We start from the raw sequence: 57,671 nt of genomic DNA on the forward strand, positions 1-57,671 counted from the left end.
CACGCCGTACACCGCGAGCAGGCCGGTCAGCGACGCCGTGAGCGTGCCGCCGGCCATCTGGAACACGGTGCGTTTCGGGTCGGGCGACGACGACGCCAGCGCGCACACCGCCGCCGCGTTCAGCGTGAGCGTCGAGCCGCTGGGCCACGCGGTCGCAATCCAGAACGCACCGAGCGCCATCATCACCAGCGCCGCGCGCAGGCCGGCCACACCCGCCGCGAGCGCATTCGTCTTTGGCTCGTAGCGTTCGACCCAGCGCTCGCGTTCGTGCGTGTCCACGGCGAGCGACGCGTAGGTGGCCGCATAAGCATGCAGATCGTCGATGAAGCGATACAGCAGTTCCGCGCCCGTGTCGAAGTCGAGCAACGGCGCGTCGGGATGCGTTTCGAGCGCGGCACGGGTCGCACGCACGCGGCGCGGCAGTGCGGCTTTGTAGGCGTCGAGCTGCGCGGCGGCGTGGGCGGCGTCCGCGGCGCTCAGCACCGGCTCGCCGGACTTCGCGAGCAGCGGCGCGATTTGCTTGAAGTACGGCTCCAGCGCGTCGATGGCGATGTTCGCGCCGGGCGTGCCGGCATTGCGCAAGCGGTTCATCAGCTGATGCAGCGCGTGAAAGCGCGTCGACGCCGTCATGAACTCGCTGTTCAGGCGCGCCAGACGGCCGGCGCGCATGCGCGAATCCGGGCCTTCGAACACGGCGACGCTGCGCGCGGCCTCGAAGCCGACAATGTCCGCGACAAAGCGCGCATTGGTCGCCTCGATCTGCGCGCGGTCGTTGCGGCCGGCGAGCGACGCCGACACGTAGTCGACAAACGCCGAGAAGCGCGCCCGCACGGCGCCGCGCATCTGCAAGCCGGCGAACTGCGGGAACACGAGGCCGCTCACCGCGCCCGCACAGACGATGCCGAGCACGACTTCGGCGACGCGCGTGAGCGCGCTGAGAAACGCGCCGTCCGGATGCTGCGCGGCCGGAATGCCGATCAGCGCGGCAGTGTAGCCCGCGAGCACGAAGCCGTAGGACCTGAAGTTGCGGTTGCGCGCGGCGCCGGCGGTGCAGATGCCGACCCAGATCGCCGTCGTCGCAATGAACAGTTCCGGCTGTTGCGAGAAAAGTCCGATCAACGCCAGCATCACGACGAGGCCGACCAGCGTGCCGCAGATCCGGTAGAAGCTCTTCGCGAACACCATGCCGCTTTGCGGCTGCATCACGATGAACACGGTGGTCATTGCAGTGCGCGGCTGCGGCAGGTCGAGCTTCATCGCAATGCCGAGCGCGAGGAAACAGGCGGCGAGCGCCTTGAAGAGGTAGAGCCACGTGAGACCGTCGGTGCGCGCCCAGTCCGCAGCCGCGCGGTACCAGGCGGAGACTGACGCGGGGCGCGAGGCGCAGGCAGGGGAGGATGACATGGCGGCCTCCTTAATCGGTTGCTGGCGCGCCGGCTGCGGCCGCGCTGTTTCGCGCACCCGGTGCCGTGCTGGCCGATAGGGGTGTCGAGGTTGCGGCGAGCGGGTGCCCGGGCGCGTGACGAAGCCGGACGTCGACGGACGTGTCGGCGGACTGTCCTTGAGTCGTGGCTCGGCCTTTGCCTTGATTTTTCCCTGCGTTGTTGCGGGCGTTGTTGCCCGGGTTGTCGCCTTGCCCCTCGCTTTGCTCCGGCAGCGTCTGGCTGGCCTGCGGGCCGTTGCCCGGTTCGTCGAGGCCGCCGCCCAGAGCCGTAACCAGCGACGCATGCGCGCCGAGCCGCTCGGCCTGAATCTTCGCCACGCCTTCCTGCGCGCGCAGCAACTGGTTCTGCGCGATCAGCACGTTCACGTAATCGGTCAGACCGCGCCGATAACCTTCGCGCGACAGCTCGTAATTCTTGCGCGCGGCGGCCACCGATCGCTCGGCATCCTGCGCTTGCGTGGTCAGCGAACGCATGCGGATCACCTGATCGGAAATATCCTTCAACGCGCTGACAATCGTCTGGTTGTACTGCTGCACGGCTTCGTCGTAACCGGCCGTTGCCGCGCCGAGCTGCGCGCGCAGGCGGCCACCGTCGAAAATCGGCAGCGAGAGCGCCGGCCCGGCGCTCCAGCTATGCGACGGATTCTTCAGGAACTGGAACAGCGGACCCATGGCCGCGTAGCCGCCAATCGATGCCAGCAGGTCGATGTCCGGATAGAACCCAGCCTTCGCGACGTCGATACCGCGCGCTTGCGCTGCCACGGTCCAGCGCGCGGCGACCACGTCCGGCCGATGGCCGATCAGCTCCGCGGGCAGCGCGCTCGGCAAGCCGGCAGGGCCGGCGAGCGAGAGCACCGGCCGCTGCAGCGAGTCGCCCGCGCCCGGGCCCTTGCCCGCGAGCGCCGCCAACTGGTTGCGCCCGAGCGCGATTCTTTCCTCCAGCGCATCGATTTGCCGCTCGTATTCCGGCAGCGGCGTTTCGGCCTGGCTCACTTCCAGCTGCGTGCCGATGCCGCCCTTCAGGCGCCGATGGGCCAGGTCGGCGATTTGCTGCTGTTGCTCCAGGGTGGCGCGGGCAATGTCGAGCAGCGCGTAGTTCAGCGACATCTCGATATAGGTGCGCACCACGTTCGCCTGCAGCTCGAGTTGCGCGGCGCGTGCGTCGGCGGCACTGGCGTGCGCGGCGTCGAGCGCGCGTTCGGCGGCGTTGCGGTCCTTGCCCCACAGGTCGAGGTGATAGGAGAGTGCGAGCGTGCCGGTGTTGTTCCACGACTGCTCGCCGGCGAGCGGGCCCGGGCCGTAGTACAGGTTGTCGGCCCATTTCTGGCGCTTGATCGACAGGTCTGCGTTCACCTGCGGCGCGAGCGCGGAGCGTGCGACGCCCGCCATCGACATGGCTTCGCGCACGCGTGCTTGCGCTGCTGCGAGGCTCGGGTTGCCGGCCTGCGCGGCTTCGATCCACGCGTCGAGTTGCGGATCGCGGTAGGTGCGCCACCAGTCGGCGGCGGGCCATTGGGCGTCCGCGGCGGCCGCGCGGATCGCGTTGCCCGCGTCGAGCGACGCCGCGTCCGTGCGGGTTGCTTGAGGTGCTATGCCCCCGGTACTTGCACAGCCGGCCATTGTTAATAGGATCGTAAGAACCGCGGCGGCGGTGACCCTTTTCGTTACCGGAGACTGCACCATTTCCTCCACAATTTGACGGTAGATGCGATCCGCCGATTATATTTTTTGACGGATTGCGGAATAACCGGTAAAGATGCAAGGAATTCTTACGAGGACTGTGATAATCGTCTTTGCGAACCGTGCAACAATCCTAGGGTCAGTCGCCACACAATTGAGCAGTAAGGAAAGGTATGGATACGCTCCAGAACATGCGCGTATTTGTCCGCGTCGTCGAAGCGGGCAGTTTCACGGGTGCCGCGCAGCACCTGAATACGACCACCGCCTATGCGTCGCGCGCGGTTTCGGATCTGGAAGCGCATCTGCGCACGCGTTTGCTGAATCGCACCACGCGCCGCATCGCGTTGACCGAAGCCGGTGAGCGTTACCTGCAGCGCTGCGAGCAGATCCTCGCGTATGTCGATCAGGCGGAAGCCGAGGCGAGCGACGCGCATGCGCGTCCGTCCGGCAAGCTGAAGGTTCATGCCATGACGAGCTTCGGCCAGCACTATGTGGTGCCGGCCGTGGGCCGCTACCGGGAGCGCTACCCCGAGGTGCAGGTCGAGCTGACGCTCGCGCAGCGCATGCCGGATCTGCTGGACGAAGGCTTTGACGTGTCGCTGACGCTCGCCACCGGACTGCCCGATTCGGGGCTCGTGTCACAGCGCCTTGGCAGCGCGTTCAGCATTGCGTGCGCGTCGCCGGCCTATCTGGAAAAGCACGGCGTGCCGCAAACGCCCTCCGATCTCGCGCATCACACCTGCCTGCAAATTGTCACGCCGGTGTTCCCGCCGGATAAATGGACCTTTGACGGCCCGAACGGCGAGGAAACCATCACGCTCGGGCCCGCCACGTTCCAGGTGAACGTGGCAGAGGCGATGGCCGTGGCGGTGACGAGCGGCATGGGCATCGGCCTGATCCCCATCTATTCGGCGATCAGCGGCCTGCGCAAAGGCGAACTGCTGTGGCTGCTGCCGGAATACACATCGCAGGAAATGAATCTGTATGCGTTGTATCCGTCGCGCCAGTATCTGGACGCGAAAATCCGCACGTGGATCGAGCATTTGCGCGAGGAGCTTCCGTCGACTCTCGCGGTCGATCAGGCCGAGTTGCGGCAGTTTGCGCGGACTTGATGCCGGGTAAGGGCTCAGTTGGGCGGCTGGGAAGGGGGCGCTGCGGGCGTGCAGGCAGATAGCAGGCGGATCAACAGGCGGCTCAGCGCACCGCGGGGGCTCAGTAGGCGGCTCAGCGCGCTGTTCGACGCGCCGCTCGGCGGGCTGCGGGCGAGAGCGGATGCAGCCCGTTACATCGGCGCCGCGCCGCAACATTTCCTTACTTCCGCCTGCGGATCGATTTGCTACGGTGTGGTTAACGCGCTGCGTTTGACGAGCGCGTTGTTTTCGCCGCCGCCATTCGGCAACCGCAAATACCGAAGCACGAGGATTTCATGGATACGCATCTGATGATCGGCGTGGCCGTCATGTTTGGACTGATCGGCATAGCCGCATCTCGCGATCTGCTGCGTCGCCTGCGCGAACAGCAGCCGCAACTTGCGCCGGTCAAGGTCGAGCGTCGCGAAGCGGGGAAGCCGCGCAGCGGGCGGTAGCGGATCATTGTTCGCGGTTCGCGGTTCGCGGTTCGCGGCTGCGGCGAAGCGGCGCCTGAATTGCGCGAAGCCGCAGCGAGCCGCAGCGCTAGATCTCGACAACCTTGTCCCACGCAAAGAGCGGATTCTCCCACTGCCCGGTGCGCCGGTCGTAGTAGCCGCGCGGATTGCACACCACGCGCGTGCCGTTCACCGTGTAGTCGAACGGCGTATGCGTGTGCCCATGAATCCATAGCGCGACGGGCGACCGCACGAGTTCGGGCAGGTGGTTGACGAAGCCGGCGGACGCGCGGTCCTGTGCATAGCGCTCGGCGAGACTCAACCGATGCGGCGCGTGATGCGTGACCACGATCGTCTGGCCGGCAAAGGGTTTAGCGAGTTCGTGCGCGAGCCACGCACGCGCCTCGCGATGCAGAGCGAGTGCGTCGCTGGGCGCGAAGTCGCGCGCCTCTGCCTGTGCACGGTCTGCCACGTCGTGCGGCCAGTTCACCTGAATCAGGCCGCGAAAGTCGAGCATGACGCGCCGCGACACCTCGATCGACTCTTCCAGCGCGGCGCTGTCCGCGCCGAACAGCGCGAAATCCGTCCACAGCGTCGTGCCGAGCACGCGCCAGCGGCCCTGCGGGTCGACTAGCGCGGCGTTGTTCAGCACGTGCACGTTATCGACCTGCGCGGCCGCGTCGTACAAGGCGGTTTCAAGCGCGCCGAATTCGCCGTCGTAGTACTCGTGATTGCCCGGCACGTAGACGACCGGCGCCGCGCCGTCGAACACTTGGGCGGCCCAGCGCGGACCCGCCGCGTGATTGTGGATGTCCCCGGCCAGCACGATCAGATCCGCTTGCGCATGCGGGATCAGTTCCGGCTCGTCGTTCTCGAGATGCAGATCGGACAGCACGCGAATTTTCACGAAAGGGCTCCTTGCAAGGCTGGCTTCGACCCGGCGCTTCACGCTTTTCAGCGTAGCACTTTGCCCGGGTTCATGAGGTTCAGCGGATCGAGCGCGTGTTTTACGGCACGCATCATCTGGACCTCCACATCCTGCTTGTAATGCATGGCTTCGTCGATCTTCAGTTGCCCGAGGCCGTGTTCTGCGCTGATGCTGCCACGATGCCGATGCACGCTGTCATACACGATGCGGTTGATCGGACTCTGGTACTGCGCGAGAAACGCCTTCGCGTCCACCCCCTCGGGCGCCTGCACGTTGTAGTGCAGATTGCCGTCGCCGAGATGGCCGAACGTCACCATGCGCGCGCCGGGCGCCGCCTGTGCCACTGCGGCGTCGGTTTCCTCGATGAAGTGGCCGATGCGCGAAATCGGCACCGCAATATCGTGCTTGATGTTCAGGCCCTCCTCAGCCTGCGCGAGCGGGATATGTTCGCGCAGATTCCAGAACGCCCGCGATTGCCCGAGACTTTCCGCGACCACCGCGTCCTGCACGACGCCGTTTTCCAGCGCTTGTTCCATCAGCCGTTCGAAGAGGGCGCGGGCGTGCTCCTCGCTCTCGCTGTCGGACAATTCGAGCAGCACGATCTGCGCGTGCGATCCGGCGAACGGATAGCGCATCTGCTCGAAATGCCGGCCCACCAGTCGCAGGCAGAAATCCGACATCAGTTCGAAGCCGGTGAGCAGCGGCCCGGCGATGCTTTGAGCCAGCGACAGAAACTCGAGCGCTGCATGCGGCGAAGCGAGCGCGGCGAGCGCGGTGACGCGCGCGGCGGGCTGAGGGTGCAGCTTCAGCACGGCTGCCGTGATGATGCCAAGCGTGCCTTCCGCGCCGATGAACAGATCGCGCAGATCGTAGCCGGTGTTGTCCTTGCGCAGCCCGCGCAACCCGTCCCACAGTTCGCCCTGCGGCGTGACTACTTCGAGGCCGAGGCACAGCTCGCGCGTGTTGCCGTAGCGCAGAACGCCGGTGCCGCCCGCGTTGGTCGCGAGATTGCCGCCGATCGTGCAACTGCCTTCCGCAGCGAGGCTGAGCGGAAAGAGACGCCCGGCTTCTTCGACGCGTTTTTGCACTTCGGCGAGAATCACGCCCGCTTCGACGGTGATCGTGTTGTTGTGCGGATCGATGTCGCGCACCCGGTTGAGCCGCCGCAAGCTGACGACTGCCTGCGCCCCGCTCGCGTCCGGCGTGGCGCCGCCGGCAAGCCCGGTGTTGCCGCCTTGCGGCACCAGGGCGACGCGGTGCTCGACGGCAAGTTTGACGAGCGCCGCGACTTCGGCAGGCGTGGCGGGGCACAACACTGCGCAGGCCGCGCCGGTGTAGCGGCGGCGCCAGTCGGTCAGGTAGGGCGCGGTGTCGTGCGTATCGATCAGCACATGAGCGGCGCCGATGGCGTCGCGGCAGGCAGCGAGGAAAGCGGTTTGGGTCATCTGAATCGGTCAGCGGGTTCGGCGGCAACGCGCGCTGGCAAGTGGAGTGAAAGTTGGACGGAAGGGCGAGTGGAAAGTCGGCGGAAAGTCGGGTGCGTGAACCTCAGACGTCCGCGCTTTCCGGACGTTCGCTGTGCAGCTTCGCCCCGTTTTTCGTCGCGCTTTTTGCCGCGCCTTTCGCCGCGCGCTTGAACGGCGCCACGTAGGCGAGCGCGCAGACGAAAAAGACCACGGCGAGCGCGGCCTCCAGCCAGCCGAGGCCGGCACTCAGGCCACGATCGCTCCAGCCGCGCACCACGCCCTCGGTAAAGTACAGCAGGATCAGCATCGACGCCCATTGCAGCGTATAAAGACGCTGCCGCCACACACCCGGCAGCGCGAGCAGCAGCGGCACTGCCTTGATCACGAGCGCCGTGCCGCCCGGACGCAGCGGCGCGAGCCACGCCTCCCATGCAATCGACACAACGATCAGCGCGACGAGTGACGCGCTCGCGCCGAACGCCGCGAGCCTGTTTGCCGACGGTGGCCTGCTGTTCATGGCCTCTCGCTCATGGCTGCCGCCGTGCGCGCGATGCGTGCTCCGAGCGCCACGGCAAGCGTTTTCTCGTCCGCGGAAATGCCCTGCCCGGCGCTGCCCGCGCGCGCGAAATGCGACGCGCCGTAGGGCGTGCCGCCAGTTTGCGTCGTAGTTAGCGCAGTTTCCGTGTACGGAATGCCGACGATCAGCATGCCGTGGTGAAGCAGCGGCAACATCATGGACAACAGCGTGGATTCCTGGCCGCCGTGCAGACTGCCGGTGGACGTGAAGACGCAAGCCGGCTTGCCGGCGAGCGCGCCCGAGAGCCACTGCGGTGTCGTGCCATCGAGAAAGTACTTCAGCGAAGCGGCCATGTTCCCGAAGCGGGTGGGCGAGCCGAGCGCCAGACCGGCGCATTCCTCGAGGTCGCGCAGTTCGACATACGGCGGTCCTTCAGCGGGAATGTCGGGCTGCGTCGCTTCGCAAACGGCCGAGACTGCCGGCACGGTGCGCACGCGCGCCTGCATGCCGGGGACGCTGTCGACGCCGTGCGCGATCGCCAGCGCGAGTTCGCGCGTGGCGCCGTGACGGCTGTAATAGAGCACGAGAATGTCTTTCATAAGCCTCATCGGTGAACGGGTATTATAGGGCTTGGGTCCGCTCTACAGGCTGTTCCCAGCCCTTCATAGCCATTTGGCCAGGCCTCGCGCAAGCTGCGTCCGAGGTTGCGCCTGGCGGTCCCGCAACACGCTTTGACGAAAGCAAGGAGGCAGGTTTGTTGTCCAGGGTGCGTTTCGATCTCGACACGCTCAAGCGGCTCGCGCAATTCGCCGCGAAGCGCAGCAGCGAAGACCGTATTCCCCAGGTGGCCGGCAGCCTCACGTTCACCACGATGCTCGCGCTGGTGCCGCTTGCCACCGTTGCGTTCGCGCTCTTCACCGCGTTCCCGCTGTTCAGTTCGTTCCAGGAGTCGCTGCAGTTTTTCCTCGCCGACCACCTGATGCCCGCGCAACTGAACAGCCAGATCTTCAAGTATCTGAATCAGTTCGCGGCGAAGGCGAAGGGGTTGACGACCATCGGCATGGTGCTGCTGTTTCTCACCGGCGTGATGACGATGATGACGATCGAATCCGCTTTCAACGTGATCTGGCGCGTGCGCAAGGCGCGGCCTGTCGCGCAGCGCATCCTCGTGTACTGGGCGATCATTACGCTCGGTCCGATCCTGATTGGCGTGAGTCTTTCCATCTCGTCGTATCTGTTCACGCAGTCCATGACCTTCAGCGCCGCCCAGCGCATGACGCCGGTGATCGAATGGGCGCTCGCGGGCGCTGCCTTGCCGCTCACGGCGCTCGCTTTCACGATTCTCTACGTGTATTTGCCGAACTGCCGCGTGGAATGGCGCGATGCGGTGATCGGCGGCGTGACGGCGGCGATCGCCTTCGAGCTCGCCAAGCGCGGCTTCGGCTATTACGTGCGGCGCATGCCTACCTACACCGCGGTGTACGGTGCGTTTTCGGTGGTGCCGCTGTTCCTGCTTTGGATGTACCTCTGCTGGTTCATCACGCTGGCGGGCGCGATGATTGCCTCGGCGTTGCCGGCCATTCGCATCGGCCAGTTTCATCGCCCGACTTTCGAGGGCAGTAATCTGTTCGACTCTCTCGAACTGCTGGCACGGCTTTGCGAGGCGCGCGACGCCGGCAAGCGCGGTTATACGGTAACCGAACTATCGCGCATGCTTCGCCGCGATATGGACACTACCGTCTATCTGCTGCAAAGGCTGGAACAGGTCGGATGGATCGCGCAATTGCAGGAAGACGCCTCGCGCCCGCACTTTCTGCTGCTGGCGAATCCGGCGCAGATCACCGTGCAGCAACTGTACGATCTGTTCGTGATGGATCGTGCCGAACTGGAATATCAGCTTCAGCTCGCCTCCACTCGCGTGGACGGCGCCATGCTGCTCGCCGCGCTCGAAAACGACAGGCTGAAGGTGACGCTCGCGACGCTGCTCACGGCCCGCGCCGCCGCGCGCGCCGCAGCGGCCGACGAAAACGATCGCGGCACGTCCTCCATGCCGCATCAGGCGGCCTAGCGTAGGCGCTGACTAGCGTAGGCGCTGATTACGGCCGCTCGCGCCGCTCGCGCTACAACGAAATTTTGCCCACGCAGATGTCCTTGAACATTACCCAGTCGCCCATCAGGCTGTAGAGCGGATGGCGAAAGGTTGCCGGCCGGTTCTTCTCGAAGAAAAAATGCCCGACCCAGGCGAACCCGTATCCGCACACCACCGCGCCAGGCAGCCACAGCCAGTCGCCGGTGGCAAGCGCCATCGCGAGGCAGCCAATCACCGCGAGCGAGCCGACGAAATGCAGCCGTCGCGACACCAGGTTGCGATGTTCGCTCAGATAGTACGGATAAAACTCCGCGAAGTTCGCGAAGTGATCGGTATGCGCGGTATGAGCCATGAGGGCCTCCCGGATTGCTGTGCGCGGCGATTGCGCGGGCGTATGCCACGTTCTGTTTTCGCGGCGCGCCGGTCCTTCGACATGCCGGAACATCAGCTTGCCGACGGCGCCCGCAACGGAACGTTCCAAACCATTGTGCGGCTATCGTGTGCCTCGCGCAACCTGGCCATTCGGACGATGGCGCCGACGCTTTGCTGCCGCTATCGTGAACGAATCAACGCTGCGGCGTGGGATGGGCGCCACGCCGGCGGCAAAGCGCTAGCCTGTGACGCGTGCGGGTTGTGAAGCGAAGCCGAAGAGCGCGTCGAGCGTGGCGTCGGGCTGCTCGGTCATCAGCGCATGCCCGGCTTCCAGTGTGATCGTGTCGACCGGATTGCCCGCCTGGGCGAGCGCATCTGCAAGCGCTTTGGCTGCGCGTGGCGGCGTCATCGCATCGCGGCGGCCCACCACGAGGCGCGTCGCACAGCGGACCTGGGCCGCCCGCACGAGGCCGTCCGCATAGTTGTTGCAAGCGGTGAAATCTGTGTGAAAGAGATGAGTCTCGCCTTTTGTCGACACGCGTTCCATGAGCCGCTGGTTCATGCCGTGCAGCCAGAAGCCGGGGCCTGGGCAAGAAGGTTTCGCCGCGAAGGTGGAGTGCGACCACTGGTTGACCATGCCGATAGCTTCCGGCTCGCTGTGCAGCGCGGCTTGCAACAGGCTGTCGGATACGGCCATCGGCAAGGCCGTGGCAAGCAGTGCGAGATGCGTGGTCCGCTGCGGATAGCGGCCGGCAAAGTCGAGCGCGACGAGCGACCCCATGCTATGGCCGATCACGCAGGCGCGCTCGACGTTCGCAGCGTCGAGCAGGGCGGCGAGCCAGTGCGCCAGCGCTTCTATGGTGTGAAGCGCGGGGCCGGCGCTGCGACAGTGTCCCGGCAGATCGACGGCCAGCACCCCGAAGCCGTGGTGCGCGAAGTAGCGCGTTTGCAGCGCCCACACGCTGTGGTCGTGCTCCGCACCGTGAATGAACACAACCGTCGGCAGGCTCGGCTCAAACGGTTTGCCGCCGGTGTAGGCATAGGCGGCCTTGCCTTGAACGGTGAGAATCATGCGGACTCCGGGCGCGGTTGCGAAGTGGCGGTGCCGCCTGTGGGCGGTGCGCTGCTCGACGCCGGATGGTGCCCGGCTTCTCGTGGTGCTTTCGGTGAAGCGTTGGGTGAGGCGTTGGGCGAAGCATTCGGCGAGGTCTTCTGCGATGCTTTCAGGCCGCGTTTCAGGTCGTCGATGAGATCGTCCGGATCTTCCAGGCCGATGGACAACCGGATCGTGCCTTCCGCGATGCCTGCCGCGGCGAGCGCGGCGGCGTCCATGCGGAAGTGCGTGGTGGAGGCCGGGTGGATCACCAGCGAGCGTGCGTCGCCGACATTGGCCAGATGCGAGAACAGCGACAGCGCTTCGATGAAGCGGCGGCCGGCCGCGCGGTCGCCGCGCAGATTGAAGCTGAACACGGCGCCCGCGCCGCGCGGCAGAAGACGTTGGGCGAGCGCGTGATCGGGATGCGTCGGCAGTTCGGGATACGCGACGGCTTCCACCGCCGCATGGCCGGCGAGAAACTCGACGACCCGGCGCGTGTTGGCGACGTGGCGCTCCATCCGCAAAGGCAGCGTTTCGATGCCTTGCAGAAGCTGCCATGCGGCTTGCGGATGCAGGCAGGCGCCGAAATCGCGCAAGCCTTCGCGGCGGGCGCGCAGCAGGAAGGGCGCCACCGTGCTTTCCTCGCTGAACACCATGCCGTGGAAGCCGGCATAAGGCTCGGTGAATTCGGGAAAGCGTCCGGAGGCGTCGAAGTCGAACGTGCCGCCGTCCACCAGCACGCCGCCGATCGTCGTGCCGTGGCCGCCCAGAAACTTGGTGGCCGAGTGATAGACGAAGTCCGCGCCGTGCTCGAACGGCTTGAGCAGGTACGGCGTGGTGAAGGTAGAGTCGACGAGAAGCGGCACCCGGTGCTCGTGAGCGATCTGCGCGACGGTGGCAATGTCGAGCACGTCGAGGCCGGGATTGCCGAGCGTTTCGCCGAACAGCAGCCGGGTGTTCGGGCGCAGCGCGGCGCGCCATCCGTCGATATGGCCCGGTCTGACAAAGGTCGTTTCAATGCCGAAGCGGGGCAATGTGTAATGCAGCAGATTATGCGAGCCGCCGTACAGCGCGCTCGACGCAACGATGTGCGAGCCCGCGCCCATCAGCGTGACGATCGCCAGATGCAAGGCGGCCTGGCCGCTTGCCGTGCCGATCGCGCCCGCGCCGTTTTCGAGCGCCGCGACACGTTCCTCGAACACGGCAACGGTCGGGTTCGAGATGCGCGAGTAGACGTGCCCCGCGCGCTCCATGTTGAAAAGCGCGGCGGCGTGATCGGCGTCGCGAAACGAGAACGACGTAGTCTGGTAAATGGGCGTGGCGCGCGCGCCGGTGGTGGGATCGGGAGCGGCGCCGGCGTGCAGCGCAAGCGTGTCGAAACGGTTGGCGGACATGCGGGTCGGCAAGGCCACGGACAGCCTCGCGAAAGGTCAAGGTGGCGGCCATCGTATCACCGGCATGGCACGCATCAAGCGCGGTTTTCCCGATGCGAAGGGCGCGCCGCCAGGCCGTTGAGTCGCGGCGCAAGCCCGCCGCGCCTTTATGGGCGGGCCGCTTTCCTTTTATGGGCCTTTCCGCTAGGATCGAAAGTCATTGATGTATTACATGCCTGGCGGGTATTTTGGGAGACAGATTATGCGAGTCAGCGACATTCTTAAAGTCAAAGGCAACACCCTTTTCACGGTTACGCCGGATACCCCGCTGCACGACGCAGTCAACACCATGGCGGAGCACGACATCGGCTCGCTGGTGGTCATGGAGTACGGCGACCTGGTCGGTATGCTGACATTCCGCGAGATTATCCTCACGCTCAAGGAAAATGGCGGAAGCGTGGGCACGTCCACCATTCGCAAGGTCATGGACGATCATCCGCTCACCTGCACGCCCGAAACAGACGTCAACGAAGTACGCCGCATGATGCTCGAGCATCACGTGCGTTATCTGCCGGTGCTGGAAAGCCGCACGCTGATGGGCGTGATTTCGTTTTACGACGTCGCGAAGGCGGTGGTCGAAGAGCAGGGTTTCGAAAATCGCATGCTGAAGGCGTACATTCGCGACTGGCCGGAAGAGCAGGGGCAGCAGCCGGCGCGTTGATACGCGGCGGCTGAACCCGCCATCCAGTGAAGGCGTGCGCGAGAGCGCGCGCTTTTTTTGTGCGCGCCGCCATCACACGGCGCGCGGCTTGCGGGGTGTTGCGCAGGCGTCTGCTTTCCGATCCGTCTCTCGCACGACATGAGTCACAGACCGTTGCCTCCCACACCCCCTACGCGCGCGCTGTCCGCCGCCCGGCGCGCCGCGCGTCGGCACGGCAGCCACGAATCGCAGTTCAAGCTGCTTGGCGAGCGTCGTTTTGCGCCGTTTTTCTGGACCCAGTTCCTCGGCGCGATGAACGACAACGTGTTCAAGATCGGCTTTACGTCGCTCGTCACGTTTCAGGCGGCGCGCTTTTCTGGCGTCGATCCCAAAACAGCGGCGTTTCTCATCTCGGCCATCTTTATTCTCCCTTTCGTGCTGTTGTCGGCCACTTCCGGACAGATCGCCGACAAGTACGACAAGGCGATGCTCACGCGTCTCGTGAAGAGCTTCGAGATTGTCGTGATGCTGATCGGCGGCGCTGGTTTTCTGCTGCACAGCGCGCCGCTGCTGTATTTGTGCACGTTTCTGATGGGCGTGCATTCCACCGTGTTCGGGCCGGTCAAGTACTCGTATCTGCCCCAGCATCTGTCGAACCAGGAACTCGTGGGCGGCAACGGCATGGTGGAGATGGGCACCTTCGTCGCGATTCTGGTCGGCACGATTGTCGGCGGCGCGAGCGCGGGGTTCGTCGAGCATGGTGCGCTGGTGCTCGCTTGCGCGTGCGTCGCGATTGCGCTCGCAGGGCGCATGGTGTCGGCCTTCGTGCTGACCACGCCGGCGCCGCAGCCGGAGCTGCGCATCAACTGGAATCCGGTCAGCGAAACCTGGCGAAACCTCAAGCTCGCGCGCGAAAACCGCACGGTGTTTCTGAGCCTGCTCGGCATATCGTGGCTGTGGTTCGTGGGCGCGACGTTTCTGTCGTCGTTTTTCAGCTATGCGAAAGACGTGCTGTCCGCCGATCCGGACGTGGTGACCGTGCTGCTGGGCACGTTCTCGGTCGGCATCGGCCTCGGCTCGCTATTGTGCGAAAAGCTCTCGAAGCGGCGGATCGAAATCGGCCTCGTGCCGCTCGGTTCGATCGGCATGAGCGTGTTCGGCATCGACCTTTTTTTCGCGAGCCACGCGTTGCCGTCTGCCGGGCACCTGCTGAGCGTCGGCGAGTTTCTCGCACGGCCCATGCATTGGCGCGTGCTTGCCGATCTGTTCCTGCTCGCCATGTTCGGTGGCTTCTACAGCGTGCCGCTCTATTCGCTGATCCAGAGCCGCAGCCAGCCGAGCCACCGGGCGCGCATCATCGCCGCGAACAATATTCTGAATTCGCTGTTCATGATTGTCTCGTCGCTCATGGCGATCGGGCTGACGGCGGCGGGCTTGAGCATTCCAGCCATTTTTCTTGTGACTGCGCTGCTCAACATCGTGGTGGCAAGCTACATCTATTCGCTGGTGCCCGAGTTTCTGCTGCGCTTTATCGCATGGGTGCTGGTGCACACGTTCTACCGCATTCGTCTCGTTCATGCAGAGCGGATTCCGGATGAAGGCGCGGCCGTTCTTGTGTGCAATCACGTAAGTTTCGTGGATGCGGTCGTGATCATGGCCGAGAGCCCGCGGCCGATCCGCTTCGTAATGGATCATCAGATATTCAAGACGCGATTCGCGGGCTGGGTGTTTCGTCATGCGAAGGCCATTCCTATCGCTCCCGCCCACCAGGACGCGCAGTTGCTCGCACGCGCCTATGAGCGCTGCGCGCAGGCGCTCGCCGAGGGCGAACTGGTGTGCATCTTTCCGGAGGGCAAGCTCACGCGAACCGGCGACATGAATCCGTTCCGTCATGGCGTGATGGAGATCATTCGCCGCACGCCCGTGCCGGTCATTCCCATGGCGCTGCGCGGATTGTGGGGCAGCGTGTTTTCGCGCGCCGATGACGCGCGCTGGCCGCGGCCGATGCACAAGGGCGTGATGAGCCGCCTGACACTCGCGGTTGCCGAGCCGATAGAACCGGCGCTCGCCACGCCCGAGTTGCTGCAAGAAATCGTCACGGAATTGCGCGGGGCGCGCAAGTAGGGCGGCCTATTCTGGACCTGTCCGGAGCCTGGCCTTAAGTCATAAGACGGCGCCCGGCGGCGCCTTGGGCGGCGAGGGGCTGGCATAATAGCGCTTTCCCCGCATCCTTTGGACGACGCCCATGTCCGGCAACACCCTCGGTACGCTTTTTACTGTCACGACCTTCGGCGAATCGCACGGCCCGGCTATCGGCTGTGTGATCGACGGCTGCCCGCCGGGCATGGCGCTCGACGAAGCGGACATCCAGTTCGAACTGGACCGCCGCAAGCCCGGCACCTCGCGCCACGTCACGCAGCGTCAGGAAGAAGACAAGGTCGAGATTCTCTCGGGCGTATTCGAAGGCAAGACCACCGGCGCGCCGATTGCGCTTCTGATCCGCAATACGGACCAGCGCAGCAAAGACTACGGCAATATTGCGGACACCTTCCGTCCGGGCCACGCCGACTACACCTACTGGCAGAAGTACGGCATTCGCGACTATCGCGGCGGCGGACGTTCGTCCGCGCGCCTGACCGCGCCGACGGTCGCGGCGGGGGCGGTCGCGAAGAAGTGGCTGCGCGAGAAGTTCGGCACGGAGGTGCGCGGCTACATGGCGGCGCTCGGCGAGATCGACGTGCCGTTCGTCGACTGGGCGCAGGTGCGCGAGAATCCGTTCTTCGTGCCGAATGCCGATATCGTGCCGCAGCTCGAAGCTTACATGGACGCGCTGCGCAAGGACGGCGACTCGATCGGCGCGCGCATCAACGTGGTGGCTTCGGGCGTGCCCGTGGGCCTTGGCGAGCCGCTGTTCGACCGGCTCGACGCGGACATCGCCCACGCCATGATGGGCATCAACGCGGTGAAGGGCGTGGAGATCGGCGCTGGTTTTGCCAGCGTCGCACAGCGCGGCTCCGTGCATGGCGACGAACTGACGCCCGAGGGTTTTGTCGGCAATCACGCGGGCGGGGTGCTCGGCGGCATTTCGACCGGTCAGGACATTACCGTATCCATCGCGATCAAGCCGACGTCGAGCATCCGCACGCCGCGCCGCTCGATCGACAAAGCGGGACAACCCGCCGTTGTCGAAACGTTCGGGCGGCATGATCCGTGTGTCGGCATTCGCGCTACGCCGATCGCGGAGGCCATGCTCGCGCTGGTGCTGATCGATCACGCGCTGCGCCACCGCGCGCAATGCGGCGACGTCTCGGTAAGCACGCCGAAGATCGCGGCCAGCGCGCCGTAACGACACGCTTCTGGCGGTCTGAATCGCGCTGCGCGAGCGGCGTTTTCGCATGAGTCAACCTCTTCTGGAGCCGGCAGACGCTGTTCTGCCGGCGTTGCGTGCCCGCGCGTTGACACCGCAGGCCACCGCGCAAGACTATCTCGCATTAGGCGAGGCGCTGTTGCAACGCGCCGGCCAGGACAAGGCGTTGCGGCGCGAAGCGCTCGTGGCGTTCGTGCGGGCTTATCAGGCAGATCCCGCCTGTCACTGCACGCTGCTGCATACGATTGCACAAACCGCGTTCGTCGTGCGCGAGTGGGCCTTGGTCGAGGAGGCCACTACGTTGCTGCTCGCGCAAAATTCCGCGGACGCCAACGCGTTGGTCTGGCGTGCAGCCGCGGTTCAGCATCGCGACGATTTTGCTACCGCCGAGCAGTTGTTGCGCGACGCGGTGCGTGTGGTGCCGGGCAATCCGGTGGCGCTTCACAAGCTCGCCTTGTGCCTGAAGGAGCAGGGGCGCTTTGCGCAAGCTGAGGCGTTGCTGCGCGAGGTGCTCGCGTTGTCGCCGGATAATGCGTACGCGTTGTTCGACCTCTCGGAACTGGAGATGCGCAGCGGCCGTTTCGTCGAGGGCTGGGCGCGCTACGAAGCGCGTATGGCGTTTGGCGGCGGCGAGCTGAACAGCGCGCAAAGCGCGCTCGCCGAGATCAGCGCTCCTTGGCAAGGCGAGTCGCTGGCGGGCAAGACGCTCGTTGTGTACGGCGAGCAAGGCAATGGCGATTGCGTGTGGGCGGTGCGCTTTCTGCCGTTGCTCGCAGAGCGCGCCCGGCGCGAGGGCGGCACGGTGATCTTCGGTCACGACGGACCGTTGCGAGCGCTGTTCGAGCGGACGCTGCCCGCGGACCTGCGGCTCGAAACCAGCCTGGAAACGCAGCCTGACTTTCATTGCGGGCTGATGAGCCTGCCGCTGCGCCTCGGCATCGTCGACCCGCATGGCTGGGGCGCGCCTTATCTGAACGCGGACCCCACGCTCGCGCAAATCTGGCAACGGCGCGTGCGGGAATGCGTCGGCGCAATGCCCGGCAAGCGCAGCGTGGGCCTTGTGTGGAACGGCAATCCTGACCATATTCGCGACACGCGGCGCTCGGTGCCGGCGGAGCAACTCGAGCCCTTACTGGACGTGCCTCGCGTGACGTATTTCGCGCTTTCGCCCGAGCGGGGCGAGACTGTCGCGCAGTGGCGTGCAAAGGGCCTCGACGTGGTCGACCTCACTCACCACTTTCAATCAGGCTTCGACGATGTCGCCGCATTGCTCGCGAATCTCGATCTGACGGTCACGATCGACAGCGGGCCGGCTCATCTTGCGGGCGCGCTCGGCGTGCCGACCTGTTTGATGATCGACCATGTGTCGGCATGGTTCTGGGGCAGCGAGGCGGCGATTACGCCCTGGTACGATTCGATCGAACTGTTCAGGCAACCCGCAGTGGGCGCATGGGCGCCGGTGGTGGCGCGGGTACGCGCGCGCATCGAAGAGCTGACGCGCGGCTGAGGTCGCGTTCACAGCGTTCGCAGGGTTCACGGCTTTCACCGCGTTCGCAAGGCGGGCACGCCTGGCGTGCGCCGCAAAGCGGGACATCACATGTTCGGATAATTCGGCCCGCCGCCGCCTTCGGGCGTGACCCACACGATGTTTTGCGTCGGGTCCTTGATGTCGCAGGTCTTGCAATGCACGCAGTTCTGCGCGTTGATCACCAGCCGCTCGCCGCCATCGTCGTTCTTCACGAACTCGTACACCGCAGCCGGGCAGTAGCGCGATTCCGGACCGGCATAGGTCTGCCAGTTCACGTTCACCGGCACCGTCGGATCCTTTAGCGTCAGATGCGCGGGCTGGTTCTCTTCGTGATTCGTGTTCGAGATGAACACCGAAGACAACCGGTCGAACGTGAGCTTGCCATCGGGCTTCGGATACACGATCGGCTTGCACTGCGACGCAGGCTTGAGCATCTCGTGATCCCAATGCTGGTGATGTAGCGTCCAAGGCACGTTGCCGCCCAGCAGCTTCTGCTCGATGCCCACCATCAGCGTGCCAAGGTACAGGCCCTTGCTCATCCACTGCTTGAAATTGCGGGCCTTGTAGAGCTCCGTGTGCAGCCACGAGGTCTTGAAGCTCTCCGGGTACGCCGTGAGTTCGTCGCTCGTGCGGCCGGCCTGGACGGCTTCGAAGGCGGCATCGGCGGCCAGCATGCCGGTCTTGATTGCAGCGTGTGAGCCCTTGATGCGCGACGCGTTCAGAAAGCCCGCGTCGTCGCCCACCAGCGCGCCGCCGGGGAATACCAGCTTCGGCAGCGACATCAGTCCGCCCGCGGTGATCGCGCGCGCGCCATACGACACGCGTTTGCCGCCTTCGAGGAATTGGCGGATCGCCGGATGCGTCTTGTAGCGCTGGAATTCCTCGAACGGCGACAGGTACGGATTCGAATAACCCAGACCCACCACGAAACCCACCACCACCTGGTTGTTGTCCATGTGGTAGAGGAACGAGCCGCCGTAGGTGTCGGTGTCGAGCGGCCAGCCGGCCGTGTGCATGACGAGCCCCGGCTTGTGCTTCGCAGGGTCGATCTCCCACAGCTCCTTGATGCCGATGCCGTAGACCTGCGGATCCACGCCCTCGCGCAGACTGAACTTGTCGTTCAGTTGCCGGCCAAGATGCCCGCGCGCGCCTTCGCAGAAGAGCGTGTATTTCGCGTGCAGTTCCATGCCGAGCTGGAAGTTTTCGGTGGGTTGGCCGTCCTTGCCGATGCCGAGGTTGCCGGTCGCAACGCCTTTGACCGAGCCGTCGTCGTTATAAAGAATTTCGGCGGCGGGGAATCCCGGAAAGATTTCCACGCCCAGCGCCTCGGCCTGCTGACCCAGCCAGCGCGCGACGCTCGCGAGGCTGATCACGTAGTTGCCGTGGTTCTTGAAGTTGTCCGGCAGCGCCCAGTTCGGCACCGACTTCGCGCCGTTTTCCGACAGGAAGAGGAAACGGTCTTCGGTCACTTCCACGTCCAGAGGCGCGCCTTTTTCCTTCCAGTCGGGAATCAGTTCGGTGATGGCGCGCGGGTCCATGACCGCGCCGGAGAGGATGTGCGCCCCGATCTCCGAGCCTTTTTCCAGTACGCAGACGCCAAGCTCGACCCCCTTGTCGGCCGCCAGCTGCTTCAGGCGGATCGCGGCAGCGAGACCAGCCGGGCCGCCGCCGACGATCACGACGTCGTATTCCATCGACTCGCGCGGGCCATACTGCTCGATGAGACTTGCGGGGGTCATTGATGCTCCTCTTACCGTTAGAATGCTTTTTTCGGGATCGTATTGTGGGCGATGGATTCTTGCACCGCAACCGGATCAGCAGAGATTAGCACGCTCGTTCTATTTCTGTGATACGGTATTGACCCGAGCTCAACGCCCGGCCGCAACCGGCAACCGCATCCGTAACTACCACCGAACAAGGAACGACAATGGGCCGTTCGATCAATCTGGAAGGCAAGGTCGCGCTGATAACCGGCGCCTCGAGCGGGTTGGGCAAGCGCTTTGCGCAAGTGTTGTCGCAGGCGGGCGCCAAGGTCGTGCTGGCGAGCCGGCGCACCGAGCGGCTTAAGGAACTGCGCGCCGAGATCGAGGCGTCGGGCGGCGCGGCGCACGTCGTCTCGCTGGACGTGACCGACTATCAAAGCATCAAGGCCGCCGTCGCGCATGCGGAGACGGAGGCGGGCACCATCGACATTCTGGTGAACAACTCAGGTGTGTCCACCACGCAGAAGCTCTCTGAGGTCACGCCGGCCGACTTCGAATACGTGTTCGACACAAATACGCGCGGCGCATTCTTCGTCGCACAGGAAGTGGCCAAGCGCATGATCATGCGCGGCAACAATGCGCAAAAGCCGTCCTACCGCATCATCAATATTGCGTCCATGGCGGGCTTGCGGGTGCTGCCGCAAATCGGCCTGTATTCGATGAGCAAGGCAGCCGTCGTGCACATGACCAAGGCGATGGCGCTCGAATGGGGCAAGCACGGCATCAACGTGAATGCGATCTGTCCGGGCTATATCGACACGGAGATCAACCATCACCACTGGTCGACCGAGCAGGGGCAAAAGCTCGTGTCGATGCTGCCGCGCCATCGCGTGGGCAAGCCTGACGACCTGGACGGGCTCCTGCTGCTGCTCGCGGCGGACGAATCGCAGTTCATCAACGGCTCGGTGATCGCCGCCGACGACGGCTTCGGTCTCGCGTGAGCTTTCGCGCGTTGCCGCCTTGCGGCGTTACCGCTTGACCGGGGCCGATGCGGGCCCTCAATCACAGAAGAAGCAGGAAAAGTAGAAGCACAATGAGCGATTTTCATGCAGTTTTCGAGATGTCCATGCCGATCCGCTGGGGCGACATGGACGCGTTCGGCCATGTGAACAACACGGTCTATTTCCGCTACATGGAGCAGGTACGCATTTCCTGGTTCGAGCACCTCGGTTTGACCGGCAGCAACGCGGACGGCCAGGGACCGGTGATCGTCAATGCCTCGATGGAATTTCTCAGGCAACTGCATTATCCCGGCGACGTGATCGGCCGCATGAGCGTCGCGACGCCCGGCCGCAGCAGTTTCGACACCGGCTTCGAGCTGGTGCGCGCGGACGATCCGAACACCGTTTATGCGCGCGGCGCCGCCCGTTGCGTGTGGATCGACTACGCGGCCGGCAAGTCGGTGCCGGTGCCCGACCTGCTGCGCGCGACCATTGAGCGAGCCGCTCTCGTGAAAACGGCCGAACCGGCCGCGTAAATTCGCGAAGTGCGGCGGCCGCGCTCAGTGGCCGAGCAGACGTTGCAGCAGCTCTGTCGCATTCCCGGTATCGTATTTGCGCATCAGGCGGGCGCGGTATACGTCCACCGTTCGCGGGCTGATGTCGAGCGCCCGTCCAATCTGCTTGCTGGTTTTTCCCGTCACCAGTTGCGCGGCGACTTCGCGCTCGCGAGGCGTGAGTTCCACGGCTACGCGCCGCGTCGCGCTCAAATCTTCAAAAGTCCAGACGCCCGCCGCGTGCGGGTCGGTGCGCCGCTGCGCGCGGCCCGTCACGTGGCACCAGAACAGTTCGCCGTTGGCGCGCTTCATGATGCGGTCGTCGGCGTAACTGCCTTGCGCGGTCATGATGGGCGGAATGCGTGCGCCGATCCGCTCGAATTCGTCCGCGGACGGGTAAAGTATCTGGAACGACTGGCCGAGCAGCGTCTCGCGCGGGCAGCCGAAAATCGACGCAAGCTCGTCATTGCAATCTTCGATAATGCGTTCGCGCGACAGCACGAGCCCGATCGGCGCGAGATGAAAAGCGGTTTGATAATCCAGTGCGGGCATGGGCTGGCGGCAAGTACTTATGTATTTTTGCGTATTGTGCCGCATGGCACGGCGAGCGTACTCTTTCGGGCACATGAGAACGCGGTGAGGCGTCCGTGGCGGCGTGTGCGAGCATTGGTCCTGGCTTCGCACCCACTGCCTCGCGGGCGACTGCAGCGACGTGTCGGGCCACCGCCTGTACGCGTCACATGGGCCGCCACAAAACCGGTTTCGGGTTTCCATAAAGGAAGGGACATACTGATGAACAAGGTCTATCCAGGCGCCGCCGAGGCGCTGAAAGACATCGTCAAGGACGGGCAGACGTTCGCCGTCGGCGGCTTCGGCCTGTGCGGCATTCCCGAGGCGCTGATTGCGGCGCTGCGCGACACAAAGGTGCAGGGCATCACGTGCATTAGCAACAACGCGGGTGTCGACGGTTTCGGCCTCGGCTTGCTGCTCGAAACGCGCCAGATCAAGAAGATGATTTCGTCGTATGTCGGCGAGAACAAGGAGTTCGAGCGCCAGTACCTGGCTGGTGAGCTCGAGCTCGAATTCACGCCGCAGGGCACGCTCGCGGAGAAGCTGCGAGCGGGCGGCTCGGGCATTCCGGCCTTCTTCACGAACACGGGCTACGGCACGCTGATCGCCGAGGGCAAGGAAACCCGCCAGTTCGGCGAGAACCACTACGTGCTCGAACATTCGCTGACGGCGGATATTGCGCTCGTCAAGGCATGGAAGGCCGACAAGTCGGGCAACCTGATCTATCGCCGCACGGCGCGCAACTTCAACCCGATGTGCGCAATGGCCGGCCGGATCACGGTGGCGGAAGTCGAGGAAATCGTCGAGGTGGGCGAGCTTGATCCGGACGCGATCCATACGCCTGGCATCTTCGTTCAGCGCATCGTGTTGAATGCGCATCCGGAAAAACGCATCGAACAACGCGTCGTCCGCGCGAAAGGAGACTGATCATGGCATGGACTCGTGACGAAATGGCCGCGCGCGCGGCGAAGGAATTGCAGGACGGCTTTTACGTGAATCTCGGCATCGGCCTGCCGACGCTGGTGGCTAACCATGTGCCGCCGGGTGTCGAAGTGTGGCTGCAATCCGAGAACGGGCTGCTTGGCATCGGCCCCTCGCCGACCGAAGAAGAAGTGGACGCCGATCTCATTAACGCGGGCAAGCAGACGGTGACCACGCTGCCGGGCTCGTCGATTTTCTCGTCGGCGGACTCGTTTGCGATGATCCGCGGCGGCCACATCAACCTGGCGATCCTCGGCGCGATGCAGATCAGCAAGAAGGGGGATCTGGCCAACTGGATGATTCCCGGCAAGATGATCAAGGGTATGGGCGGCGCGATGGATCTGGTCGCGGGCGTCAAGCGCGTGGTGGTCCTGATGGAGCACGTCGCGAAGGGTGACCAGCACAAGATCCTCGAAGAATGCACATTGCCGCTGACAGGCGTGGGCGTGGTCGATCAGATCATCACCGACCTGGGCGTGATCGAAGTCACGGACGACGGCCTCAAGGTGACTGAACTGGCGCCGGGCGTGAGCGTCGACGAGATCAAGGCAAAGACGGGCGCGCCGCTGGACGTGAGCGCGGTGAGCTGATTGGAGGTTGCGAGGGCCGTTGCCGCGCCGGTGACGCCGGAGCAGCAACGGCCGCTCTGCACGCCGGCGTGCATGCTCGAGCTGGGCGTGCAGCGTGCAGGTGCAGTACAAGTGAAGTGCAGTTGAAGCGGACGAGACGCAAGTCTCGTCCGCTTTTTCTTTTCCGGCGAACGTTCTGCCATGCCTGTCCTATGCCGTTTGGCCGATCGTTGCGTTGCGCAAAGCGGTTTACAATCGTCCGCAGGCATTAATCGAAAGTCGCCCCGTGCCGCTTCTCACCGCGTTGCGTCCGCGCTAATGGGCGGAGCCGGGCAGCGCTTTTGCAAGGACCACAAATGACAGCAACGACAGCCTTCGCAGGTGAGCCGCCTACGCCTCGTCAACGTTATGTGCAATGCGCGAGCGCGGCGGGCCTGCATCGTATCGCCTACACCGAGTGGGGCGATCCGGACAACCCGCGCGTGCTGGTGTGCGTGCATGGCCTGACGCGTTCCGGGCGCGATTTCGACCGGCTGGCCGCGCAGTTTGCCGGTACCTACCGCGTGGTTTGTCCGGATGTGGTCGGACGCGGCTTGTCGTCATGGCTCGCCAATCCAAACCTGTATGGCGTGCCGCAATATGTGGCCGACATGGTCACGCTGATCGCTCGCCTGAACGTGGAAACGGTGGACTGGTTCGGCACGTCCATGGGCGGGCTGATCGGGCTCGGTCTCGCAGGCCTCGCTGATATGCCCATCCGCAAGCTGTTGTTGAACGACGTCGGCCCGCATCTGGAGCCGGAAGCCGTCAAACGTATCGGCGATTATCTTGGCAAGCCCGTGCGTTTCGACTCGCTGCGGCAAGGCGTCGACCACGCGGCGTTTCTTGCGCGCACCTTCGGCCCGCTCACGCCGGACGAATGGCGCGAGATCAATACGCCACTGCTGCGCGAGGAAAACGGCACGTGGCTGTTCCGATACGATCCGCGCATCGCCCAGCCTTTTTCCGCGACCACCGAAGAAACCGCGAGACTCGGCGAGGCCGCGCTATGGCATTCGCTCGCGTCCTTCCAGGGGCCGGTGCTGGTGGTGAGAGGCGAGTCGTCCGACTTGTTGTCGCGTGAAACGGTCGCGAAGATGGTCGAGACAGGGCGTGCCGTTTCGAGCGTCGAAATCAGCGGTGTCGGACATGCGCCGGCGTTTCTGTCGGCAGATCAGATTGAGATCGCGCGGCGCTTCTTTATCGGCGCCGGCAGCGACGCGTCATAATATGCAGTTGCGCGTGGCGCCTGAGCGTCATGCAAGCCGCATTTCTCTTCAACTCTCTTCTATCTACATCAGGATCTTCCATGGCAGTCATTCGTCACCATGTCGGCAAGCGTCTCTCGGAAATTGCCGTGCACAACGGCACCGTGTACCTCGCCGGCCAGATCGCGGAAGACGCGGACCAGGACATTACGGGCCAGACGCGCGAAGTGCTCGGCCATATCGACCGTCTGCTTGCCGAGGTGAACAGCGACAAAGCGCATCTGCTGTCGGTGCAGATCTATATCTCGGACATGGCGCACTTCGCCGGCATGAACGCGGTGTGGGACGAGTGGGTCGCACAAGGCGCCACGCCGCCGCGCGCCACCGTGGAAGCCCGGCTTGCGAACCCGAAGTGTCTGGTCGAAATTGTCGTGGTCGCGGCGCAGCGTAGCTAGCCACGGCAGCTATTCCGGCAGCCGGGCCGCGCAGGACCTGGCTGTTGCAGTTGAAATTCCGTTGATTTGCCTCGCCCCACTGGGGCGCCGCACCATGAATACCGAAACCGTTACGAGCGCGCCGCATCCCCTCCCGTCTTTCGACGAAGCGATGGCATTCGTACGGCAGCACGCGGGCGAGGTGCGCCTGTCCTCTGGCGAATTGCTGGCGGATCACGCGGCGGGCACCGCGTCCATCATGCGTACGCTCAATGTCGATCCGCCGGCCGTGCTGGCGGCGGCGCTGTTCGCCTTGACGCCGCACTTGCAGGACCCGGAGCGCCTGATCGCCGACAACTTCGGCGAAGAGGTCGCACAACTGGTCGGCGACGTGCGCAAGCTGCTGCGCCTTGGCACCGTGAGCCTGCGCGCGGCGCAGAATGCAATGCCCGAAGCGGGGCGCGACGCGCAGGCCGCGCGGCGCGCGCAGGTCGAGGCGTTACGCAAGATGCTGCTGGCGTTCGCGCAGGACATCCGCGTGGTGTTGATCCGGCTCGCTTCGCGGCTGCAGTCGCTGCGCTATTACGCGGCGGCAAAGCTCACGCCTACGCCGGACGTCGCACGCGAGACGCTCGATATTTACGCGCCGCTTGCCAACCGTCTGGGCATCTGGCAACTGAAGTGGGAGCTCGAGGACCTCGCGTTCCGCTTCGAGGAGCCAGTCGTCTACAAGCGCATCGCGAAGCTGCTCGACGAGAAGCGCGTCGAGCGCGAAAGCTATGTGGCGCAGGCCATTGAACGCCTGCAGCAGGAACTCGCCGCCGCCAACATACGCGCGGAGGTGAGCGGGCGGCCGAAGCATATCTACAGCATCTGGCGCAAGATGCGCGGCAAGGAGCTCGACTTCGCGGAACTGTACGACGTGCGTGCGTTTCGCGTAATCGTGCCCGACATCAAAGACTGCTACACCGTGCTCGGTATCGTGCACAACCTGTGGCAGCCGGTGCCCAAAGAGTTCGACGACTACATCTCGCGGCCCAAGCCGAACGGCTACAAGTCGTTGCACACAGTCGTGATCGGCGACGACGGCCGCGCATTCGAAGTGCAGATCCGCACTCACGACATGCATCAGTTCGCGGAATACGGCGTGGCCGCGCACTGGCGCTACAAGGAGGCCGGCACGCGCGGTTACGGCGGGCAGTTCGCCGCCAACGAGAAGTACGACGAGAAAATTGCGTGGCTGCGCCAACTGCTCGCGTGGAAAGACGACGTGTCCGAAGGCGAGCACGGCGAAAAGCGTGCGGCGCAGCCGTGGGAGCAACTGCGGCAGGCCACGCTCGACGACGACCACATCTACGTGCTGACGCCGCAGGCCCGTGTGATCGCGTTGCCGCACGGCGCGACCCCGGTCGATTTCGCGTACCACCTGCATAGCGAGTTGGGGCACAGGTGCCGCGGCGCGCGGGTGGACGGCGCAATGGTGCCGCTCAACACGCAGTTGCAGAACGGCCAGACGGTCGAGATCGTCGCGGTGAAAGAGGGGGGGCCGTCGCGCGACTGGTTGAACCCGCAACTGGGCTATTTGCATAGCCCGCGCGCACGCCAGAAGGTGCGCGCCTGGTTCAATGCGGTTGAATTGCAGGAGCACATTGCGAGCGGCCGCGCGATGGTCGAAAAGACCTTGCAGCGCGAGGGCAAGACTTCGGTCAACCTGGATCAGCTTGCCGCCAAACTGGGCTTCAAGACGACCGACGATCTGTTCTCGGTGGTGGGCAAGGAAGAGTTCAGTTTGCGGCTCGTCGAACAGGCGTTGCACGATGCGCCGCCGCCCGAACCGGCGGTCGAGGCGCCGGAGCACTTCGAGAAGCGCAGCAGCGGCGCCAGCGTCGCGCGGGGCGCATCGACGGGCGTGCTGGTGGTGGGTGTCGACGCACTGCTCACGCAGCTTGCGCGCTGTTGCCGGCCGGCGCCGCCCGACGACATTTCGGGCTTCGTGACGCGCGGCAAGGGCATGTCGATTCACCGCAGCGATTGCCCGACGTTCATGCGCATGGCCGAGCGCGCGCCGGAGCGGGTGCTGCAAACGGCGTGGTCGGCGGATGTGATGAGCGGCCGGGGGCAGTCCGTTTATCCGGTCGACCTGTCGATCGAGGCCACCGACCGCCAGGGGCTGCTGCGCGATATCTCGGAAGTGTTCGCGCGCGAAAAAATGAATGTGATCGGTGTGAAGACGCAGACGCGCCGCAATGCCGCGTTCATGCAGTTTACCGTCGAGGTTTCTAGTGCCGCGCAAATACAGCGCGCCTGCACGCTGCTCGGTGAAGTGACTGGCGTTGTGCGTGCATCGCGCAAAGGCTGAGAACGAATGAGGGCAATGAGTCGTGCGAATGCAGACGTTACATGAGTCGCGGCAAAGTCCGCGAGTGCGGGATGGTCAAGCCGATGCGTGAAAGTACTTGCCAAGCAGTGTGGGGCTCCATATAATCTCGTTTCTTCAGGCTCGTAGCTCAGCTGGTTAGAGCACCACCTTGACATGGTGGGGGTCGTTGGTTCGAGTCCAATCGAGCCTACCAACGAAAAAGAAACTTCGGCATTGCCGGGGTTTCGCAAACTGCAGTAAGCGCCTGTGGCGCAATAGGCGAATACGGCGAAGGGCGATACGGTTATGGCACCGCGAACGTTGACCGAAACCACTTCGGAGCGACGCTAGTCGAGGACCACTTTCGCCAGTGCAGTTTGCAGGAAATGTGAATGCGGCCCCTCGAAAGCGGGGCCGCATTTTTTTTGGCTTTTTCACCTGGTTGTATGTGCCGCCGCCGGTCGGCGCCATGGAGAACGCAATGGTTTCGATACGTCTGCCTGACGGTTCTGTTCGACAGTACGAGCATCCGGTGACCGTCGCCGAAGTGGCGGCGTCCATCGGCCCTGGCCTCGCGAAGGCGGCGCTCGGCGGCAAGATTGATGGTCAACTGGTCGACACGTCCACGCTGATCGATCACGACGTGGCGCTTGCCATCGTCACCGAAAAAGATGCGGACGGTCTCGATATCATTCGCCACTCCACGGCGCACCTGCTCGCGTACGCAGTAAAAGATCTGTATCCCGAGGCGCAGGTCACCATCGGTCCGGTGATCGACAACGGCTTCTACTACGACTTTGCCTACAGCCGTCCTTTCACGCCCGAAGATCTGGAAAAGATCGAAAAGCGCATGCAGGAGCTCGCCAAGAAAGACGAGCCCGTGTCGCGCCGCGTTGTGTCGCGCGACGAAGCGGTGGACTACTTCAAGAGCATCGGCGAAAAGTACAAGGCGGAGATCATCGAGTCGATTCCCGCAACGGACGAGATCAAGCTGTACTCGCACGGCGGCTTTACCGACCTGTGCCGCGGCCCGCACGTGCCGTCCACCGGCAAGCTCAAGGTCTTCAAGCTGATGAAGGTGGCGGGCGCCTACTGGCGCGGCGATTCGAAGAACGAGCAGTTGCAGCGCATTTACGGCACCGCCTGGACCAAGAAGGAAGACCAGGAAGCGTACCTGCACATGCTCGAGGAAGCGGAAAAGCGCGATCACCGCAAGCTCGGCAAACAGCTCGACCTGTTCCACATGCAGGACGAGTCGCCCGGCATGGTGTTCTGGCATCCGCGCGGCTGGACGTTGTGGCAGCAGGTGGAGCAATACATGCGCCGCCGCGTGAACGAGGCCGGCTACCTCGAAATCAAGACGCCCATGATCATGGACCGGTCGCTGTGGGAAGCGTCGGGCCACTGGCAGAACTATCGTGAAAACATGTTCACGACGGAATCGGAAAAGCGCGACTACGCGATCAAGCCGATGAACTGCCCCGGTCACGTGCAGGTGTTCAACCACGGTTTGCGCTCGTATCGCGATCTGCCGCTGCGTTACGCGGAGTTCGGCTCGTGCCACCGTAACGAATCGTCGGGCGCGCTGCATGGTTTGATGCGCGTGCGCGGTTTCGTGCAGGACGACGCGCACATCTTCTGTACGGAAGAGCAGTTCATCAGCGAGTCGATCGCCTTCAACACGCTCGCCATGAGCGTGTACAAGGACTTCGGCTTCGACAACGTCGAGATCAAGCTGTCGTTGCGCCCGGACGCGCGCGCGGGCACGGACGAAACGTGGGACCGCGCGGAGCAGGGCTTGCGCGAGGCGTTGACGGCTTGCGGCGTGACGTGGGAAGAACTGCCGGGCGAAGGCGCCTTTTACGGTCCGAAGGTCGAGTATCACATCAAGGACGCGCTCGGCCGCTCCTGGCAATGTGGCACCCTCCAGCTGGATATGGTCCTGCCCGAGCGTCTGGGCGCGGAGTACGTCGCCGAAGACAACGGCCGTCGGCGGCCCATCATGCTGCACCGGGCAATCGTCGGATCAATGGAGCGCTTCCTCGGCATTCTGATCGAGCACCACGCCGGTGCAATGCCCGCATGGCTGGCACCAATGCAGGTGGTAGTGATGAATATCGCCGAAAGTCAGGCCGAATACGCCCGGTCTCTTGCCCAATCGTTGCAAAAACAAGGGGTTAGAGTGGAGGCCGATTTGCGCAACGAGAAGATTAGCTATAAAATACGTGAGCACACGCTCGAGAAGGTGCCGTACCTGCTTGTGGTCGGCGACAAGGAGCGTGAAGCACAAACGGTAGCCGTGCGTGCCCGTGGTGGCGTTGACCTTGGCGTGATGCCTGTCGACGCCTTCATTGAGCGTCTGCGCCAGGACGTGCAGTCGTTCAACTGAGCCACTTGGCAGCCCGGCTCGTTTTTTTAATTTTTAGAGGAAACGTAACATCGCTACTGATAAGTCTGCGCACCGCATCAACGGTGAAATTACGGCACCCGAGGTGCGTCTGGTCGGAGTCGAGAACGAACCGCTCGGCATCGTGAAACTCGCTGATGCGTTCCGCATGTCGGAACAGCAAGATGTGGATCTGGTTGAAATCGCTCCTCAAGCGGTCCCGCCGGTTTGCCGTTTGATGGACTACGGCAAGTTCAAGTACTCGGAAGCGAAGAAGCAGCACGAGGCCAAGCTCAAGCAGAAGATCGTTCAGGTCAAGGAAGTCAAATTCCGTCCGGGCACTGACGACGGTGACTACAACGTCAAGCTGCGCAACCTCATTCGCTTCCTCGAAGACGGCGACAAGACGAAAATCACGTTGCGTTTCCGTGGCCGCGAAATGGCTCACCAGGAAATTGGCATGCGCATGCTCGAACGCCTGCGCACCGATCTCGACGAAGTCGGTCAGGTCGAGCAAATGCCGAAAATGGAAGGGCGCCAGATGATCATGGTGCTCGCTCCGAAGAAAAAGAAGTAAGCGGTCAGAGCGGCGGCGCGCCATGTGGCGCGGGTTCTGGTTGTCAAAGTTAAATCGCGCCGCGCCGGGTATCCGGTGCGGTGCCAGCAGGTTTCGGAGCGGCGCTCGTGTAGATGCGCGTCGCTTCCCGAAAAGCGGCTGCCGGCAATATCGGCGGTCTGCATACCAAGTGGAATGGGTTTCGAAGGGCGGGTAATGGCCATCTGGCCGACCGCACACCCATATCCATCTAATAATGGAGTTGTCATGCCGAAGATGAAGACCAAGAAGAGTGCTGCGAAGCGCTTCGTGGTGCGTCCGGGCGGTACCGTCAAGCGCGGTCAGGCCTTCAAGCGCCACATTCTTACCAAGAAGACCACCAAGAACAAACGCCATCTGCGCGGTTCGACGGCAGTTCATGATTCCGATCTGAACTCCGTGCGCGCAATGCTGCCGTTCGCTTAACCCTTAACCGAAACTCATAGGAGCAAGACATGCCTCGAGTCAAACGTGGGGTTACCGCACGGGCCCGTCACAAGAAGATCATCAAGCTGGCCAAGGGTTACCGCGGCCGTCGCAATAACGTCTATCGCATCGCCAAGCAGGCGGTCATGCGCGCAGGCCAGTACGCCTACCGCGATCGCCGCAACAAGAAGCGTGTGTTCCGCGCACTGTGGATCACGCGTATCAACGCGGCGGTGCGTCAGCACGACATGACGTACAGCGTGTTCATCAACGGCCTGAAGAAGGCTTCGATCGAACTGGACCGCAAGGTGCTGGCCGACATGGCTGTGTTCGACAAGGCTGCTTTTGCTGCGATCGTTCAGCAGGTGAAAGCCGCCGTTGCAGCCTGATTGCGCTTCTGGCAATTAACACTGCGTGGTTAGTTGCAGCGAACATCCGGTAGTCACGGTGACGCTGCAACAAAAACGGGGCTCCTCACCGAGCCCCGTTTTTGTTGGTAGAACCGGTTTGTTTCGATAGAACACTGACGTTGAAATGATGGGATCAATGGACCTGGACCAGATTGTCGCCGACGCGCAAAACGCCTTCGCAGAAGCCTCCGACGTCACCACGCTCGAAAACGAGAAAGCGCGCTTTCTCGGCAAGTCGGGCGCGCTGACCGAACTGTTGAAGGGCCTTGGCAAACTCGATCCCGAAACGCGCAAAACCGAAGGCGCACGGATCAACCTCGTCAAACAGCAAGTCGAAGCCGCGTTGACGGCGCGCCGTCAGGCGCTGGCCGACGCGTTGCTGAACCAGCGTCTCGCCGCTGAAGCGATCGACGTCACGTTGCCGGGCCGCGGCACCAGTACGGGCAGCCTGCACCCGGTCATGCGCACGTGGGAGCGCGTCGAACAGATTTTCGGCAGCATTGGATTCGACGTGGCCGACGGCCCCGAGATCGAAACCGACTGGTACAACTTCACCTCGCTGAACAGCCCGGAAAACCATCCGGCGCGTTCAATGCAGGACACTTTCTATGTGGACGGCAAGGACGCCGACGGCCGCCAGTTGCTGCTGCGCACGCACACGAGCCCGATGCAGGTGCGCTACGCGCGCACCAACACGCCGCCCATCAAGGTGATCGTGCCGGGCCGCACCTACCGTGTGGACAGCGACGCGACTCACTCGCCGATGTTCAACCAGGTCGAAGGCCTGTGGATCGACGAGAACATCAGCTTCGCGGACCTGAAGGGCGTCTATAGCGACTTTCTCAAGAAGTTCTTTGAGCGCGACGATATTCAGGTTCGTTTCCGTCCGTCGTATTTTCCGTTCACCGAACCGTCGGCTGAGATCGACATGCTGTTCGAAACGGGCAAGAACGCGGGCAAGTGGCTCGAAATTTCGGGCTCGGGCCAGGTGCACCCCACGGTGATCCGCAACATGGGTCTCGACCCGGAGCGCTACATCGGCTTTGCATTCGGCAGCGGCCTCGAGCGGCTCACCATGTTGCGCTACGGCGTGCAGGACTTGCGTCTGTTCTTTGAAAACGACCTGCGCTTCCTGCGTCAATTTGCCTGAGTGAGTGCGTGAGCGCGCGCGGCGCGCCCCGCATAGAGTGCGGCAATGCACCTGAAAGTGCGAGCCGCCAAAGCGTCCCGGCAGTGATTTGCAGCGAAGCTTGCCCTGCCTCACGCGGACCTAACCCGATCAGAACGTACACAGAACCATGCAATTCCCGGAATCCTGGCTGAGAACCTTTGTCGATCCGCAACTGACGACGGACGAGCTGTCGCACGCATTGACGATGGCCGGTCTTGAAGTGGAAGACCTGCGACCGGCCGCGCCGCCGACCTCGAAGATCGTGGTCGGTCAGGTGCTGGAGGTCGTCAAGCATCCGGACGCGGACAAGCTCAACGTCTGCCAGGTCAACGCAGGCACCGGCGCGACGCTGAACATCGTATGCGGTGCGCCGAACGTGGCTCCCGGCATCAAGGTGCCGGTCGCGCTGGTCGGCGCCCAACTGCCGCCGGCCGAAGAGGGCGGCGCACCGTTCGCGATCAGGCTCTCGAAGCTGCGTGGCGTGGAAAGCCAGGGCATGCTGTGCTCGGCGCGCGAACTGAAGCTTTCCGAAGATCATAGCGGCCTCATGATCCTGCCGGAAGATACGCCGATTGGCCAGGACATCCGCGAAACGCTCAATCTCGACGACACCATCTTCGAGATCAAGCTCACGCCGAACAAGGCCGACTGCCTGTCCGTGTTTGGCGTGGCGCGCGAAACCTCCGCGATCACCGGCGCGCCGTTGCGTCCGCTTGAGATCAAGCCCGTTGAAGTCAAGCTTAACGAGACCTTGCCGGTCAAAATCTCGGCGCCTGATCTTTGCGGTCGCTTTTCAGGCCGCGTCATCCGCGGTGTGAATGCGCGTGCGAAATCGCCGCAATGGATGGTCGAGCGTCTGGAGCGTTCCGGTCAGCGCAGCATCTCGGCGCTTGTCGACATTTCCAATTACGTGATGCTCGAGCTGGGCCGTCCGTCGCATGTGTTCGATCTCGACAAGATCCACGGCGGCATGGACGTGCGCTGGGGCCGCAAGGGCGAAACGCTGAAGCTGCTGAACGGCAACACGGTCGAACTCGACGAAACCGTCGGCGTGATCGCGGACGAGCGGCATATCGAAAGTCTCGCAGGCATCATGGGTGGCGACAGCACGGCCGTCACGCTGGACACCACCAACATCTATCTTGAAGCCGCATTCTGGTGGCCCGACAGCATTCGTGGCCGCTCGCGCAAGTACAACTTCTCGACGGACGCCGGCCATCGCTTCGAGCGCGGCGTCGACTACGCGAGCACCGTCGAACATATCGAGCGCATCACGCAGTTGATCCTGGATATTTGCGGCGGCGAGGCGGGTCCTGTGGACGACCAGACCGTCAACGTGCCCAAGCGCGAGCCGGTGAAGATGCGCGTGTCGCGCGCCAACCGCATCATCGGCGTTGCAATCGGGGCGGACGAGATCGCGCAGATTTTCACGCGTCTTGGCCTCGCATTCGAGCGCGACGGCGACACGTTCTCGGTGATGCCGCCGTCATACCGCTTCGATATTGAAATCGAAGAAGATCTGATCGAGGAAGTCGCGCGTATTTACGGCTTCGAAAAGATTCCCGCGCGGCCTCCAGTCGCGAAGAGCGAGATGCGCGCCACCAACGAAACGCGCCGCTCAATCCATACGATCCGCCACACACTCGCCGCACGCGACTACGCGGAGACGGTGAACTTCAGTTTCGTGGACGCGGAGTGGGAGCAGGACTTCGCCGGCAACGACAAGCCGGTGCGCCTGCTGAACCCCATCGCGAGCCAGCTGTCGGTTATGCGCACTACGCTGTTCGGCAGCCTGATTCACGTGCTGCGCACTAATCTGAACCGGCGTGCGGCCGATCGCGTGCGCGTGTTCGAAGCAGGCCGCGTGTTCCTGCACGATCCGTCGATCAAGGCCGGCGAACTGACCGTGGAAGGCTTCGTGCAACCAAAAATGATCGGCGGCCTCGCCTACGGTCCGGCACTCGAGGAGCAGTGGGGCGCGCCCGCGCGCACGGTCGACTACTTCGACGTGAAGGCTGATGTCGAGGCGCTGCTTGCGCCAGCAGTCGCGCGCTTCGTGAAAGCGGAGCATCCGGCGCTGCATCCGGGGCGCAGCGCGCGCATTGAACTGAATGGTCGCGCAATCGGCTGGATTGGCGAACTGCACCCGCGCTGGATGCAAAAATATGATTTACCGCATGCGCCGATTCTGTTTGAACTGGAAGCCGACGCATTAATGCAGCGCGTGTTGCCCACACCGTCGGAAGTGTCCAAATTCCCACCGGTGCGACGCGATATCGCGGTGGTCGTCGATCAAAAAATCGAGGTTCAGGCGCTGCTCGACGAGCTTCAGGCGGCCCAGTCGGAGCCTGCCTGCAAGACCGTTCAGAAGGTTGCGCTTTTTGACGAATTCCGTCCAAAATCAAACACTTCCGGCGGTCTGGCGGCTCACGAGAAAAGCCTTGCGTTCCGGGTTACCTTGCAAGATACTGGCGGGACCCTTCAGGACGAAACGGTCGATCTGGCCATTCAGACTCTGGTGGAACGTCTGGCTCGAGTATATGGCGCACGGTTGCGCGGATAACCCGCATTTAACAATTGCACGGCTGTTTCCGCATCCTTTGTTTTCTGTCTGGCGCGCCATTTGATAGATATGAATGAAATGAACTCGAGTGATTTCGAAGCCCTTCTTACGGCGCAACGCAGCGCCATGATTCGAGAAATTCCGACATCACCCGCCGCCGTTTCAACTGAAACGCCGACGCTCACCAAAGCGGAACTTGCCGAGTTGCTGTTCGACAATGTCGGGCTCAACAAGCGGGAAGCGAAAGACATGGTCGAGGCGTTCTTCGAGGTGATCCGCGACGCGCTGGAGAGCGGCGACAGCGTCAAGCTCTCGGGCTTCGGCAACTTCCAGTTGCGAGACAAGCCGCAGCGTCCGGGCCGAAACCCGAAAACCGGCGAGGCGATTCCGATTGCCGCGCGCCGCGTTGTGACGTTCCATGCAAGTCAAAAGCTGAAGGCCCTGGTCGAAAACGGCGCGGAAGCGAGCTTTACGCGCTGATCGACTGGCGCGTTCCTGCGCAACCCACCACGACGGCTAACTGACGATGACAGCGACGATGGAAAAAGTCGTCTTGCCTCCGATTCCGGCGAAACGCTACTTCACGATTGGTGAGGTGAGCGAACTATGCGGTGTCAAGCCGCACGTGCTGCGCTATTGGGAGCAGGAGTTTACGCAGTTGCGGCCGGTCAAGCGGCGCGGCAATCGCCGGTACTATCAGCATCATGAAGTGCTGTTGATCCGGCGCATCCGCGAGTTGTTGTACGAGCAGGGCTTCACGATCAACGGTGCACGCAACCGGCTCGATTCGCACGGCGGCGGCGCGCATGGTGCGCCGGCTGAAGCTGGCGAGCATGTCGAGGGGATTGCGCCGTCGGCGCCCACCACGGTTGCGGTCGATGTCGAGCAGTTGCGCAAGGAACTGCTGCATGTGATCAATCTGCTCAATCGCTGAGGGGTTTGTTCGCGCGGGCGGTTCTCATCGAATGAAGTGTCTGTTATAATTTCTTGCTGTTCGGGGCGTAGCGCAGCCTGGTAGCGTACCTGCATGGGGTGCAGGTGGTCGGAGGTTCAAATCCTCTCGCCCCGACCAAAGAAATCAAGGCCTTATGGATGCATGTCCATAAGGCCTTTTTCGTTGGTCCGATTTTGTCCCCACGCTTGCCCCCACCACAACAAAGGGCTCCTCCCGAAACTGGGTAGAACTTTCGGCGGAGGGGACCTTGCGGCACGTTCGGTCCTCAGTCCGGGCGACTTCGCTCGGTTGCACACGGTTTGCCAACCGTTCGAAATGTGGTCGCGTTGCCGACGACAAGCGCTACGTAGTAGTCACAGCGGTCGAAGCGATTGCGCTCATTGTTGATTCGCACCGAATCCTGAACCGAAGCGAAGAACCGAAGCGAAGAACCGAAGCGAAGAACAATAGGCTCCGATATCCAGCACCGTCGCGAATTGTTCCCCGTGTCGCGCACGAAAGCGCTCCCGGCATACCGGACAAAAAAGCGCCGCCCCGGCGGGGTACGGCGCATGTCCAACGGACTCCGAAGAAACGCCCGTCAGGCGCTCTTTTCCCCAGCGGCGGGGAACGGCAAGCTGTGAACCCGTTTGCCAGTAGCCGCAAAAATCGCGTTCGCGACCGCCGGCCCGACGGGCGCGACACCCGGCTCGCCGACGCCGGTCGGCGCTTCGCCGGATTGCACGATATGCACTTCGACCTTCGGCATTTCGGCAATTCGCAGCACCTGGTAGGCGTCGAAATTGTTCTGCTCGACCTTGCCGTCCTTTAACGTGATCGCGCTGTGCAACGCGGCGCCGAGGCCGAAGCCAATCCCGCCTTCCATCTGGGCCGCGATGATGTCGGGATTGATCGGCGTGCCGCAATCCACCGCACAGACCACGCGCTCCACTTTCACGCTACCGTCCTCGCCAACGGAGACTTCCGCGACCTGCGCGACGAACGTCTTGAACGCCTCGGCGACCGCGATGCCGCGCCCGCGGCCTTTAGGTAACGGTTTGGCAGGGTCCCAGCCCGCTTTCTGCGCGGCGAGTTCGAGCACGGCCCGCATGCGCGGTTCGTGCGCGAGCAGATCGCGGCGGAAAAGGAACGGGTCCTTGCCTGCGGCGTGTGCGGCTTCGTCGATGAACGCCTCGACCGCGAATGCCGTGTGCGAGCTGCCGACCACCCGCCACCACAGCACCGGCACACCGGTCTGCGTGGTCGTCAGTTCGACCGAGATGTTGGGAATCGCGTACGCCACGTTCGCGGCGCCCTCGACGGAAGTCGCGTCGATGCCGTTCTTGACCATGACGCTCGCGAACGGCGTGCCGGCGAGGATCGACTGGCCGACAATCCGGTGCCGCCAGCCGACGAGCTTGCCGTCCGCGCTCAGGCCCGCGTCGAGCTTGTGGAAGTACATCGGCCGGTAGAGGCCGCCGTGGATGTCGTCCTCGCGGGTCCATTGCAGTTTGACCGGCGTGCCGTTCGCACCCAGCGCGCGGGCGATCGACACGGCTTCGACGATATAGTCCGAGCGCGTATTCGCACGCCGCCCGAAGCTGCCGCCTGCATACAGCGTGTGAATTTTCACCTGTTGTGGATCGAGCCCGGCCGTGCGTGCGGCATTGGCCTGGTCAACGGTCTGGAACTGGTCGCCGGCCCAGATCTCGCAGCTGTCGGCAGTGAGCTTGACGACGGCGTCGAGTGGCTCCATCGGCGCGTGAGCGAGATACGGGAAGGCGTAGGTGGCGGAGACCTTCTTCGCCGCGCTCGCGAGCGCCTGCGTCGCATTGCCGTCCTTGCGGGCGGATGCGCCGGGCTGCTCGGCGAGCTGCCGGTATTCGGCCATGATCGCGTCAGAGCTGCGCTTCTCGGCCTTCGAATCGTCCCATTCGATCTTCAGCGCATCGCGGCCTTGTTTCGCCGGCCAGAAGCCCTTCGCGACCACTGCGACGCCGCCCGGCACCTGTACGACCGCGACGACGCCCGGCACAGCTTTCGCAGCCGACGCATCGAATGACTTGACCGTCGCACCGAAGAGCGGCGGACGCTGCAGCAACGCGACCAGCATGCCGGGCAACGTGACGTCGAGCGTGAACTGTGCGGTGCCGTCGGTTTTCGGCGGCACGTCGACGCGCGGCAGCTGATGGCCGATCAAACGGAAGTCTTTCGGCGATTTGAGCGCGACCTTTTCCGGCACCGGCAAGCGGGCCGCAGCCGACGCCAGCGAGCCGTAGGTCGCGCTGCGCTTCGTGGCCGCGTGGTGGACGCTGCCGTCGCGCGTCTCCAGCTCGGTTGTGGGCACTCGCCACTGCGCGGCGGCGGCGGAGACCAGCATCGCACGCGCTTTCGCGCCGGCTTCGCGCAATTGCATCCACGAGTTGGCCATAGCTGAACTGCCGCCCGTGCCTTGTATCGTGCCGAACGCGAGGTTCGCGTAGCGCTTCGCGTCGGCGGGCGCGCTTTCGACACGTACGTCCTGCCAGTTTGCGTCAAGCTCTTCTGCGACGATCGTCGCGATACCGGTGTACGCGCCTTGGCCCATCTCGACGTGCTTCGCGATGACCGTCACGCCGTTGTCCGGCGCGACGCGCAGGAACGCGTTGGGGGCGAAGGTCACGTCGGGTAACGTGGCGGCGAGCGCGCGGCGGCCCGTGCCCGCCCACTCGAAGCCAATGGTGAGGCCGACTGCGGCGACGCTGCCGGCTGCTTTCAGGAAGGTCCGGCGCGACGGACGTACTGCGTCAGTGAAATCTGATCCGGTCGTCATGGTCAGGCCTTCAGGGTGGCAGCGGCTTCGTGGATGGCCGCGCGTATGCGGGTGTAGGTCGCGCAGCGGCACAGATTGCCGTTCATCGCTGCGTCGATATCGGCGTCGGTCGGTGTGGCGTTGTGTTCGAGCAAAGCTGTCGCGGACATGATCTGTCCAGACTGACAGTATCCGCACTGCGGCACCTGCAGCTTGACCCATGCTGCCTGGATGGCTTTCGCGGGCCGGCTTGCAATGCCTTCGATGGTCGTGATTCGCTTGCCCGCGACGGCGGCGAGCGGCAGCACGCACGAACGCGTGGCCTCGCCTTCCAGATGAACCGTGCAGGCGCCGCATTGCGCCATGCCGCAGCCGAACTTCGTGCCGTGCAGACCCGCGTTCTCCCGGATCGCCCAGAGGAGCGGCGTGGTGGGATCGGCATCGAGCGTAACGTTCTTGCCGTTGAGGACAAACGATGTAGACATGAAACCTCTCCGTGGGGAAAGCCCGGAACCTGGTGCCGGGTGTACGCGGCAGTGTGACGGACCGCTAGGCTTTGCGCTTACACAATCCTGCAAAAAAGTTGAACAATGCTGCAAATCGAGCAGACGAGCCGTGGCTGCACCGGCACTGCCTGGGTATGCTCGATTCCGTCAATGGAGTTCAATGCACATGGAACTGAGTTCTTCCGGCCTCGATACCTGCGCGTCGCGCGAAGCAGCACGCCGCGAACTCGCCGCGCTCCTCTGCCGCTTTGCGCCGGTGGACGGCGCGCATCAGACGGCGATTCCCTCGCTGAGCTTCTACCGATACTCGGCGCCCGCCGATCTTGGCTGCGGCGTGACGAGTTCCGCGTTCGTGTTCGCGGCGCAAGGCGCCAAGCGGGTCGTGGTGGCGGGGCAGGCTTACGACTACGATCATCTGCACTGCCTCGTGACGTCCGTCGATTTGCCGATGACCTCGCAGGTGACGCGAGCGTCCGCCGACGCGCCTTATCTGTGCGTGAAGCTCACGCTCGATCCGCAGTGCATCGCCGAACTGGCGACGCAATTGCGTCTGCCGGAACCGGGTGCCGTGTCGGCGGGCGAAGGCATCGCCGTAGGCTCGCTGTCGGCGGCTGTTTTCGACGCAGCGCTGCGGCTCGTGCGATTGCTCGATACTCCGGGTGACATTCCGGTTCTCGCGCCGCTCATCGAGAAGGAATTGCTCTACCGGCTGATGACGAGCGAGCAGGGCAAGCGGCTGCGGCACATCGCCGTGAACGGCAGCCAGACGTACCGGATCGCGCGGGCCATCGAGTGGATCCAGAATCACTACACCGAGGTTTTGCGGGTCGAAATGCTGGCGCAGGAGGTGAACATGAGCGTGTCGTCCTTCCATCATCACTTCAAGAACGTCACGACGCTGAGTCCGCTGCAATATCAGAAGCAACTGCGGTTGCACGAGGCTCGCAAACTGTTGCTCGGGCAGAACGGAGATGTCGGGTCGGTGGCGATCAGGGTCGGGTATGACAGCCCGTCCCAGTTCAGCCGGGAATATAGCCGGCTCTTTGGGGCGCCTCCGCTTCGCGATGTGGTGCAACTGCGCCGCCGCAACGGGGTGGGGTACGGCGAGTAGGGTTCGCGCGAAGCCGCGCGCTCGACGCGACAAGCCGAAGTGGGCGCCGGGCTGTTGAACTACAGCTGTGAATATGACAACTGGAAGCGCAAGCGTGTGCACGGCGCGGCGGGGCACGCCATTGCGCTGACTTGAGAAAACCTGAGATAGAGGAAACACTACGATGCGATCGAGCACGGACGTCGATTTTTTTCGCCTCCTCACGAACAGCTATCGGCGTCTGCTCGGCAAATCACTCGTGCCGGCCGGTATGAGCGACACCGAAGGCGCTACATGGCTTTACGCAGCGGCGCCGTTTGGGCTCCTCGCGCACGATACGCAGACCGATCCCGTCTTCGTCTACGGCAACGCGCGAGCGCAGGCGATCTTCGGATACGACTGGAACGAGATCACGGCTCTGCGCTCGCGCCTGTCGGCGCAATCGCCTGAACGCGCGGCGCGCCAGGCGTTCCTCGATCAGGTGACGCGCGACGGGTTCGTCACCGGGTACCGCGGCATCCGCATCGCGAAGGGCGGGCAGCGCTTCTGGATCGAAAACGCAACGGTCTGGCAGTTGTTCGATGATTCAGGCGTTCTGCGCGGCCAGGCCGCCATGATTCCGCAAGTGACGGCGCTCTGAAGATGGACTGCGTGGGCCGCGACGCGCTTGCGGTGCCAGCGTGATGCCGCTGGCCTTATAGATTGCATATCCATAAGGCCTTTTTCGTTGGCATCGTTGCCGTTAGTGCCGGTGCACAGGCCATCTCGAAGCGCAGCCGCTACATCAGAACGATGTCGTACTGCTCTATTTCGCGAGCGCCGATCCTTGTTCTATAAGGGTTTCACGGCAATTTCCCGCACGGAGAACGGCACTAGCTACACATCTAGCTACATATTCCAGGCCGGTTCTTAGCAGAACAGCTTGGACGTCGAAAGGAGCCCTTTCGGGCAGCGAGGCGTATGACTCGCTGCCGCGTCCTAACAGAGGATGGTGTAAGGATTCGTGCGACTTTGCCTAATTCGTTCCGAGAAGCTTGTCGATCGAGCCTTTCACACAGATGCGCTCGTACGAACAACAAGGCTGGCGACGGCCGCAATTGAAGCTGTTGGGAAAACTGCCTGCAACGGCAAGCTCCGTCCTGCGGCATGTCATCCCATTCGAAGTTCGCCTTGATTGGGACAACATATGGCTGATACGCAAGACGCGCGAATCCTTAACCGGACCCGATTGGACGCCTTATGAAGGGCCTTGCAGTTGGTATTTGCCGATCGTTCTCTTTGGAACCCCGGTATGTCTGCTTCCCTGTATCTATGGACAGACCATGCCAACCGGATTTTTGCGACGCCGGTTTTGCCTCTTGTGCATCTTTCTCTCGTTCCTTCGTCACCTTGGCAGGACATTGTCGCTGTGAAGCTCAGTGTGTCGTCATGCTTAAGATATGCGCCGTATTATTCGCAAACCCACCAACGGCGAAAGCACCGATAGGCGCACCCAGATCAGACGCGATTCCAACATCGCCGTCACCGGTGGGAGCGGAGGTCAGCGACGTGGTGGCCGGCACAGAACGCCGAACCGGAGATCGCCGCGGCGCCGGGAACCACTTCCGCTCAGGAGGCTTGGCGGAAGATCGTTGCTACCACGAGCGTTTCAGGTGATTTTGTGAATTCCCGACGCCCTCAGCAGGTGGCCGAATTTGACCCGACGAGAGAGTTCGCGCGCTGGTTAAGCAGCAATGATGCTGTCCGGCTGGTCCCTGGCGATCCGACCATAGACGGCCTCGCCGAGCGCTTCCGTAAAGTCGCGGCGGCTTCCCCCGATCAGGCCGTCCCGTTGTTTTCCGGGACGTCCCGCGTCAGTTAGCATAATTTTGCTCCTTCCACACCGACACTCGGAGCTTCTAGGAACAAATTGGTTCTATGTATTTTGCATGAAATTGTTCTTTTGCCGGCCGGTGAACCAATTTTGTGACTTTTCGACGCGGTTTACGAATCGCGAACTTGAATTCCCTGCGAGGGCGTCTATGGTTCATTGCCATGCCCCGCGCGTGCGGCGGCCCCATTCGGGAATGCGCATGGAACCGGACGGCAATGACTATAGTTCGCCGTACTCTCATCGGACGGTCGGCGGACGCGTTACCGACTCTTCTCAATGGGCTACGCCGGACGAAGGAGCACTGGAAGACAACAGGCCGAGCATCCGCGACGTGGTGTGGGCGTGTTAAGGGCAGTTGTAACCTTTAAAGCGGCCGTCGAGGCAGAGCTCGTTCGAGTGGCAGAAGAGGAGGGTCGCGTGCTGCTGTTCGCAGCCGTGCAAAGTCGAAGCACGCATGCTGATCGCGTGAGGCGACATTCGGCCAGTTTCTGCCTTTCGAACCAACGTCGCCCCTAACGCTCAAACGGCTGCTTTACTCTCAAATGCGCCGTCCTCCGGTCGATCGCGTTGCCATGCAAGCAGGGCATGCCGAGCCGTGGAAGCAAGCCCCGCTGCGAGGGAATCAGCTTTTCCCGAAACCTCCGCCCCCCGGTGTTTCCACCACGAACACATCTCCGGGCCCCATTTCGACACTCGCGATATGACCCAGCGTGACAATGTGACCATCCGCGCGCTCCACGCTGTTGCTGCCGCGTCGTCCCGCACGTCCGCCTGCCGCGCCGAACGGCGCGTGAATGCGGTTGTTCGAAAGGATCGAGGCAGTCATCGGTGCGAGAAAGCGGATGCGTCTGATCGCGCCGTTGCCGCCGCGCCAGCGTCCCTCGCCGCCCGATTCCGCGCGGATCAGATGCGACTCGAGCCGCACCGGGTAGCGCCATTCGAGCACCTCGGGGTCGGTGAGGCGAGAATTGGTCATGTGCGTCTGCACGGCGTCCACTCCGCCGAAGCCGTCGCCCGCGCCGCTTCCGCCCGCGATCGTCTCGTAGTACTGGTAGCGCGCGTCGCCGAACGTGAAGTTGTTCATCGTGCCTTGGCTCGACGCCACGATGCCGAGCGCGCCATACAGCGCATTCGTGATCGCGGACGACGTCTCCACGTTGCCCGACACCACTGCCGCCGGATACGCGGGGCTCAGCATCGAACGTTCCGGCACGATCACCGAGAGCGGCTTCAAGCAGCCTGCGTTGAGCGGAATATCGTCGCCGACGAGCGTGCGGAACACATACAGAACCGCCGCCATGCAGACGGCCTTCGGCGCATTGAAGTTGTTCGGCAACTGCGCGGACGTGCCGGTGAAATCCACCGTGGCACTGCGTGTGGGGGCGTCGACGCGAATCTCGACTTCGATCACCGCGCCGTTATCGAGTTCGTAGCGGTAACGGCCGTCTTTCAGCGCGCCGATTACGCGGCGCACCGCTTCTTCCGCGTTGTCCTGCACGTGACGCATGAACGCTAGCACCACGTCCCGGCCGAATTGCGCGACCATGCGGCGCAACTCGTCCACACCTTTCTGGTTCGCGGCCACCTGCGCGCGCAGATCGGCCATGTTCTGCGCAATATCACGCGCCGGGTAGCGGCCCGATGCGAGCAAGGCGCGCGTTTCGGCGTCGCGCAATACGCCTGCGGACACGAGTTGCCAGTTGTCGATCAGCACGCCTTCCTCGTCGATATGCGACGAAGAAGCCGGCATCGAACCTGGCGTAATCCCACCGATATCCGCATGATGGCCGCGCGAGCCGACGTAGAAGAGCGGCTCGGCCGAACCGTCGGCGAACACGGGCGTAATGACGGTCACGTCGGGCAGATGCGTGCCGCCGTGATACGGATCGTTCAACATGAACACGTCGCCGTCGCGCATTGCGCCGCGATTGCGCTCGATCACCGTCTTGATGCTTTCGCCCATCGAGCCGAGATGCACCGGCATGTGCGGCGCGTTTGCGATGAGATCACCGGCGTCGTCGAAAATCGCGCACGAAAAATCGAGGCGCTCCTTGATGTTCACCGAATACGCCGTGTTCTGCAGACGCAAACCCATCTGCTCGGCGATCGACATGAACAGGTTGTTGAAGATTTCGAGGCGCACCGGGTCGGCTTCGGTGCCGATGGAACGGCGCGTGGGCAGCGGCTGCACGCGCGTCATCACCACGTTGCCCTGTGCGGTCACCACTGCCTGCCAGCCCGGTTCCACCACGGTCGTGCCGTTCTTCTCGGCGATGATCGAGGGGCCGTCGAGCGTGTCGCCCGCACACAATGTATCGCGCTGATAGAGCGAGGCGTCGTGCCATGCGCCGCCCGAATACATCCGCACAACAGTTTGCGCGCGAAGCGTGTCGCTGGCACCGTGCGCGTTGCGCGGCGACAGGTTGACGGCATCGACGGGCGCATCGGAATGACCGATCGCTTCGACGGACGCAAGTTCCGCGATGAGCGGTGTGTCCGCCATCAGGAACGCGTAGCGTTGGCGGTAAGCCGCTTCGAACGCGGCGCGCATCTCGTCGACGCTGCCCGACGGCACGGCGAGCGACGAATCGGTGCCCTGATAGCGCAAATGCACGCGGCGCTCGGTCGTGATGCGTGCCGCGTCCACGCTCTGTTCGAGCAGGGCGCGCGTGGCGTCGTCGGAGAGCGCGTCGAGGGCGGCTTCGAGCGTGGGCCGCGACGCTTCGTCGAGCGTGATTTCGAGCGCGCGTTCGCGCATGGCCGTCTGGTCCGCGAGACCCATGCCGTAAGCGGAGAGCACGCCCGCGAGCGGGTGCGCGAACACGCTCGTCATGCCGAGCGCGTCGGCCACACCGCAGGCGTGCTGGCCGCCCGCGCCGCCGAACGTGCTCAGCACGTATTGCGACACGTCGTGGCCTCGCTGCACGGAGATCTTCTTGATTGCGTTCGCCATGCTGCCGATTGCGATCTCCAGATAACCTTCCGCGAGTCCTTCGGGCGTGCGGCGCTGACCTGTCGTCGCGAAGATTTCATCGGCGAGCGCCTGGAAGCGTTGCGCGACCACGTCGCGATCGAGCGGCTCGTTCGCATCCGGACCGAACACGCGCGGAAAATAGTCGGGCTGGATCTTGCCGAGCATCACGTTACAGTCGGTGACTGCGAGCGGACCGCCGCGCCGGTACGCGGCCGGGCCGGGATTCGCACCGGCCGAATCGGGGCCGACGCGCAGACGCGCGCCGTCGAAACCGAGCACCGAGCCGCCGCCGGCTGCCACCGTGTGAATGCTCATCATCGGCGCGCGCATGCGCACGCCGGCCACCTGCGTTTCGAATACACGCTCGAACTCGCCGTTAAAGTGCGAGACGTCCGTCGACGTGCCGCCCATGTCGAAGCCGATCACGCGCTCGAAGCCCGCCGCCTGCGCTGCGCGCACCATACCCACGATTCCGCCCGCCGGTCCCGAGAGAATCGCGTCCTTGCCCTGGAATACGTCGGCGCGCGTGAGTCCACCGCTGCTCTGCATGAATTGCAGGTTCACGCCGGGCATTTCGTGCGCGACCTGATCGACATATCGGCGCAGGATCGGCGACAAATACGCGTCCACCACCGTCGTATCGCCGCGCGAGACCATTTTCATCAGCGGCGAGACTTCGTGCGAAACGGAAACCTGGGTGAAGCCGATACGACGTGCCAATTCAGCGAGTTCGCGTTCGTGCGACGTATGGCGATAGCCATGAATCAGCACGATGGCGAGCGCGCGGATGCCGCTGTCGTAGACCTCGCGCAGCGCGCGTTGCGCCGCGAAGTGATCGAGCGGCGCGACGACATCGCCTTGCGCGCTCATGCGTTCGTCGATTTCCACCACGCGCTCGTAGAGCGCTTCGGGCAGCGCGATGTCGAGATCGAAGAGACGCGGACGGTTCTGATACGCGATGCGCAACACGTCGCGAAAGCCGCGCGTGGTGACGAGGGCAACGGGCTCGCCCTTGCGTTCGAGTAATGCGTTCGTCGCGACCGTCGTGCCCATTTTTACCATCTCGACGTCGTGCGGCGTGATGGCTTCGCCGTCTCGCAGTCCGAGCAGATGACGAATCCCGGCGACTGCCGCATCGCGATACTGCTCGGGATTTTCGGAGAGCAGCTTGTGCGTGGTGAGCGTGCCCTCGGGGCGGCGCGCGACGATATCGGTAAAGGTGCCCCCACGGTCAATCCAGAACTGCCAGCGGGAGGGCGTGCAAACATCAGAGCTGTGATCGTGCTTCATGGTGTCGAGTGTGTGATACGAAAGAGGTAGCGCAGTGCGGGCGCGCCGTTCAGGCCGATTCGAGTTCACGGCCGCGCGTTTCGGGCAACGTGAGCGCGGCGAGGATCAGCACGCCATACGCGGCCACCGCGAAAATTCCGATGCTCGTGCCGAGGCCGAAGCGGCTCGACAGCGTGCCGATCAGTACCGGAAAGAGCGCGCCGATTGCGCGGCCGACGTTGTAGCAGAAGCCCTGTCCCGAGCCGCGTACGCGGGTCGGAAAGAGTTCGGTGAGAAACGCGCCCATGCCGGAGAAGATGCCCGACGCGAAGAAGCCGAGCGGAAAACCGAGCCACAGCATCGACGCATTGGTGAGCGGCAACGCCGTGTACGCAAACGCAATCGCCATCGAACCGAGCGCGAACAGAATGAAGTTCGGTTTGCGGCCGATGCGGTCCGTGAGCCACGCGCTGCACAGATAGCCGATATACGAACCGGCAATGATCATCGCCAGATAACCGCCCGTGCCCATCACCGTCAGATGACGCTCGGTCTTGAGAAAGGTCGGCAACCACGTCGTGATCGCGTAATAGCCGCCCTGTGCGCCCGTGGTGAGGAGCGCTGCACGCAGCGTCGTCGAAAGCAGGCGGGGCGCGAAGATTTCGGTGAAGCGCGGCTTGTCGTGTGCTGCCTGCTGCGCGACTTTCGCGTGCTCGAACACTTCCGGCTCTTTCACGTAGCGGCGGATGAAGAGCACCAACAGCGCCGGCACGAGGCCGATCAGGAACAGAGCGCGCCAGGCGATCTCGGGCGCCATGACCGAGAACAGCACGGCATAGAGCAGGGCGGCCATGCCCCAGCCGAGCGCCCAGCCCGATTGCACGAGACCGACCGCCTTGCCGCGATCGCGTGCGCGGATCACCTCGCCAATCAGCACGGCGCCCGCCGTCCATTCGCCGCCGAAGCCGAATCCCATCAGCGAGCGCGCGGCGAGCAACTGGCCGTAGTTCTGCGCGAGTCCGCACAACGCGGTGAATACCGCGAACCACAGCACGGTAAGCTGCAACGTGCGTACGCGGCCGATGCGGTCGGACAGAATCCCCGCGATCCAGCCACCGAGCGCGGACGAAAGCAACGTCATCGTGCCGATGAAGCCCGCGTCCGCGAGCGAGAGGCTCCACGTGGCGACGAGCGTCGTAATGACGAAGGACAGCATCTGCGTGTCCATGCCGTCGAGCATATAGCCGACCTTGCAACTCCAGAACGCGCGGCGCGCACGCGGTCCCGCCTCGGCATACCACGAAAGCTCCGGGGCGTCTGCCGTCGCGTTCTGATCGGCGGCATCGTCGACGCTTGCTGTGAATGTCTTGCTGTCCATCTGCTGCTCCTGTGGATAGACGCATGAGTAACGAGCGAAGCCGCGCGAAAGCGTGGGGATGCGTCATTCCCTCCGGGCCGCGTGGCCGGATGGCTTCGAATTGCGGTGAATGGCGCGCGGCGCCGGGTTACGCCGCGCGTACTGCGCAAACGCTCAGAAAATCGCCAGCGATGCGTTGGGGATGTCGGTCATCAGCATGTGGCCCGGTGCGTGTGCGATCGCGATGGGCAGCTTCGCGGCCCTGAGCGCGGTTTGCGGCGTCACGCCGCACGCCCAGTAGACCGGCAGCTCGCCCGGATGAATCGTCACTGCGTCGCCGAACTCGGGGCGCGCCAGATCGACGATGCCGAGTTCGGCCGGGTCGCCGATATGCACGGGCGCGCCGTGCACGCCCGGAAAGCGGCTCGTGATCTGCACCGCGCGGATCGCGTCGGCGCCGCGCAGCGGGCGCATCGAAACAACCAGTTCGCCGCCGAACACGCCCGCGCGCTGATTCGGAATATGCGTGCGATACATCGGCACGTTGCGGCCTTCTTCGACGTGACGCAGTCCGATGCCTTCCTTCGCGAGCATGTGCTCGAACGAAAAGGAACAACCGATGGCGAACACGACGAAGTCGTCCTGCCAGAGCGCTTCGATCGACTCGACGCACTCGCTCAGTTCGCCATCGCGATAGACGTTGTAGGCGGGCACGTCGGTGCGGATATCGACGTCGCGGCCAAGCACCGGCACGCGAAAATCGCCGGGTTCGCCCACGCCGAGCAGCGGACACGGCTTCGGATTCGCATGACAGAAGCGCAGGAAGTCGTGCGCGTGCGCCGCTGGCAGTATCGCCAGATTGGCTTGCGCGTAGTCGCCGCAATGGCCGGCCGTCGGGCCGCGGAAGCCGCGATGGCGGACAGCTTTGCGGAATTCGGATGGAGTCATGGTGTCGGCGTGCGAGGTGTAAGGGCTACAGCGTTAGACGAAGCATAGAAAAGAAGAAAATTTGACGCCAACTAGTTTTATTTGCGTCGGTTGAATAGAATTTCTTAACGGAATTGCGGGTTTTCCCGAATCACGTTGAGTTTTTTGGAGCGGTTCCCCTCGTCGCTATCGCCTCCTCTCTGCTCTTTTTCAGCGCCTACGGCCCATGAATACACGATTTCTGGAAACCTTCGTCACGCTTGCCAAGCTGCGCAGCTTCCGCACCACGGCAACGGCGTTGCACGCCACGCCCGCCGCGATCTCGCAGCGTCTGAAGGCGCTCGAAGACGAGTTGCAGACCACGCTCGTCGATCGCGAGAGCCGCGATTTCCGGCTCACGCCGAACGGTGAATATCTGCTCGGCTATGCGAAGGCCGTCGTGGAAGCGACGCGCCAGTTGCAGGCCGCTGCGTCGCACGAGGGCGCGATGCGCGGCAAGCTGCGGCTCGGCGTGATCGAAACAGTTGTGCATAGCTGGCTCGCCGATTACATGCGACGCCTTTCGGCCGACCTTCCGCAACTCGAAGTGGAGCTTGCGGTAGACGTGAGCGTTGTATTGCAGCGTCGCCTGATGGCCGGCGAGCTGGATCTGATCATTCGAGTGGAAGGCAGCGACGAGGAAACCGTGGTGTGCGATGCGCTCGCGAACTATCCTGTGCACTGGGTCGCGCGCGCGGGGCTGCTTCCGCTTTCGCGCAGCGGGCTTGCCAAGCGCGTGTTGCGCCATCCGATCCTCACCTTCGGACGCGGCACTGCACCGCATCGCGCGCTGGAGGACATCGTCGGCAAGCTTGCGCTCGCGAACAGCGTGCCGCTCGCGGATACGCGCATTACCGGATCGCCGTCGATCTCAGTGATTGTGCAACTGGTGCGCGATGGCTTCGGTGTGGCGGCGATCCCTCGTCTGTTCGTCGCAGATCTCATCGCGCGCGGAGAAGTGGTGGAGTTGCCGTTGCAGCCTTTGCCGCCGTCGATTGTGGTGTCGATGTCGCGCCGCGCGGATGCGCCGCTATTCGTACACAGCGCGGCGAATGCGGCGCGTGCGGCATGTCATGGGTATTGTGAGTCGGGGGATCGGCGCTTGATTGAACGCTTGTAGAACCGGAGCCTCTCTGACGCTCGTTGAGACGATGAGATGGGATGAACCCCGCGGCTCTGTGCCTCAAATGAGGGGACGCGCGAACGAGCGCTGCCCGGCATGCTGTGGGCGCCACTCATATGACCGCATGGTTCGGCTATCGGACGTCGGACTCGAACGGCGCGAATGACAGCAACGGGCGATTCTGTTGAAAAAGTCGCCGTAGATGCAATGCCGTTCAGTTAAGGTCTCTTTTGAGGACCCGAACGGTGTAGCGAAACGGTCGCGATTTGACGGCTCGAGCGCAACTGCGCCGGGGCCGTTTTTCATTAGGAAGCTGTTTGAGCCGCTCACGCAGGCGCTTGAGCAGCGCGGGCAGTTTGCCATACGAGCGCGTCACGGCTGCCCATGTCATTTCGTACTGAATGGTGTGGAATGCGCGGATGAAGCTCAGTTCATCGGGGGCGTGTGCGGCCTTTGTCATCTCCAGACGTATCAGGTTATACGCGATCAGCGCGCCCCAGAACCCCTGATAGACGCCTTCCACGGTCTGGCTGCGAAGGGTCAGCTCCATGCCCAGCATCGACTGCTTGGACTCGTGGTAACTGGTCTCGATCTGCCAATGCGGCCGTGAGCAGCGGCAGAGGCACCGAAATGCCCGCGGTTGGCGGCACTGTCGGCGGTGCGCAGCGTGGTGCCATCCATCGCGAACAGCGAGAATCCCTTGAAGAGGTATGGGTCCTGGTCCTGCGCCACCCAGTTCCTGGCCGATTCGTGGAACAGCCACGCCAGGGGCGCCGCGCCGACGCGCTGACGCGCCTGGGCAATGGCGCTCTTGCTGACAAATGACGCATCGGCTACAGGTAATGCAAGGTCCAGTTCATCGACGACCTCGCTGATCGACTGGTGTCGGTACAGCGCAAGCGCAATCACTAGCCATACGACCTGCTGCGCGGCAAGTCGACGCCGACGAACGCTGGCGCTGCCACCAGCCTGCACGGCAGCCTCGATCCATTCGTACGGCAGATGCTGGCCCAGCCGTCCCCATTCGAGCGGCGGCTGTGATTCGACCAGAAGGCGCAGATCATCAACCAGCATGGCGATGCAAGTTAACATCGCCGCGCCCCGTTTACAACTACTTTGCGCCGAAAACAAAAAATGCCGTTCAGTCGCTTAACTGAACGGCATTAGGCCTTAGGTCGGTTTTTCGGCCAAATTCCCCAGAATTTGCAGCGTTTCTTAAAGATGACCGACTTCCCTGCCTCTGAGGGCGCTTTGTGTCGGAAGTCCTGGAAAGTGGTGACCTCGACGAGCAGCTGGAAAAGCGCTGCCATGTGTTGCGCGCGCTCGGATTCAGGATCGCACTGGACGACGTTTGCGAACTCACGCCGTACAAATTTTCCCGGGCACCTCTGCCCATTAGAGCGGTGTGTGGGGGCGTCCCCTCGGTGCGGTGCATGCGTTCATTGCATCTTGTCGCGCTTCAGCCTGAGCTTATCTTCGGCGGGGCCGCCGTTCTGTGTCAACCAGCGCAATATTGGTCTGCAGCGTGCCCAACCTCACACATTTCCCCTTGAGGCTACGGCCGACAGCCACCTTTTTGACCTACGCTGGAAAAGCATATGCGGGGCGAGGCATTCGTGACCTACACGACGATGAGCCTCGCGGCGCGAAAGCTGCGTTGGCAGCTGGAGAAGGACCGGGATCTGCGAGCGCGCTGCGAGGTGCTTCTTGTCGACGCCTGCAGCGCGGCCGGGATTGGGATCGCCGACGCATTCGGTGATCCGGGCGACGATTTCCTTGCAGCCTTGTGATTGCGCACAAGACGGAAACTGATCTCCTCGCCGCGTGAGTTGTCAACGTCTCCCGGTCATACGTTCTCAATGGACTCGACCGCAACCGGACGTGCATCACGGAGGAAGCCCGCGCCTGCTGCGGTCGCATTCGGCACCTTTGGCCGGGAGAGCGTGCCGCTGCGGGACAAACGTCGACGACCTCCTATCATCCCAGACACGACCACCACTCACTGCTGATGGGGCAGGCGCCGGACAGGCCGGGATACCGACTAGCGTTCTGGCCAGCCCGCCTCGCGCGACAACGACGTGACCGCTTCTTGAAGCGGCAGGGTCAACTGGTCGCCGTTGCGCTTCCGGATACTTACCGTCCCATCGCGTTCATCACGTGCGCCCACGACAATCATCAACGGTATCTGCAATCCTCGAGCATCGATGATTTTCCGCTCCAGCCGCTCTGCCCGGCAATCTGCAACGACGCGCAATCCTGCGTTGGTAAGAACCTGTACCGCCCGGATTGCATACGGCGCATGCGCGTCACTGATATTGGCCACCACGATCTGTTCGGGCGCAAGCCATACCGGCAACCGGCCCTCGTAATGTTCAAGCAGTATCGCGATGAAACGCTCCATGCTGCCGAGCACCGCATGATGCACCATCACCGGCGTGTCACGCACGTTCTCGTCATTGACGAACTGCGCGCCCAACCGTTCGGGCAGCACGAAATCGAGCTGAATGGTCCCACATTGCCACTTCCGGCCACGACTGTCAGCCAGCTGAAACTCGAGCTTCGGTCCATAAAAGGCGCCCTCGCCCTGCAGGATGTCGAATTGCAAACCCGCCGCGCGCGCGGCTGCCGCAAGCGATGCTTCGGCCCGATCCCACGCTATGTCCTCACCCGCCCGTTGCGCGGGCCGAGTCGCCAGCGCGACCGTGATCGACAGAAATCCTAGGGCAGCGTAGACGGCACGCAACAACTCGCAAAAGCGGGCTACTTCCTGTTCGATCTGCGATTCCGTGCAGAACACATGCGCATCGTCCTGCACAAACGCACGCGTGCGCTTGAGCCCTTCCAGTGAGCCCGACGGCTCGTCGCGGTGACAGGCACCGAACTCGCTGTACCGGATTGGCAACTCACGATATGAGCGAATGCGCTGATTGAAGACCTGCACATGACACGGACAACTCATCGGTTTCAGGCAGAGAGCCTGCGCGTCGTTGTGATCGACGTCCGTCGATGGCTCGATCGACGATCGCCCGGGCAGCGCATACATCTGCGCGCCGAATTTGTCCCAATGTCCACTGCGTTCCCATAACGAACGCGCCAGCCGTTGCGGCGTGCGGATTTCGCGGAAGCCCGCGCGACGCATTCGCGCTCGCACATAGTCTTCCAGTACCCGGTATAGCGCCCAGCCGCGTGGATGCCAGAATACCATGCCAGGGCCTTCTTGCTGCTGGTGAAACAGGTCGAGCTTGCTACCTAAAATGCGATGATCAATTTCGTTCACGATGACTCCATGTTGGTGTGATGCCGACAACACACGAAGAGCCGTAAACGCCAAGGGCCCCGTCCGTTGCCGGCGGGGCCCTTGGTGGTACGCAAACGCGATGATTACCGCGTGCACCCTCCAGACGACCCGCCGTTGCCGGTGGTCGTCGTGGTCGTGACGCTCGCGAAGGAAATCAGTTGACGTTGCATGGCTTCACGATAAATCACCTGACGGCTCGCGTCAATTGCATTGATGTCGCTCTGTTGGCTTTCGTATTCTTTGGATGGCAACCGCCATCGGTTGAGTTTGCGAGTAGCACTCCAGTTATAGGAAAAAACGTTCACGTTGCGTCGTTGTACGTGGTGATGAAGCGCGCCAACGCGCTGTCACCTTCAAACCCGTGCGACTGTTTCCAAGGCTAGCTGCGCCAGTGTCCGTGCTTGCTCTCGAACGCATTTGAGTGACCGAAAACGGGAATGCCGAATGTCTCTTCGGGGTCGATGCATGCCACTTGCACGAAAACGCGTACCTGAGGCGATGGTTCGCCGCTGATGTGGGGCTCCGTGCGGCCACTTTCGGTCGGTCGGCACGAGCACCTAGATCGTCGCCAATCCTTCAAGTAGCGAAACCTGACGGAGCGCTCAATGGCGTGCGACCGGGTGCAGACTTTGCGTTCACTATGCAGCTTGTCGGCTTTGCTTCCTTTAGTCAGGGCAGGCGTGCGGCGTTTCCGAACGCCAGAAGCGCCAGGCGCGGGCAGCGCATTGTTGGATCACGTCGAAACCGCGTTCCTACACGCGCAGCTGGTGTGCGGCAATCTTCCGAGTAGCAAGCATCAATATCGACGCTCGCAATGTCATCTGTCTTGCCGCTCCGCGTTGACGAGCCACTTACCGGTGCCGTTGACTGCGCTGCTGCGCCAGCGGCGCATACAACTGTTGATGCAGACGATTAAATGCCGGTGCATCGTCGGCAGTGGCAACGCGCACTGTGTCTCTCATCGTTGAGTCGCTGGAATCGTTTCAGGCGCGCGTGGCTTCGGCGGCGTGCGGTGTTTTGCCGTGCCGGAACCCGCGCGCCAGCAAACGCACCGAGGCGACACGTTGCGCGGCGTCCGTCACCGGATTGTCGATGATGAATTCATCCACGCCATAGCGATCTTGCAGTTCACCGAGCGCGTCTTGCACGGCGTCCGACGTGCCATGCACGATGTGGTTCTCGCGTTCTTCGATGCGATGAGCGCCGCCGCCTGCCTGACGAACGAACTCTTCGGCCTGCGCGATGCTGCCCACCGTGACCGGTTGCTGATCGCCGACCTGCACGCGAAAACGCCGCGTGTCCGATGCGAGCCGCGCTGCTTCGTCAGCGCTTTCTGCTGCGATGACGGAGAGTGCCAGCAATGCCTTGCATCCGTTCGATGCCGCGCGGTAACGCTCTAACGCGCGCTGGATCTCGTCCGGCGCGCCGTTGATGTGAGCCGCGTACATGAAGTCCCAGCCAAGCCGCGCCGCAAGCGCCGCGCTCGACGCTTGCTCCGAGCAGAAAAGGGCGCGCAGGCGAAGGCGGCAGCGGCGTGGCTCGCAGAACGGAACCGGACTGCTCGTCGCCGTCGGCAGCATCGTGTTCGCGATTCGCGGCGAGAGCATCGGCGAGATAGCGGTCCAGCTCCAATGCGAGCGCGGCGAAATCGGGCTTGTGCGCAGGGTCGCGCGCCGATTGCAGCACGCGCGTCGAGAGTGGCAGCCCGCCAGGCGCCTTGCCGATGCCGAGATCGACGCGACGGGGCGCGAGCGAGGCCAGTAGATTAAAATTTTCCGCGACCTTGTAGGGACTGTAATGCTGCAGCATGACGCCGCCCAATCTGTCATGTCCGACGCTGTGCGAAGAAACTTTGCGCAGTTGCGGCAGTTCACCCTCCAACGAGCCGAAAAGCGATGACCAGTACGGCCCCGAGTGAGGATCATACTGGTTCCAGACATTTTCGAGGAACGTGTGTGCATGCCCACGCTTCATGCGAAGCTTCCGGGTCCAGAGAGCCTCCTCTGCTTCAAGCGCGACGAAGTGCGGTGACTGAGCCGTGACGTTGCCCATTAACACGACAGGGACTACCTCCGGGTATTGCAGTGAAGTGGGCAGCCGCCGGACTTCAATCGCGATTTCCGGGCGGTCGCTCCAAACCAGAAATGGCTCACCGACATCACTGAATTCCAGATCCCGGCGAGCAAGGTTTATCTGTCGCCGCTGATCGACTGCTTCGACGGTCTTGTCGTGAGCTGGACGATCGGCACGCGGCCAGATGCTGAACTCGCCAATACCATGCTGGATTCGGCCATCGAGTCGACGGCTGATAGTGACGATCGGCCGGTGGTCCACTTCGATCGCGGTGCGCATTATCGTTGGCCGGGATGGCTATCGCGGATGCACGATGCCGGGCTTGTTCGCTCGATGTCACGCAAAGGATGCTCCCCTGATAACGCGGCCTGTGAAGGCTTCTTCGGCCGGCACAAAACGGAACTGTTCTATCCTCGTGACTGGAGGGCTACGACGGTTGATCACTTCATCGAAGCGCTCGATTCGTATATCCGCTGGTACAACGCAACCCGGATCAAGGTCTCGCTCGGCTCCCTGAGCCCACTCGAATACCGGGAAAGTCTTGGAATCGTGGCATAACCAGTCCAAGATTTTAGCCGTACCCCCTCCTTGGAATCAGAAAAGACCCGTTTGGGGCTGTGCTTCACACTGTCGACTCCGACATCAGGGAATACGCCGACTTCCTCGTGGTGCTAGCGGGTTCTCCGAAATCGCTCCTTGAAACGCATTGATGCAGTACCGGTTTAATCGCGACGCGTTCGAGGCTAGAATCGCGCTGACCAGCGGCGATCTGAAAAGATCGGGCTGTTTCCGGCATGGCTGGCTGTCGCTGCTGGTGCTCAGAAACTCACTACGACTGCTACCACATGGCTATGGATGCCGGTCATTCTTGCGGGCTGCTTCTATCTGCTGGCGTTCGTCTTTTCCGACAAGCCTCAGCAGATGACCAGGGTTGTCTCATTGCTTGAACATGTCGTGTCGTACTACGACGAGTATTGCTGCGACGGCGAAATGGGCGCCGTGTCATTGGCTACCTGGTTGCCCGATAAGGGCAGACACCGCCCCCGGCGAAGTCGCCCTCAGGTTGTTCTGCCCGCGCCAGATTCGCGGCGGCCATCCGCGGGTGGAGATACAGTCGCGGGTAAGTCGCGAGGACAGGTTACCCAAACTATGTGCTAGCGAGAATCGCTGGCCATAGACTTTCTTTCATCGACGCGCTCTTGCCATGGCGTGTGGCCGACAAGCTGCACGCGGCGGCCAATCCACCACATCTAGCTATTTTTCCGCTCTACTCGATGCCATCATGCCGCCGTCGCGCGGGCCTGTACGATCGGTCTTGATATGTCGCTTACCTTGGAGATCTTCTCCACGCCTGATTTCATTTGCTTTCAAACAATCCCGATTAGGGCAAACGTTGCGCTCTAAGCGAAAAAAACGGCACTTGAGAAGTCCCCTTAATAGCATGCGGCCGAAGATGGCAGTCACCTCAAACGATCACGAAAACCTTTCGGATTTTGCTTCTGATCTCCCAATATCCTTTGGTCATTGGCGGAAAGAAGAGCGTGTCGCCGGCGCGCATGTTGACCACTTGGCCCTCCTCGCTGGTGAAGCTTGCTTCGCCAGCGAGAATATGAACGATCTCAGCCTTCTCGACGGTGCGCTTCGACTTCCCAGGCTCGCACTCCCAGATGCCCGCTTCCACGTGTTCGCGTCCGGGGATAGCGACATCGAGAGAGGCGGTTTGACATGCGGGATCACTCAACGGTACGGGGACCGGACCGGATAGTTCGAGAACTGCGTGGGCGCTTTGTTTGATCAGGGTAATTGACATGATGTCGTAGAGTTTGTTTTCTGATTATATGAAAGTCGGACCGGCAGGAAGGGGAGCGTCTTGAGCGGCGCTACCTGGACGCAGGCAGGTCGGTTTGGACGGCCGTTGCCATTCCTTGAACAAAATGCAGGCATTGCTGCAACTGCGCGATTACCACGAATTCGTCGGCCCTGTGAGCATCGGAGATGTTTCCCGGTCCGCACACAATGGTCGGGATACCGATACGTTGAAACAGTCCGCCTTCCGTACCGAATGAAAGTGTGTCTTCCGTCTTGAGGTCGAGAACACTCCATGCGAGCTGCTTGAGCCAGACTGCAGCGGGATCGGTGGCCGATTCGTCGCTCAGCGCCGGATAAGACGAGAGTTGCTCCAAGCGAATGGATGTATCAGCGGACACATTATGCATATCCGGTTCGAGCACGTTGACAACATGGCTTCGCACAGTATCGACGATGCCGTCCACGTCTTCATCCGGCAGATTGCGGATTTCAAA

General features: G+C 63.0%; 45 protein-coding genes, 2 tRNA genes and 3 pseudogenes (2 of these 50 cut by a window edge). 29 read left to right on the forward strand and 21 right to left on the reverse strand.

Annotated features, from left to right (window positions below; genetic code table 11):
• Positions 1-1,404 carry the 5' portion of an FUSC family protein gene (locus tag F757_RS0108220; RefSeq protein WP_027210989.1) on the reverse strand. 852 nt of this gene lie to the left of the window's left edge, so 1,404 of the gene's 2,256 nt are visible here — the first part of the coding sequence; its start codon is at positions 1,402-1,404; its stop codon lies off the left edge, out of view.
• 10 nt (positions 1,405-1,414) lie between these two features.
• Positions 1,415-3,124, reverse strand: coding sequence for an efflux transporter outer membrane subunit (locus F757_RS0108225; protein ID WP_027210990.1), 1,710 nt, complete (start codon positions 3,122-3,124; stop codon positions 1,415-1,417).
• Between the two features lie 173 nt (positions 3,125-3,297).
• On the opposite strand from F757_RS0108225, the gene F757_RS0108230 reads away from it, so the two are divergent.
• Entirely contained in the window at positions 3,298-4,236 is a 939-nt protein-coding gene (locus F757_RS0108230; protein WP_027210991.1) for a LysR family transcriptional regulator, read from the forward strand.
• 314 nt (positions 4,237-4,550) lie between these two features.
• Positions 4,551-4,709, forward strand: coding sequence for a hypothetical protein (locus tag F757_RS36110; protein ID WP_198021367.1), 159 nt, complete (start codon positions 4,551-4,553; stop codon positions 4,707-4,709).
• 88 nt (positions 4,710-4,797) lie between these two features.
• Here the strand turns inward: F757_RS36110 and F757_RS0108240 are convergent, their stop codons facing one another.
• From F757_RS0108240 to wrbA, 4 genes are all read right to left on the reverse strand, one after another.
• The gene (locus F757_RS0108240; protein WP_027210993.1) at positions 4,798-5,616 is read right to left on the reverse strand and encodes a metallophosphoesterase; all 819 of its coding nucleotides are present in this window, start codon (positions 5,614-5,616) and stop codon (positions 4,798-4,800) included.
• A gap of 47 nt (positions 5,617-5,663) precedes the next feature.
• Positions 5,664-7,082 (reverse strand): FAD-binding oxidoreductase, encoded by a 1,419-nt coding sequence (locus tag F757_RS0108245; RefSeq protein ID WP_027210994.1) that lies wholly within the window; start codon positions 7,080-7,082, stop codon positions 5,664-5,666.
• A 103-nt stretch (positions 7,083-7,185) separates the two neighbouring features.
• Positions 7,186-7,620, reverse strand: coding sequence for a DUF2069 domain-containing protein (locus tag F757_RS0108250; protein WP_027210995.1), 435 nt, complete (start codon positions 7,618-7,620; stop codon positions 7,186-7,188).
• Positions 7,617-8,219 carry an NAD(P)H:quinone oxidoreductase gene (gene wrbA, locus F757_RS0108255; RefSeq protein ID WP_027210996.1) on the reverse strand — a complete coding sequence of 201 codons (603 nt, stop codon included), beginning with the start codon at positions 8,217-8,219 and terminating at the stop codon, positions 7,617-7,619. Before wrbA ends, F757_RS0108250 begins: the two co-directional genes overlap by 4 nt.
• 155 nt (positions 8,220-8,374) lie before the next feature.
• Between wrbA and F757_RS0108260 the strand changes: the two genes are divergently transcribed.
• Positions 8,375-9,688, forward strand: a complete 1,314-nt coding sequence (locus tag F757_RS0108260; RefSeq protein WP_198021368.1) for a YihY family inner membrane protein — start codon at positions 8,375-8,377, stop codon at positions 9,686-9,688.
• A 52-nt stretch (positions 9,689-9,740) separates the two neighbouring features.
• Here F757_RS0108260 and F757_RS0108265 read toward each other — a convergent pair whose 3' ends face one another.
• From F757_RS0108265 to F757_RS0108275, 3 genes are all read right to left on the reverse strand, one after another.
• The gene (locus tag F757_RS0108265) at positions 9,741-10,061 is read right to left on the reverse strand and encodes an Mpo1-like protein (protein ID WP_027210998.1); all 321 of its coding nucleotides are present in this window, start codon (positions 10,059-10,061) and stop codon (positions 9,741-9,743) included.
• Positions 10,062-10,319: 258 nt separating this feature from the next.
• Positions 10,320-11,153, reverse strand: coding sequence for an alpha/beta fold hydrolase (locus tag F757_RS0108270; protein WP_027210999.1), 834 nt, complete (start codon positions 11,151-11,153; stop codon positions 10,320-10,322).
• Positions 11,150-12,571, reverse strand: coding sequence for an O-acetylhomoserine aminocarboxypropyltransferase (locus F757_RS0108275; RefSeq protein ID WP_035466511.1), 1,422 nt, complete (start codon positions 12,569-12,571; stop codon positions 11,150-11,152). Before F757_RS0108275 ends, F757_RS0108270 begins: the two co-directional genes overlap by 4 nt.
• A 241-nt stretch (positions 12,572-12,812) precedes the next feature.
• Between F757_RS0108275 and F757_RS0108285 the strand changes: the two genes are divergently transcribed.
• The 4 genes from F757_RS0108285 (at position 12,813) to F757_RS0108300 (ending at position 18,124) form a co-directional block, all read left to right on the forward strand.
• The gene (locus tag F757_RS0108285) at positions 12,813-13,271 is read left to right on the forward strand and encodes a CBS domain-containing protein (RefSeq protein WP_013339939.1); all 459 of its coding nucleotides are present in this window, start codon (positions 12,813-12,815) and stop codon (positions 13,269-13,271) included.
• A 138-nt stretch (positions 13,272-13,409) separates the two neighbouring features.
• Positions 13,410-15,374, forward strand: a complete 1,965-nt coding sequence (locus tag F757_RS0108290) for an MFS transporter (protein WP_027211001.1) — start codon at positions 13,410-13,412, stop codon at positions 15,372-15,374.
• A gap of 121 nt (positions 15,375-15,495) precedes the next feature.
• Positions 15,496-16,596, forward strand: coding sequence for a chorismate synthase (gene aroC / locus F757_RS0108295; RefSeq protein ID WP_027211002.1), 1,101 nt, complete (start codon positions 15,496-15,498; stop codon positions 16,594-16,596).
• Positions 16,597-16,645: 49 nt separating this feature from the next.
• A complete protein-coding gene (locus tag F757_RS0108300) occupies positions 16,646-18,124 on the forward strand; it encodes a tetratricopeptide repeat protein (protein ID WP_027211003.1) in 1,479 nt (492 codons plus the stop codon).
• A gap of 86 nt (positions 18,125-18,210) precedes the next feature.
• On the opposite strand, the gene F757_RS0108305 is transcribed toward F757_RS0108300, so the two are convergent.
• Entirely contained in the window at positions 18,211-19,884 is a 1,674-nt protein-coding gene (locus F757_RS0108305; RefSeq protein ID WP_027211004.1) for an electron transfer flavoprotein-ubiquinone oxidoreductase, read from the reverse strand.
• 188 nt (positions 19,885-20,072) lie between these two features.
• Between F757_RS0108305 and F757_RS0108310 the strand changes: the two genes are divergently transcribed.
• Positions 20,073-20,849: an SDR family oxidoreductase gene (locus F757_RS0108310; protein WP_013339934.1), complete on the forward strand. Its 777-nt coding sequence runs from the start codon at positions 20,073-20,075 to the stop codon at positions 20,847-20,849.
• Between the two features lie 92 nt (positions 20,850-20,941).
• Entirely contained in the window at positions 20,942-21,385 is a 444-nt protein-coding gene (locus F757_RS0108315) for an acyl-CoA thioesterase (protein ID WP_027211005.1), read from the forward strand.
• A 24-nt stretch (positions 21,386-21,409) separates the two neighbouring features.
• On the opposite strand, the gene F757_RS0108320 is transcribed toward F757_RS0108315, so the two are convergent.
• Positions 21,410-21,955, reverse strand: coding sequence for a LuxR C-terminal-related transcriptional regulator (locus tag F757_RS0108320; RefSeq protein WP_027211006.1), 546 nt, complete (start codon positions 21,953-21,955; stop codon positions 21,410-21,412).
• Positions 21,956-22,195: 240 nt separating this feature from the next.
• Between F757_RS0108320 and F757_RS0108325 the strand changes: the two genes are divergently transcribed.
• The 15 genes from F757_RS0108325 (at position 22,196) to F757_RS0108395 (ending at position 36,186) form a co-directional block, all read left to right on the forward strand.
• Entirely contained in the window at positions 22,196-22,900 is a 705-nt protein-coding gene (locus F757_RS0108325; protein ID WP_027211007.1) for a CoA transferase subunit A, read from the forward strand.
• A 2-nt stretch (positions 22,901-22,902) separates the two neighbouring features.
• Positions 22,903-23,544 carry a CoA transferase subunit B gene (locus F757_RS0108330; RefSeq protein WP_013339930.1) on the forward strand — a complete coding sequence of 214 codons (642 nt, stop codon included), beginning with the start codon at positions 22,903-22,905 and terminating at the stop codon, positions 23,542-23,544.
• A gap of 335 nt (positions 23,545-23,879) precedes the next feature.
• A complete protein-coding gene (locus tag F757_RS0108335; protein WP_027211008.1) occupies positions 23,880-24,791 on the forward strand; it encodes an alpha/beta fold hydrolase in 912 nt (303 codons plus the stop codon).
• Positions 24,792-24,871: 80 nt separating this feature from the next.
• A complete protein-coding gene (locus F757_RS0108340; RefSeq protein WP_027211009.1) occupies positions 24,872-25,225 on the forward strand; it encodes a RidA family protein in 354 nt (117 codons plus the stop codon).
• A 94-nt stretch (positions 25,226-25,319) separates the two neighbouring features.
• Complete coding sequence (locus F757_RS0108345) at positions 25,320-27,563, forward strand: RelA/SpoT family protein (protein ID WP_027211010.1); 2,244 nt, start codon at positions 25,320-25,322, stop codon at positions 27,561-27,563.
• A gap of 137 nt (positions 27,564-27,700) precedes the next feature.
• Positions 27,701-27,777 (forward strand) — tRNA-Val (locus F757_RS0108350).
• Positions 27,778-28,044: 267 nt separating this feature from the next.
• Positions 28,045-29,952: a threonine--tRNA ligase gene (thrS, locus tag F757_RS0108355; RefSeq protein WP_027211011.1), complete on the forward strand. Its 1,908-nt coding sequence runs from the start codon at positions 28,045-28,047 to the stop codon at positions 29,950-29,952.
• Between the two features lie 49 nt (positions 29,953-30,001).
• Complete coding sequence (infC, locus tag F757_RS0108360) at positions 30,002-30,526, forward strand: translation initiation factor IF-3 (protein ID WP_081435533.1); 525 nt, start codon at positions 30,002-30,004, stop codon at positions 30,524-30,526.
• 246 nt (positions 30,527-30,772) lie between these two features.
• Positions 30,773-30,970 carry a 50S ribosomal protein L35 gene (gene rpmI / locus F757_RS0108365; protein WP_006052501.1) on the forward strand — a complete coding sequence of 66 codons (198 nt, stop codon included), beginning with the start codon at positions 30,773-30,775 and terminating at the stop codon, positions 30,968-30,970.
• A 29-nt stretch (positions 30,971-30,999) separates the two neighbouring features.
• The gene (gene rplT / locus F757_RS0108370; RefSeq protein WP_006052502.1) at positions 31,000-31,359 is read left to right on the forward strand and encodes a 50S ribosomal protein L20; all 360 of its coding nucleotides are present in this window, start codon (positions 31,000-31,002) and stop codon (positions 31,357-31,359) included.
• 157 nt (positions 31,360-31,516) lie between these two features.
• Positions 31,517-32,530, forward strand: coding sequence for a phenylalanine--tRNA ligase subunit alpha (gene pheS, locus F757_RS0108375; protein ID WP_027211012.1), 1,014 nt, complete (start codon positions 31,517-31,519; stop codon positions 32,528-32,530).
• A 148-nt stretch (positions 32,531-32,678) separates the two neighbouring features.
• On the forward strand, positions 32,679-35,114 hold the full coding sequence (gene pheT, locus F757_RS0108380; RefSeq protein WP_027211013.1) for a phenylalanine--tRNA ligase subunit beta: 2,436 nt from the start codon (positions 32,679-32,681) through the stop codon (positions 35,112-35,114).
• A gap of 69 nt (positions 35,115-35,183) precedes the next feature.
• A complete protein-coding gene (locus F757_RS0108385) occupies positions 35,184-35,594 on the forward strand; it encodes an integration host factor subunit alpha (RefSeq protein ID WP_006052505.1) in 411 nt (136 codons plus the stop codon).
• 46 nt (positions 35,595-35,640) lie between these two features.
• Positions 35,641-36,048 (forward strand): MerR family transcriptional regulator, encoded by a 408-nt coding sequence (locus tag F757_RS0108390; protein WP_027211014.1) that lies wholly within the window; start codon positions 35,641-35,643, stop codon positions 36,046-36,048.
• A gap of 61 nt (positions 36,049-36,109) precedes the next feature.
• Positions 36,110-36,186: transfer RNA gene (locus F757_RS0108395), tRNA-Pro, on the forward strand.
• Between the two features lie 463 nt (positions 36,187-36,649).
• Here the strand turns inward: F757_RS0108395 and F757_RS0108400 are convergent.
• Together F757_RS0108400 and F757_RS0108405 are read right to left on the reverse strand one after the other, a co-directional pair.
• On the reverse strand, positions 36,650-38,860 hold the full coding sequence (locus tag F757_RS0108400; RefSeq protein ID WP_027211015.1) for a xanthine dehydrogenase family protein molybdopterin-binding subunit: 2,211 nt from the start codon (positions 38,858-38,860) through the stop codon (positions 36,650-36,652).
• 2 nt (positions 38,861-38,862) lie between these two features.
• On the reverse strand, positions 38,863-39,324 hold the full coding sequence (locus tag F757_RS0108405) for a (2Fe-2S)-binding protein (protein WP_013339921.1): 462 nt from the start codon (positions 39,322-39,324) through the stop codon (positions 38,863-38,865).
• Between the two features lie 187 nt (positions 39,325-39,511).
• On the opposite strand from F757_RS0108405, the gene F757_RS0108410 reads away from it, so the two are divergent.
• Together F757_RS0108410 and F757_RS0108415 are read left to right on the forward strand one after the other, a co-directional pair.
• Complete coding sequence (locus F757_RS0108410; RefSeq protein WP_035466514.1) at positions 39,512-40,456, forward strand: AraC family transcriptional regulator; 945 nt, start codon at positions 39,512-39,514, stop codon at positions 40,454-40,456.
• Positions 40,457-40,619: 163 nt separating this feature from the next.
• Positions 40,620-41,075 (forward strand): MEKHLA domain-containing protein, encoded by a 456-nt coding sequence (locus tag F757_RS0108415; RefSeq protein ID WP_027211017.1) that lies wholly within the window; start codon positions 40,620-40,622, stop codon positions 41,073-41,075.
• Positions 41,076-42,930: 1,855 nt separating this feature from the next.
• On the opposite strand, the gene F757_RS0108425 is transcribed toward F757_RS0108415, so the two are convergent.
• The 3 genes and pseudogenes from F757_RS0108425 to F757_RS0108435 form a co-directional block, all read right to left on the reverse strand.
• Positions 42,931-46,572, reverse strand: a complete 3,642-nt coding sequence (locus tag F757_RS0108425; RefSeq protein WP_027211018.1) for a hydantoinase B/oxoprolinase family protein — start codon at positions 46,570-46,572, stop codon at positions 42,931-42,933.
• 49 nt (positions 46,573-46,621) lie between these two features.
• Positions 46,622-47,929 (reverse strand): MFS transporter, encoded by a 1,308-nt coding sequence (locus F757_RS0108430; protein WP_027211019.1) that lies wholly within the window; start codon positions 47,927-47,929, stop codon positions 46,622-46,624.
• Between the two features lie 153 nt (positions 47,930-48,082).
• Positions 48,083-48,871, reverse strand: a pseudogene (locus F757_RS0108435) (putative hydro-lyase); the annotation flags it as partial.
• Positions 48,872-49,061: 190 nt separating this feature from the next.
• Between F757_RS0108435 and F757_RS0108440 the strand changes: the two are divergent.
• Positions 49,062-49,994 (forward strand): LysR family transcriptional regulator, encoded by a 933-nt coding sequence (locus F757_RS0108440; RefSeq protein ID WP_027211021.1) that lies wholly within the window; start codon positions 49,062-49,064, stop codon positions 49,992-49,994.
• Positions 49,995-50,211: 217 nt separating this feature from the next.
• On the opposite strand, the pseudogene F757_RS34965 reads toward F757_RS0108440, so the two are convergent.
• Positions 50,212-51,071 (reverse strand): annotated as a pseudogene (locus F757_RS34965) (transposase domain-containing protein).
• A 542-nt stretch (positions 51,072-51,613) separates the two neighbouring features.
• Here F757_RS34965 and F757_RS0108455 point away from each other — a divergent pair.
• Entirely contained in the window at positions 51,614-51,787 is a 174-nt protein-coding gene (locus F757_RS0108455) for a hypothetical protein (protein WP_156923563.1), read from the forward strand.
• 251 nt (positions 51,788-52,038) lie between these two features.
• Here the strand turns inward: F757_RS0108455 and thrS (F757_RS33155) are convergent, their stop codons facing one another.
• Positions 52,039-53,328: a threonine--tRNA ligase gene (gene thrS / locus F757_RS33155; RefSeq protein ID WP_232221374.1), complete on the reverse strand. Its 1,290-nt coding sequence runs from the start codon at positions 53,326-53,328 to the stop codon at positions 52,039-52,041.
• A gap of 950 nt (positions 53,329-54,278) precedes the next feature.
• Positions 54,279-54,656, reverse strand: a complete 378-nt coding sequence (locus F757_RS36115; protein WP_051376711.1) for a hypothetical protein — start codon at positions 54,654-54,656, stop codon at positions 54,279-54,281.
• 748 nt (positions 54,657-55,404) lie between these two features.
• Here F757_RS36115 and F757_RS33165 point away from each other — a divergent pair.
• Positions 55,405-55,926: pseudogene (locus F757_RS33165) on the forward strand (IS3 family transposase); the annotation flags it as partial.
• 907 nt (positions 55,927-56,833) lie between these two features.
• Here F757_RS33165 and F757_RS0108480 read toward each other — a convergent pair.
• A complete protein-coding gene (locus tag F757_RS0108480; RefSeq protein ID WP_027211024.1) occupies positions 56,834-57,178 on the reverse strand; it encodes a cupin domain-containing protein in 345 nt (114 codons plus the stop codon).
• 70 nt (positions 57,179-57,248) lie between these two features.
• On the reverse strand, positions 57,249-57,671 hold the end of the coding sequence (gene argE / locus F757_RS0108485; protein WP_035466516.1) for an acetylornithine deacetylase. Its footprint extends 780 nt past the window's final position; 423 of the gene's 1,203 nt are visible here — the last part of the coding sequence; its start codon lies beyond the right edge, outside the window; its stop codon occupies positions 57,249-57,251.

This window comes from Burkholderia sp. WSM2232 (assembly GCF_000472545.1).
Taxonomy (GTDB): Bacteria; Pseudomonadota; Gammaproteobacteria; order Burkholderiales; family Burkholderiaceae; genus Paraburkholderia.

What these genes read in the sequence shown, in the direction of transcription:
- F757_RS0108230 (WP_027210991.1), top strand. Translation starts at nt 3,298, where the DNA reads ATGGATACGCTCCAGAACATGCGCGTATTTGTCCGCGTCGTCGAAGCG.
- F757_RS36110 (WP_198021367.1), top strand. Translation starts at nt 4,551, where the DNA reads ATGGATACGCATCTGATGATCGGCGTGGCCGTCATGTTTGGACTGATC.
- F757_RS0108245 (WP_027210994.1), bottom strand. Translation starts at nt 7,082, where the DNA reads ATGACCCAAACCGCTTTCCTCGCTGCCTGCCGCGACGCCATCGGCGCC.
- F757_RS0108250 (WP_027210995.1), bottom strand. Translation starts at nt 7,620, where the DNA reads ATGAACAGCAGGCCACCGTCGGCAAACAGGCTCGCGGCGTTCGGCGCG.
- wrbA (WP_027210996.1), bottom strand. Translation starts at nt 8,219, where the DNA reads ATGAAAGACATTCTCGTGCTCTATTACAGCCGTCACGGCGCCACGCGC.
- F757_RS0108265 (WP_027210998.1), bottom strand. Translation starts at nt 10,061, where the DNA reads ATGGCTCATACCGCGCATACCGATCACTTCGCGAACTTCGCGGAGTTT.
- F757_RS0108270 (WP_027210999.1), bottom strand. Translation starts at nt 11,153, where the DNA reads ATGATTCTCACCGTTCAAGGCAAGGCCGCCTATGCCTACACCGGCGGC.
- F757_RS0108275 (WP_035466511.1), bottom strand. Translation starts at nt 12,571, where the DNA reads ATGTCCGCCAACCGTTTCGACACGCTTGCGCTGCACGCCGGCGCCGCT.
- F757_RS0108285 (WP_013339939.1), top strand. Translation starts at nt 12,813, where the DNA reads ATGCGAGTCAGCGACATTCTTAAAGTCAAAGGCAACACCCTTTTCACG.
- F757_RS0108290 (WP_027211001.1), top strand. Translation starts at nt 13,410, where the DNA reads ATGAGTCACAGACCGTTGCCTCCCACACCCCCTACGCGCGCGCTGTCC.
- aroC (WP_027211002.1), top strand. Translation starts at nt 15,496, where the DNA reads ATGTCCGGCAACACCCTCGGTACGCTTTTTACTGTCACGACCTTCGGC.
- F757_RS0108300 (WP_027211003.1), top strand. Translation starts at nt 16,646, where the DNA reads ATGAGTCAACCTCTTCTGGAGCCGGCAGACGCTGTTCTGCCGGCGTTG.
- F757_RS0108305 (WP_027211004.1), bottom strand. Translation starts at nt 19,884, where the DNA reads ATGACCCCCGCAAGTCTCATCGAGCAGTATGGCCCGCGCGAGTCGATG.
- F757_RS0108310 (WP_013339934.1), top strand. Translation starts at nt 20,073, where the DNA reads ATGGGCCGTTCGATCAATCTGGAAGGCAAGGTCGCGCTGATAACCGGC.
- F757_RS0108315 (WP_027211005.1), top strand. Translation starts at nt 20,942, where the DNA reads ATGAGCGATTTTCATGCAGTTTTCGAGATGTCCATGCCGATCCGCTGG.
- F757_RS0108320 (WP_027211006.1), bottom strand. Translation starts at nt 21,955, where the DNA reads ATGCCCGCACTGGATTATCAAACCGCTTTTCATCTCGCGCCGATCGGG.
- F757_RS0108325 (WP_027211007.1), top strand. Translation starts at nt 22,196, where the DNA reads ATGAACAAGGTCTATCCAGGCGCCGCCGAGGCGCTGAAAGACATCGTC.
- F757_RS0108330 (WP_013339930.1), top strand. Translation starts at nt 22,903, where the DNA reads ATGGCATGGACTCGTGACGAAATGGCCGCGCGCGCGGCGAAGGAATTG.
- F757_RS0108335 (WP_027211008.1), top strand. Translation starts at nt 23,880, where the DNA reads ATGACAGCAACGACAGCCTTCGCAGGTGAGCCGCCTACGCCTCGTCAA.
- F757_RS0108340 (WP_027211009.1), top strand. Translation starts at nt 24,872, where the DNA reads ATGGCAGTCATTCGTCACCATGTCGGCAAGCGTCTCTCGGAAATTGCC.
- F757_RS0108345 (WP_027211010.1), top strand. Translation starts at nt 25,320, where the DNA reads ATGAATACCGAAACCGTTACGAGCGCGCCGCATCCCCTCCCGTCTTTC.
- thrS (WP_027211011.1), top strand. Translation starts at nt 28,045, where the DNA reads ATGGTTTCGATACGTCTGCCTGACGGTTCTGTTCGACAGTACGAGCAT.
- rpmI (WP_006052501.1), top strand. Translation starts at nt 30,773, where the DNA reads ATGCCGAAGATGAAGACCAAGAAGAGTGCTGCGAAGCGCTTCGTGGTG.
- rplT (WP_006052502.1), top strand. Translation starts at nt 31,000, where the DNA reads ATGCCTCGAGTCAAACGTGGGGTTACCGCACGGGCCCGTCACAAGAAG.
- pheS (WP_027211012.1), top strand. Translation starts at nt 31,517, where the DNA reads ATGGACCTGGACCAGATTGTCGCCGACGCGCAAAACGCCTTCGCAGAA.
- pheT (WP_027211013.1), top strand. Translation starts at nt 32,679, where the DNA reads ATGCAATTCCCGGAATCCTGGCTGAGAACCTTTGTCGATCCGCAACTG.
- F757_RS0108385 (WP_006052505.1), top strand. Translation starts at nt 35,184, where the DNA reads ATGAATGAAATGAACTCGAGTGATTTCGAAGCCCTTCTTACGGCGCAA.
- F757_RS0108390 (WP_027211014.1), top strand. Translation starts at nt 35,641, where the DNA reads ATGACAGCGACGATGGAAAAAGTCGTCTTGCCTCCGATTCCGGCGAAA.
- F757_RS0108400 (WP_027211015.1), bottom strand. Translation starts at nt 38,860, where the DNA reads ATGACGACCGGATCAGATTTCACTGACGCAGTACGTCCGTCGCGCCGG.
- F757_RS0108405 (WP_013339921.1), bottom strand. Translation starts at nt 39,324, where the DNA reads ATGTCTACATCGTTTGTCCTCAACGGCAAGAACGTTACGCTCGATGCC.
- F757_RS0108410 (WP_035466514.1), top strand. Translation starts at nt 39,512, where the DNA reads ATGGAACTGAGTTCTTCCGGCCTCGATACCTGCGCGTCGCGCGAAGCA.
- F757_RS0108415 (WP_027211017.1), top strand. Translation starts at nt 40,620, where the DNA reads ATGCGATCGAGCACGGACGTCGATTTTTTTCGCCTCCTCACGAACAGC.
- F757_RS0108425 (WP_027211018.1), bottom strand. Translation starts at nt 46,572, where the DNA reads ATGAAGCACGATCACAGCTCTGATGTTTGCACGCCCTCCCGCTGGCAG.
- F757_RS0108430 (WP_027211019.1), bottom strand. Translation starts at nt 47,929, where the DNA reads ATGGACAGCAAGACATTCACAGCAAGCGTCGACGATGCCGCCGATCAG.
- F757_RS0108440 (WP_027211021.1), top strand. Translation starts at nt 49,062, where the DNA reads ATGAATACACGATTTCTGGAAACCTTCGTCACGCTTGCCAAGCTGCGC.
- F757_RS0108480 (WP_027211024.1), bottom strand. Translation starts at nt 57,178, where the DNA reads ATGTCAATTACCCTGATCAAACAAAGCGCCCACGCAGTTCTCGAACTA.